The 56,283-nt window shown below is 62.2% G+C and carries 56 protein-coding genes and 1 pseudogene (2 of these 57 only partly in view); 28 read left to right on the forward strand and 29 right to left on the reverse strand.

Features of this window, described 5'->3' with window-relative positions:
* The 4 genes from NPS29_RS13100 to NPS29_RS13115 form a co-directional block, all read right to left on the reverse strand.
* A protein-coding gene (locus tag NPS29_RS13100; RefSeq protein WP_274133051.1) for a uroporphyrinogen-III synthase crosses the window boundary here: on the reverse strand, positions 1–474 show its 5' portion. It extends 300 nt beyond the left edge of the window; the window shows 474 of its 774 coding nt (coding positions 1–474); the start codon lies at positions 472–474; the stop codon falls past the left edge of the window.
* Positions 471–1,412 carry a hydroxymethylbilane synthase gene (hemC, locus tag NPS29_RS13105; RefSeq protein WP_274133052.1) on the reverse strand — a complete coding sequence of 314 codons (942 nt, stop codon included), beginning with the start codon at positions 1,410–1,412 and terminating at the stop codon, positions 471–473. Before hemC ends, NPS29_RS13100 begins: the two co-directional genes overlap by 4 nt.
* A 282-nt stretch (positions 1,413–1,694) precedes the next feature.
* Positions 1,695–2,441, reverse strand: coding sequence for a LytR/AlgR family response regulator transcription factor (locus NPS29_RS13110; RefSeq protein ID WP_274133053.1), 747 nt, complete (start codon positions 2,439–2,441; stop codon positions 1,695–1,697).
* Entirely contained in the window at positions 2,438–3,520 is a 1,083-nt protein-coding gene (locus tag NPS29_RS13115) for a sensor histidine kinase (RefSeq protein ID WP_274133054.1), read from the reverse strand. The genes NPS29_RS13110 and NPS29_RS13115 overlap by 4 nt, the downstream gene beginning before the upstream one ends.
* 144 nt (positions 3,521–3,664) lie before the next feature.
* On the opposite strand from NPS29_RS13115, the gene argH reads away from it, so the two are divergent.
* From argH to NPS29_RS13135, 4 genes are all read left to right on the forward strand, one after another.
* A complete protein-coding gene (argH, locus tag NPS29_RS13120; RefSeq protein WP_274133056.1) occupies positions 3,665–5,059 on the forward strand; it encodes an argininosuccinate lyase in 1,395 nt (464 codons plus the stop codon).
* Positions 5,060–5,176: 117 nt separating this feature from the next.
* Entirely contained in the window at positions 5,177–5,470 is a 294-nt protein-coding gene (locus NPS29_RS13125) for a hypothetical protein (protein ID WP_274133058.1), read from the forward strand.
* A 276-nt stretch (positions 5,471–5,746) separates the two neighbouring features.
* Complete coding sequence (locus tag NPS29_RS13130) at positions 5,747–5,995, forward strand: TIGR02647 family protein (RefSeq protein WP_274133059.1); 249 nt, start codon at positions 5,747–5,749, stop codon at positions 5,993–5,995.
* 204 nt (positions 5,996–6,199) lie between these two features.
* Positions 6,200–9,049, forward strand: coding sequence for a class I adenylate cyclase (locus NPS29_RS13135; RefSeq protein WP_274133060.1), 2,850 nt, complete (start codon positions 6,200–6,202; stop codon positions 9,047–9,049).
* Between the two features lie 117 nt (positions 9,050–9,166).
* On the opposite strand, the gene NPS29_RS13140 is transcribed toward NPS29_RS13135, so the two are convergent.
* Positions 9,167–9,388 carry a DUF1289 domain-containing protein gene (locus NPS29_RS13140; RefSeq protein WP_274133061.1) on the reverse strand — a complete coding sequence of 74 codons (222 nt, stop codon included), beginning with the start codon at positions 9,386–9,388 and terminating at the stop codon, positions 9,167–9,169.
* 2 nt (positions 9,389–9,390) lie between these two features.
* The gene (gene cyaY, locus NPS29_RS13145; protein WP_274133062.1) at positions 9,391–9,732 is read right to left on the reverse strand and encodes an iron donor protein CyaY; all 342 of its coding nucleotides are present in this window, start codon (positions 9,730–9,732) and stop codon (positions 9,391–9,393) included.
* Positions 9,733–9,971: 239 nt separating this feature from the next.
* Between cyaY and lptM the strand changes: the two genes are divergently transcribed.
* The 6 genes from lptM to NPS29_RS13175 are packed head-to-tail and all read left to right on the forward strand — an operon-like array spanning position 9,972 to position 14,566.
* Positions 9,972–10,130, forward strand: a complete 159-nt coding sequence (gene lptM, locus NPS29_RS13150) for an LPS translocon maturation chaperone LptM (RefSeq protein WP_274133063.1) — start codon at positions 9,972–9,974, stop codon at positions 10,128–10,130.
* Positions 10,131–10,139: 9 nt separating this feature from the next.
* A complete protein-coding gene (gene lysA, locus NPS29_RS13155) occupies positions 10,140–11,387 on the forward strand; it encodes a diaminopimelate decarboxylase (protein ID WP_274133064.1) in 1,248 nt (415 codons plus the stop codon).
* 4 nt (positions 11,388–11,391) lie between these two features.
* The gene (gene dapF / locus NPS29_RS13160; protein WP_274133066.1) at positions 11,392–12,222 is read left to right on the forward strand and encodes a diaminopimelate epimerase; all 831 of its coding nucleotides are present in this window, start codon (positions 11,392–11,394) and stop codon (positions 12,220–12,222) included.
* A 13-nt stretch (positions 12,223–12,235) separates the two neighbouring features.
* Entirely contained in the window at positions 12,236–12,973 is a 738-nt protein-coding gene (locus NPS29_RS13165; RefSeq protein ID WP_274133067.1) for a DUF484 family protein, read from the forward strand.
* A gap of 2 nt (positions 12,974–12,975) precedes the next feature.
* A complete protein-coding gene (xerC, locus tag NPS29_RS13170; protein WP_274133069.1) occupies positions 12,976–13,881 on the forward strand; it encodes a tyrosine recombinase XerC in 906 nt (301 codons plus the stop codon).
* Positions 13,871–14,566, forward strand: a complete 696-nt coding sequence (locus NPS29_RS13175; RefSeq protein WP_274133071.1) for an HAD family hydrolase — start codon at positions 13,871–13,873, stop codon at positions 14,564–14,566. The genes xerC and NPS29_RS13175 overlap by 11 nt, the downstream gene beginning before the upstream one ends.
* A 327-nt stretch (positions 14,567–14,893) precedes the next feature.
* On the opposite strand, the gene sutA is transcribed toward NPS29_RS13175, so the two are convergent.
* From sutA to glnK, 4 genes are all read right to left on the reverse strand, one after another.
* Entirely contained in the window at positions 14,894–15,226 is a 333-nt protein-coding gene (gene sutA, locus NPS29_RS13180; RefSeq protein ID WP_274133073.1) for a transcriptional regulator SutA, read from the reverse strand.
* 93 nt (positions 15,227–15,319) lie between these two features.
* A complete protein-coding gene (locus NPS29_RS13185) occupies positions 15,320–15,751 on the reverse strand; it encodes a secondary thiamine-phosphate synthase enzyme YjbQ (RefSeq protein ID WP_274133074.1) in 432 nt (143 codons plus the stop codon).
* 251 nt (positions 15,752–16,002) lie between these two features.
* The gene (locus NPS29_RS13190; protein ID WP_274133075.1) at positions 16,003–17,340 is read right to left on the reverse strand and encodes an ammonium transporter; all 1,338 of its coding nucleotides are present in this window, start codon (positions 17,338–17,340) and stop codon (positions 16,003–16,005) included.
* Between the two features lie 33 nt (positions 17,341–17,373).
* Positions 17,374–17,712: a P-II family nitrogen regulator gene (glnK, locus tag NPS29_RS13195; protein ID WP_002555808.1), complete on the reverse strand. Its 339-nt coding sequence runs from the start codon at positions 17,710–17,712 to the stop codon at positions 17,374–17,376.
* A gap of 419 nt (positions 17,713–18,131) precedes the next feature.
* On the opposite strand from glnK, the gene NPS29_RS13200 reads away from it, so the two are divergent.
* The 4 genes from NPS29_RS13200 to NPS29_RS13215 all read left to right on the forward strand — a co-directional run bounded on the left by NPS29_RS13200 (position 18,132) and on the right by NPS29_RS13215 (position 20,698).
* The gene (locus NPS29_RS13200; RefSeq protein WP_274133076.1) at positions 18,132–18,395 is read left to right on the forward strand and encodes an accessory factor UbiK family protein; all 264 of its coding nucleotides are present in this window, start codon (positions 18,132–18,134) and stop codon (positions 18,393–18,395) included.
* Between the two features lie 174 nt (positions 18,396–18,569).
* Positions 18,570–20,063: a YifB family Mg chelatase-like AAA ATPase gene (locus NPS29_RS13205; RefSeq protein ID WP_274133077.1), complete on the forward strand. Its 1,494-nt coding sequence runs from the start codon at positions 18,570–18,572 to the stop codon at positions 20,061–20,063.
* A 58-nt stretch (positions 20,064–20,121) separates the two neighbouring features.
* Positions 20,122–20,424 (forward strand): type II toxin-antitoxin system RelB/DinJ family antitoxin, encoded by a 303-nt coding sequence (locus NPS29_RS13210; RefSeq protein WP_425312499.1) that lies wholly within the window; start codon positions 20,122–20,124, stop codon positions 20,422–20,424.
* Entirely contained in the window at positions 20,411–20,698 is a 288-nt protein-coding gene (locus NPS29_RS13215) for a type II toxin-antitoxin system RelE/ParE family toxin (protein WP_274133079.1), read from the forward strand. Before NPS29_RS13210 ends, NPS29_RS13215 begins: the two co-directional genes overlap by 14 nt.
* A gap of 15 nt (positions 20,699–20,713) precedes the next feature.
* On the opposite strand, the gene NPS29_RS28900 is transcribed toward NPS29_RS13215, so the two are convergent.
* From NPS29_RS28900 to NPS29_RS13225, 3 genes and pseudogenes are all read right to left on the reverse strand, one after another.
* A complete protein-coding gene (locus NPS29_RS28900) occupies positions 20,714–21,574 on the reverse strand; it encodes a methyl-accepting chemotaxis protein (protein WP_400606369.1) in 861 nt (286 codons plus the stop codon).
* Positions 21,569–22,687: pseudogene (locus NPS29_RS28905) on the reverse strand (Cache 3/Cache 2 fusion domain-containing protein); the annotation flags it as partial. The pseudogene NPS29_RS28905 and the gene NPS29_RS28900, both read right to left, overlap by 6 nt.
* 287 nt (positions 22,688–22,974) lie before the next feature.
* Positions 22,975–23,895, reverse strand: coding sequence for a LysR substrate-binding domain-containing protein (locus tag NPS29_RS13225; protein WP_274133082.1), 921 nt, complete (start codon positions 23,893–23,895; stop codon positions 22,975–22,977).
* A 167-nt stretch (positions 23,896–24,062) separates the two neighbouring features.
* On the opposite strand from NPS29_RS13225, the gene NPS29_RS13230 reads away from it, so the two are divergent.
* Entirely contained in the window at positions 24,063–25,445 is a 1,383-nt protein-coding gene (locus tag NPS29_RS13230) for a NorM family multidrug efflux MATE transporter (protein ID WP_274133084.1), read from the forward strand.
* Between the two features lie 132 nt (positions 25,446–25,577).
* Here NPS29_RS13230 and NPS29_RS13235 read toward each other — a convergent pair whose 3' ends face one another.
* The gene (locus NPS29_RS13235; RefSeq protein ID WP_274133085.1) at positions 25,578–27,248 is read right to left on the reverse strand and encodes a putative bifunctional diguanylate cyclase/phosphodiesterase; all 1,671 of its coding nucleotides are present in this window, start codon (positions 27,246–27,248) and stop codon (positions 25,578–25,580) included.
* Between the two features lie 203 nt (positions 27,249–27,451).
* Here NPS29_RS13235 and rep point away from each other — a divergent pair, with 203 nt between their 5' ends.
* The 4 genes from rep to NPS29_RS13255 all read left to right on the forward strand — a co-directional run bounded on the left by rep (position 27,452) and on the right by NPS29_RS13255 (position 32,041).
* Positions 27,452–29,461, forward strand: a complete 2,010-nt coding sequence (rep, locus tag NPS29_RS13240; protein ID WP_274133086.1) for a DNA helicase Rep — start codon at positions 27,452–27,454, stop codon at positions 29,459–29,461.
* 40 nt (positions 29,462–29,501) lie between these two features.
* Positions 29,502–30,074: a xanthine phosphoribosyltransferase gene (locus tag NPS29_RS13245; RefSeq protein WP_274133087.1), complete on the forward strand. Its 573-nt coding sequence runs from the start codon at positions 29,502–29,504 to the stop codon at positions 30,072–30,074.
* A 128-nt stretch (positions 30,075–30,202) separates the two neighbouring features.
* A complete protein-coding gene (locus NPS29_RS13250; protein ID WP_274133089.1) occupies positions 30,203–31,087 on the forward strand; it encodes an MBL fold metallo-hydrolase in 885 nt (294 codons plus the stop codon).
* A gap of 138 nt (positions 31,088–31,225) precedes the next feature.
* Positions 31,226–32,041, forward strand: coding sequence for a sulfite exporter TauE/SafE family protein (locus NPS29_RS13255; protein ID WP_274133090.1), 816 nt, complete (start codon positions 31,226–31,228; stop codon positions 32,039–32,041).
* A gap of 145 nt (positions 32,042–32,186) precedes the next feature.
* Here NPS29_RS13255 and NPS29_RS13260 read toward each other — a convergent pair whose 3' ends face one another.
* The 6 genes from NPS29_RS13260 to dadA form a co-directional block, all read right to left on the reverse strand.
* Entirely contained in the window at positions 32,187–34,115 is a 1,929-nt protein-coding gene (locus NPS29_RS13260) for an acetyl-CoA hydrolase/transferase C-terminal domain-containing protein (protein ID WP_274133091.1), read from the reverse strand.
* Positions 34,116–34,305: 190 nt separating this feature from the next.
* Complete coding sequence (locus NPS29_RS13265) at positions 34,306–34,689, reverse strand: c-type cytochrome (protein ID WP_425312501.1); 384 nt, start codon at positions 34,687–34,689, stop codon at positions 34,306–34,308.
* Between the two features lie 217 nt (positions 34,690–34,906).
* Positions 34,907–35,455: a cupin domain-containing protein gene (locus tag NPS29_RS13270; protein WP_274133093.1), complete on the reverse strand. Its 549-nt coding sequence runs from the start codon at positions 35,453–35,455 to the stop codon at positions 34,907–34,909.
* A 150-nt stretch (positions 35,456–35,605) separates the two neighbouring features.
* Positions 35,606–36,679: an alanine racemase gene (alr, locus tag NPS29_RS13275; protein WP_274133094.1), complete on the reverse strand. Its 1,074-nt coding sequence runs from the start codon at positions 36,677–36,679 to the stop codon at positions 35,606–35,608.
* Between the two features lie 160 nt (positions 36,680–36,839).
* Positions 36,840–37,193, reverse strand: coding sequence for a RidA family protein (locus tag NPS29_RS13280; RefSeq protein WP_274133095.1), 354 nt, complete (start codon positions 37,191–37,193; stop codon positions 36,840–36,842).
* A complete protein-coding gene (dadA, locus tag NPS29_RS13285; protein WP_274133096.1) occupies positions 37,165–38,466 on the reverse strand; it encodes a D-amino acid dehydrogenase in 1,302 nt (433 codons plus the stop codon). Before dadA ends, NPS29_RS13280 begins: the two co-directional genes overlap by 29 nt.
* A 157-nt stretch (positions 38,467–38,623) precedes the next feature.
* On the opposite strand from dadA, the gene dadR reads away from it, so the two are divergent.
* On the forward strand, positions 38,624–39,112 hold the full coding sequence (gene dadR / locus NPS29_RS13290; RefSeq protein ID WP_274133097.1) for a transcriptional regulator DadR: 489 nt from the start codon (positions 38,624–38,626) through the stop codon (positions 39,110–39,112).
* A gap of 121 nt (positions 39,113–39,233) precedes the next feature.
* Here the strand turns inward: dadR and NPS29_RS13295 are convergent, their stop codons facing one another.
* Together NPS29_RS13295 and NPS29_RS13300 are read right to left on the reverse strand one after the other, a co-directional pair.
* Entirely contained in the window at positions 39,234–39,587 is a 354-nt protein-coding gene (locus NPS29_RS13295; protein WP_274133098.1) for a YkgJ family cysteine cluster protein, read from the reverse strand.
* A gap of 115 nt (positions 39,588–39,702) precedes the next feature.
* Positions 39,703–39,936, reverse strand: coding sequence for a DUF1127 domain-containing protein (locus NPS29_RS13300; RefSeq protein ID WP_274133099.1), 234 nt, complete (start codon positions 39,934–39,936; stop codon positions 39,703–39,705).
* 177 nt (positions 39,937–40,113) lie between these two features.
* Here NPS29_RS13300 and NPS29_RS13305 point away from each other — a divergent pair, with 177 nt between their 5' ends.
* Together NPS29_RS13305 and NPS29_RS13310 are read left to right on the forward strand one after the other, a co-directional pair.
* Positions 40,114–41,541, forward strand: coding sequence for a PLP-dependent aminotransferase family protein (locus NPS29_RS13305; protein WP_274133100.1), 1,428 nt, complete (start codon positions 40,114–40,116; stop codon positions 41,539–41,541).
* Positions 41,542–41,600: 59 nt separating this feature from the next.
* On the forward strand, positions 41,601–43,181 hold the full coding sequence (locus NPS29_RS13310) for a phospholipase D family protein (RefSeq protein WP_274133131.1): 1,581 nt from the start codon (positions 41,601–41,603) through the stop codon (positions 43,179–43,181).
* Here NPS29_RS13310 and NPS29_RS13315 read toward each other — a convergent pair.
* Positions 43,178–44,323 carry an MFS transporter gene (locus NPS29_RS13315; protein WP_274133101.1) on the reverse strand — a complete coding sequence of 382 codons (1,146 nt, stop codon included), beginning with the start codon at positions 44,321–44,323 and terminating at the stop codon, positions 43,178–43,180. The genes NPS29_RS13310 and NPS29_RS13315 overlap by 4 nt on opposite strands.
* A 190-nt stretch (positions 44,324–44,513) precedes the next feature.
* Complete coding sequence (locus tag NPS29_RS13320) at positions 44,514–46,007, reverse strand: aldehyde dehydrogenase (protein WP_274133102.1); 1,494 nt, start codon at positions 46,005–46,007, stop codon at positions 44,514–44,516.
* A gap of 276 nt (positions 46,008–46,283) precedes the next feature.
* On the opposite strand from NPS29_RS13320, the gene NPS29_RS13325 reads away from it, so the two are divergent.
* Positions 46,284–46,646, forward strand: coding sequence for a cupin domain-containing protein (locus NPS29_RS13325; protein ID WP_274133103.1), 363 nt, complete (start codon positions 46,284–46,286; stop codon positions 46,644–46,646).
* A gap of 179 nt (positions 46,647–46,825) precedes the next feature.
* Here NPS29_RS13325 and rpmG read toward each other — a convergent pair whose 3' ends face one another.
* Positions 46,826–46,981 (reverse strand): 50S ribosomal protein L33, encoded by a 156-nt coding sequence (gene rpmG, locus NPS29_RS13330; protein WP_062379766.1) that lies wholly within the window; start codon positions 46,979–46,981, stop codon positions 46,826–46,828.
* Positions 46,982–46,992: 11 nt separating this feature from the next.
* Positions 46,993–47,229, reverse strand: a complete 237-nt coding sequence (rpmB, locus tag NPS29_RS13335; RefSeq protein ID WP_274133105.1) for a 50S ribosomal protein L28 — start codon at positions 47,227–47,229, stop codon at positions 46,993–46,995.
* 363 nt (positions 47,230–47,592) lie between these two features.
* On the opposite strand from rpmB, the gene NPS29_RS13340 reads away from it, so the two are divergent.
* The gene (locus tag NPS29_RS13340; RefSeq protein ID WP_274133107.1) at positions 47,593–49,182 is read left to right on the forward strand and encodes an ABC transporter substrate-binding protein; all 1,590 of its coding nucleotides are present in this window, start codon (positions 47,593–47,595) and stop codon (positions 49,180–49,182) included.
* A gap of 122 nt (positions 49,183–49,304) precedes the next feature.
* Here NPS29_RS13340 and radC read toward each other — a convergent pair whose 3' ends face one another.
* On the reverse strand, positions 49,305–49,979 hold the full coding sequence (gene radC / locus NPS29_RS13345) for a RadC family protein (protein WP_274133109.1): 675 nt from the start codon (positions 49,977–49,979) through the stop codon (positions 49,305–49,307).
* Positions 49,980–50,112: 133 nt separating this feature from the next.
* Here radC and coaBC point away from each other — a divergent pair, with 133 nt between their 5' ends.
* The 4 genes from coaBC (at position 50,113) to argB (ending at position 55,414) form a co-directional block, all read left to right on the forward strand.
* Complete coding sequence (gene coaBC / locus NPS29_RS13350) at positions 50,113–51,321, forward strand: bifunctional phosphopantothenoylcysteine decarboxylase/phosphopantothenate--cysteine ligase CoaBC (protein WP_274133110.1); 1,209 nt, start codon at positions 50,113–50,115, stop codon at positions 51,319–51,321.
* 6 nt (positions 51,322–51,327) lie between these two features.
* On the forward strand, positions 51,328–51,783 hold the full coding sequence (dut, locus tag NPS29_RS13355) for a dUTP diphosphatase (RefSeq protein ID WP_274133111.1): 456 nt from the start codon (positions 51,328–51,330) through the stop codon (positions 51,781–51,783).
* A 1,302-nt stretch (positions 51,784–53,085) separates the two neighbouring features.
* Complete coding sequence (locus NPS29_RS13360) at positions 53,086–54,483, forward strand: phosphomannomutase/phosphoglucomutase (protein WP_274133132.1); 1,398 nt, start codon at positions 53,086–53,088, stop codon at positions 54,481–54,483.
* A gap of 25 nt (positions 54,484–54,508) precedes the next feature.
* Positions 54,509–55,414 (forward strand): acetylglutamate kinase, encoded by a 906-nt coding sequence (gene argB, locus NPS29_RS13365; protein WP_274133112.1) that lies wholly within the window; start codon positions 54,509–54,511, stop codon positions 55,412–55,414.
* A 116-nt stretch (positions 55,415–55,530) separates the two neighbouring features.
* Here argB and NPS29_RS13370 read toward each other — a convergent pair whose 3' ends face one another.
* A complete protein-coding gene (locus NPS29_RS13370; protein ID WP_274133113.1) occupies positions 55,531–56,142 on the reverse strand; it encodes a DUF4124 domain-containing protein in 612 nt (203 codons plus the stop codon).
* Between the two features lie 23 nt (positions 56,143–56,165).
* A protein-coding gene (gene pyrE / locus NPS29_RS13375) for an orotate phosphoribosyltransferase (RefSeq protein WP_274133114.1) crosses the window boundary here: on the reverse strand, positions 56,166–56,283 show its 3' end. The gene runs 524 nt beyond the window's last position; only the last 118 of its 642 coding nucleotides appear in the window; the start codon falls outside the window, past its right edge — the gene reads right to left on this strand; it ends in the stop codon at positions 56,166–56,168.

The following is a 56,283-nucleotide window of genomic DNA, read 5'->3' on the forward strand; positions in this document are numbered from 1 at the left end:
ATAATCGACAGCAACTCCCTGCTCACGCAGCTGCTCGGCCAGCCATTCGCGGCCGTCTTCGCCGCGCATGATCAGCACTTTGGGATCGTAGCCAGAAATGGCGGCTTGCAGTTGCGGCAGAGCGACCAGCGCTTCGCTGTCATCGCCCTGCTCGGGGTAGAACACCCGCAGGCCGTAGTCATCGAGAATCTGCGCGGTGGCGGCACCCACTGCAAACCAGTCCTGCATCGGCGGTTGCGGCCAGACTTCATCGACCAGTTCCAGCCCCAGCCGGGCCGCAGGCTTGCTGACCACGATCACCGCGCAATACGCAGCGAGGTTGTAGATGATCGAGCGATTTTCTTCCGAAACCGGCAACGGCTGGATGTCCAGAAGCGGCAGGCTGCTGCTGAAAATGCCTTCTTCGGCCAGGGTCAGGGCCAGTGCCTGGGACTCCTCGGCCGGACGCGTCAGCAGCAGGCGCCAGCCCTTCACTCCTCGCCCGCCTCGCCGTACACCGCCTTGAGGATCTGCGCAGCGCCCTGCGCCAGCAGCGCTTCGGCCACCTGTACGCCCAAGCTTTGCGCATCTGCCAGCGGTGCTCGCGCTTCGGCGTGAAGCAGCAGGCTGCCGGCAGGGTCGCCCACCAGGCCACGCAGCCACAGCTGGTTGTTTTCCAGCACGGCGTAGCAGGCAATCGGGACCTGGCAGCCGCCATTGAGGTGCTTGTTCAGCGCACGTTCTGCGGTGACGCGCACGGCGGTGTCGATGTGGTGCAGTGGCGCCAGCAAGGCGTGAAGCTCTGTGTCGGCAGTGCGGCACTCGATGCCTACGGCACCCTGGCCACCGGCGGGCAGGCTGTCCTCGACGCTGATCGCCGAGGTGATGCGATCTTCGAAGCCAAGGCGAATCAGGCCGGCGGCGGCAAGGATGATCGCGTCGTATTCACCGGCATCGAGCTTGGCCAGACGAGTATTGACGTTGCCGCGCAGGAAATGGATTTTCAGGTCGGGACGGCGCGCCAGCAACTGGGCTTGACGACGCAGGCTGGACGTACCGACGATGCTGCCGGCAGGCAGATCGTCGAGACTTGCGAAGGAGTTGGACACGAACGCATCGCGCGGATCTTCTCGCTCACAGATGCAGAACAGGCCCAGCCCCTGGGGGAAATCCATCGGCACGTCTTTCATGGAGTGCACGGCGATGTCCGCTTCGTTTTCCAGCAGGGCGGTTTCCAGCTCCTTGACGAACAGGCCCTTGCCGCCGATTTTCGACAACGGGGAGTCCAGCAGCTTGTCGCCACGGCTGACCATTGGAACCAGGGACACGGCAAGGCCTGGGTGGGCCTGTTCCAGGCGAGCCTTGACGTACTCGGCCTGCCAGAGGGCCAGCGCGCTTTTGCGGGTGGCGATGCGGATTTCGCGAAGGGACATGGATCAATCCGTACTGAGTGAATGCGCCGATGATAACAGTTCGGCCCAGACGGGCCGAATGACTGTCTTGTATCCGCACGCATCATGAACTCAATCGGTGCACGCAGGCCATGCGACGGCGTGTCGCTTCCAAGGGTTGAGACCTGACCGCGATATTACTGCTGGAGACCCGCTCCTGTAGGAGTGAGCTTGCTCGCGATAGCGGTGTGTCATGCAGCAAGTTTTTGCCTGACGCACCGCTATCGCGAGCAAGCTCACTCCTACAGGTTCAGCCGAATGGGCTCAAAGCTGCTGCATCATCTTGCGCACGCCCGCCACATGCCGGCGGCTGACGATCAGCGCATCGCCATTGAGCCCCTTGAGGAACAGCTGGAAATGCCCCAGGGGCGTTCGCTGCAGGCGCTCTATACGGTCGCGGGCCACCAGGGCGTTACGGTGGATGCGCACGAAGCGATCACCGAACTCGTCTTCCAGCGCCTTGAGCGGCTCATCGAGAAGTACCTCGCCGTCTTCGTGGCGCAGGGTCACGTACTTGTGGTCAGCGATGAAATAGATCACGTGATCCAGCGGAATCAGCTCGATGCCCTTGCGGGTGCGGGCACTGATGTGGCTGCGCGGGCCGTTGCCGCTTTCGGCAGCGGGCCGGGTCATGGCGGCCAGTTGCACGCGGTTGGGGCGCTCGGCCTTTTTCAGGGCTTCGAGCAGGTTTTCAGGGCGCACCGGCTTGACCAGATATCCCACGGCGCTGACCTGGAAAGCCTCCAGGGCAAACTCATCATGGGCGGTACAAAAGACCACTGCCGGAGGGGTGTCGCGTTCGCACAGTTTGGCTGCGACCTGGAGTCCGTCCAGGCCCGGCATGCGAATGTCGAGCAACACCACGTCGGGCTTGAGGCTGTCGATCAGCGTCAGGGCTTCTTCGCCATTGGTGGCACTGGGTTCAAGGACCCGATAGCCCTCCAGGTCGCCAACCAGACGGCTCAGGCGATCGCGGGCTAGGGGTTCGTCATCAACGATCAGGACATTCATATTGCTCTGGCTTCCTGCGTGAGTCTCGCACAAGGATAGCGTAGACAGGTGAAGTGACGACCGTCACGGCGTTCCACGCTCAGACTCGCGAGAGGGCCAAAAAGTGCCGTGATTCGGGCGCCGATATTTGCCAAGGCCTGCTGAGTGCCGCTCGAAGCCTGCCTCAGGCTGGCTTCTTCATAGGGATTACTGACACGCAATATGAATACTCCCCGTTCGTAGTTCGCCTCGACCCTGACCACCCCGCCTTCGACGCGGGGCGCGATACCGTAGATCAATGCGTTCTCAAGTAATGGCTGCAAGGTTAGCTGGGGAATCGGCACATCGTCGGGAATTGCACTGACGTCCCAGTCCAACTGTAGACGCTCGCCAAGTCGATATTGCTCAATCGATAGATATCGTTTGGCCAACTCCAGCTCATCTCGCCACGTGGTCAGGCTGCCGGGCTTTCCCAGGCTGGCGCGAAACAGGTCCGACAGATCCAGCACCGCCTGCTCGGCCTTGCGCGGGTCACTGGTGACCAGGCTTGCGATGCTGTTGAGCGTGTTGAACAGAAAGTGCGGCCGGATCCGCGCCTGCAATGACTCGATCCTGGCCCGCAACTCCGCCTGTTGCTGTTTGCGCCACTGACTCTGCAGATAAAAGTAGCGCAACATCAGCGCAGACATGATGAGTGCAATCAACGAATAACGAAGATAGCGCTCGATGTCCCCGTCTGCGGCACTGGCGCCCTCGATCTGACAATAGTCAGTCACCCCGGTGCACGCCAACGTCACGGCCACCACCAGCAGGCAACCCAGGGCCCCGGCGATGCCAGGCTTCAAACGCGCGAGCCAGGGCCGCAAGCCGCACAGCAACGCCGCCGACAGCAGCACGATCCACTGCACGAACAGCGAAATCAAAGCCAGGCGCACCCAGTCGAAGCCCGGATGCATGGGTTCGACCAGCACCAGGACCAGCACCAGCAGTTCGGCCAGCACGACCAGAACCAGCAGCGCCCCGGGCAGGCACAGTTCCGGAAGGAAGAACTCGGTTCCGGCCGCAGCGCTCTGGCCCGGATTGTTGCGCTCGATTTGCATGGGTTCAGTCTCTGCCCTCGCGCCCCTGCGGGCAAGCCGCCCGGCATAAAAAACAGCAATGCTGTTATCATCGCCCGCGCCTTTTGAAAACGGCGACGCGAATTCTCAATCAGCACAGTAACCAGCACAGCAGCGAGCGAATCCATGAGCACCGACAAGACCAACCAGTCCTGGGGCGGCCGCTTCAGTGAACCCGTCGACGCCTTCGTCGCACGCTTCACCGCCTCCGTCACTTTCGACCAGCGCCTCTACCGCCACGACATCATGGGCTCGATCGCCCACGCCACGATGCTGGCCAAGGTCGGGGTACTGACCGATGCCGAACGCGACACCATCATTGACGGCCTGAAGACCATTCAAGGCGAGATCGAAGCCGGTACGTTCGACTGGCGCGTGGACCTGGAAGACGTGCACATGAACATCGAAGCGCGTCTGACTGACCGCATCGGTATCACCGGCAAGAAACTGCACACCGGCCGCAGCCGCAACGACCAGGTCGCCACCGACATCCGCCTGTGGCTGCGTGACGAGATCGACCTGATCCTGGCTGAAATCACTCGCCTGCAAGAAGGCCTGCTGGGCCTGGCCGAGCGTGAAGCCCAAACCATCATGCCGGGCTTCACTCACCTGCAGACCGCACAGCCTGTGACCTTCGGCCACCACATGCTGGCCTGGTTCGAAATGCTCAGCCGCGACCACGAGCGCCTGGTCGATTGCCGCAAGCGCACCAACCGCATGCCACTGGGCAGCGCGGCGCTGGCCGGCACCACCTACCCGATCGATCGCGAACTGACCTGCCAGTTGCTGGGTTTCGAAGCCGTAGGCGGCAACTCGCTGGACAGCGTTTCGGATCGCGACTTCGCCATCGAATTCTGCGCAGCCGCAAGCGTAGCCATGATGCACCTGTCGCGCTTCTCCGAAGAGCTGGTGCTGTGGACCAGCGCGCAGTTCCAGTTCATCGACCTGCCTGACCGCTTCTGCACCGGCAGCTCGATCATGCCGCAAAAGAAAAATCCCGACGTGCCTGAGCTGGTGCGTGGCAAGAGCGGCCGCGTGTTCGGCGCGCTGATGGGCCTGCTGACCCTGATGAAAGGCCAGCCGCTGGCCTACAACAAGGACAACCAGGAAGACAAGGAGCCACTGTTCGACGCCGCCGACACCCTGCGTGACTCGCTGCGCGCCTTCGCCGACATGATTCCCGCGATCAAGCCCAAGCACGAAATCATGCGTGAAGCGGCCCTGCGCGGTTTCTCGACGGCGACTGACCTGGCCGACTACCTGGTGCGCCGTGGCCTGCCGTTCCGTGACTGCCACGAGATCGTCGGCCATGCCGTGAAATACGGCGTGCAAACCGGCAAGGACCTGGCCGAAATGACACTGGACGAGCTGCGCCAGTTCAGCGACCAGATCGAGCAGGACGTGTTCGCCGTGCTGACCCTGGAAGGCTCGGTCAACGCCCGCGACCATATCGGCGGCACCGCCCCGGCTCAGGTCAAGGCGGCCGTGGTGCGTGGCAAGCAATTGCTCGCCACCCGCTAACCCGTAGGAGCGCGCTTGCCCGCGATAGCGGTGTGTCAGTCGACGAATCAGTCATGGACACACCGCCGTCGCGGGCAAGCGCGCTCCTACAAGCAGTACCTTTCCGAGGAGTTCGCCATGAGCGACCAGATCGACAACGATGAAGAAGAATTCGCTGGATCGACCCTGATCCAGGCGATCGAAAACCAGATCGAGAGCGACAACCCGCCTGCTGCAAAGGCCACGTTCAACAAGCTGACGCTGGTGGGTTACGAGCGTGACGACATCCTGGAAATGATGGCCCACGTGCTGGCGTTCGAAATCGACGACATGCTCGAAGCCGATCGCCCGTTCGACAACGAGTGGTACGAAAAAGCCCTGCGCGCCCTGCCGGAGCTGCCACCGGGCGTAAAGCTCGAAGACGACGAGTAAACGACGAAAACCCCGTAGCAGCGCGGCTTGCCGGCGGGGCGGTGTGTCAGTTGAACAATGTTTGGCTGACACACCGCTCCCGCCGGCAAGCCGTGCTGCTACGAGAGCAAGACAATGCCCCGCGCCAAAACGTCACCTGACGACCGGCCAGATACTTTCTGCAAAACCCCCAGACGCTTACTACACTCCAGATGCCCCGCTGCCGCTTCGAAAACGGGGTTGTCACGTCTGCGATGCACTCGCCGCGTCATTCATTAGAAAAAGTCTGGAGCCTCTATGTCGTTCACCCCTGAATTGGTTGCCGAACTGGAAATCCTGTCTCTGTTCAATCTGCGCAATACCCAGGAGGGCTTGAAGGTCCATCACGTGGCCGCCCCTGCAGCCATCGCTGCCGCCCAACGACTCTTTGACAAAGGCCTGACCACTCAGGTCGACGGTGGTTATCTCACAAGCCTCGGGCTGGACGCCGCCGAACACGCGCAATCGCTGCTCATCATTCTGTCTGCCGCCCAGGAAGCGGCCTGAGGTCGCCCGCTCGCGAAACCTTTGCTCAGGATGTGTGAAATAAAGGTTTCGCGAACCCTTCATTTATAAGATGCTGCGCCGATAGAATTCTGACGCCAGAAAAAACACTAACAGTCGCGTCAACGACCGTTGCTCGCCCCTGTACCTTCTTCCTGCCGTCCAGTTCGCCACCCCAGCAGTGCCGCTCGCCGGCCTTGAGTCGCGATGACGCGTAGTTTCGAAATCCGCCCCGACCTGGATGAGGGCATCGACCGCAAGGTTCTCAGCCAGTTACGCAACCGCTTCCTGACCCTCAATGAAGGGCGGATCGCGCGTGCCAATGAAGGTCTGTCCACACGTCAGCAATCGGTTCTGGCGCTGCTGCCGCTGTTCTTTCACGTCAATCACCCGCTGCTGCCCGGCTATGTGTCCGGCGCCACGCCTGCGGGTGTTTCAAATTACGAACCCGACGCCCAGGCCCTTGCCGAAGCCCAGCGCCTGACCCGCTCGTTTTCCTACAGACCGAAGCGCGGCAGTGCGCCGCAACCGATCCACGGCATCTTCCTGATGGGCAGCCTGGGCACCCTCGCCCAGGCCGATCACAGCGACATGGACGTGTGGATCTGCCACGACACCCTGCTTCCCCCCGAGCAGGTGCAGGAGCTGCGCAAGAAATGCCAGGCGCTGGAAACCTGGGCAGCGACCATGGGCGCCGAGGTGCACTTTTTCCTGATCGACCCGCAGCGCTTCGTGCTGGGCGAGCGCGACGCGCAACTGAGCGGCGAAGACTGCGGGACCACCCAGCACTACCTGCTGCTGGACGAGTTCTACCGCACGGCCATCTGGCTGGCCGGGCGCACGCCGATGTGGTGGCTGGTGCCTGTCTACGAAGAATCCCGTTACGCCGAATACACCCATACGCTGCTGTCCAAGCGCTTCATTCGGGCCGATGAGGCCATCGACCTGGGTAACATGTCCCACATCCCGCCAGGAGAATTCATCGGCGCAGGGTTGTGGCAACTGTTCAAGGGGATCGAATCGCCCTACAAGTCAGTGCTCAAGTTGCTGCTGACCGAGGTCTACGCCAGCGAACATCCGAACGTGCAGTGCCTGAGCATGCGCCTCAAGCAGCAGGTGTTCGCCAACCGCACCGACCTCGACGAGCTGGACCCCTACATGATGGTCTACCGTCGCATCGAGGAGTACCTGCTGGGCCGCGGCGAAACCGAGCGGCTGGAGCTGGTGCGGCGCAGCCTGTACCTGAAAGTGAACAAGAAACTCACCGGTCTGCCGCGCCAGCGCACCACCAGTTGGCAGCGCCAGTTGCTCGACAAGCTGGCCAGGGAATGGAAATGGGACGAGCGCCAACTGGCGCTGCTCGACAGCCGCAGCCAGTGGAAGGTGCGCCAGGTCGCCAGCGAGCGCCGGGCGCTGGTCAGCGAGCTGAATTACAGCTACCGCTTCCTGACCCAGTTCGCCCGAAACCAGAACGTCATCAGCTCGATCAACAAACGCGACCTGAGCGTGCTCGGACGCAGGCTTTACGCAGCCTTCGAGCGCAAGGCGGGCAAGGTCGAGTTCGTCAATCCCGGCATCGCCCCGGACCTGGCCGAGGACACCCTGACGCTGGTGCAGTCGCCCAACAAGCTTGAGCCCGGCAAGTACCAGTGGGGCCTCTACAACGGCAATCTCGGCATCCAGGAGTGGGAACATTTCGCGCCGATCAAGCGCAGCCGCGAATTGCTGGAGCTGCTCGCCTGGTGTCATCGCAACAATGTGATCGACAGCAGCACCCGCCTGGCGCTGCACCCCGGCACCAGTGACCTGACCGAATTCGAGCTGTTCAACCTGCAAGGCGCCTTGCAACAGAGCCTGCCGATGCCACTGGGCGTGGTGAGTGAAGAAGCGCTGTTGCGCCCCAGCGTGCCGACGGAAATCCTGTTGCTAGTGAATGTGGGCGTCGATCCGCTCAAGCACCACAAGGACCTGAACATCCTGATGACCACCGAGCGCACGGACTCGCTCAGTTACGCAGGCGTGCGGGAAAACCTGGTGCTGACCCTCGACCAGATCACCCTCAACAGCTGGAACGAGGTGCTGGTCAGCCGCTTCGATGGCCCATACGCGCTGCTCGACTGCCTGACCGAACTGCTCAATCACCTGCCCGATTCGCAGCCCAGACCGGTGATTCGTGTGCGCTGTTTCTGCCACAACCGCGCCCCGGCCATCGCCCAGCGGGTCGAGGAGCTGGTCAATACCGCGCAGTTGCTCTTGGCCAGGCGGCTGAATCATCGCTACCTGATCCAGATCGAGCAGAAGTATCACGTGCTGGAGATGACGCCGGGCCAGGTCACTCACGTCCCGCTCGATAAGCTGCCGGCGCTGTACGACTATCTGGGCGAGGAATTGCCCGATTACAGCCCGATCCATCTGGACCCGCAGGCGCTGGATGACAGCGATCTGTCGCTGATCATTCCTCACGGCCAGCCAGAATGTATCCAGGTGTTCTACCGCATCAGCGAGCCCTGGGCCGATCTGTACGTACTCGATGAGCACAATGCGCTGTGGCACCAGCGCCTGCCCTGGCACGACGAGCCCAGCCTGCTGATGCCGATCCAGCGCTTCCTGCAATCGCTGATGTACCGCCGCGGGGCATTGCTGCCGCTGGACAACCCGATGGATCCGCAGGTGCTGGAAACCCTGTACTACCGCATCACCCCGGACGGCAGCGCCCGCGCGCGGCGTATCGAGCAGCGGCTGGCGCCCGTGACCCGCACCGACAAACCGTTCTACGACGTGCAGGCCATCGTCGAGGAAGCCGCGCCGGGTGAGGTCAACGTCACGCTGTACTGCGATGGCATGGAGTTTTCGGAGCTGGAATTCGGCGAGCAACTGTTCAGCATCGTGGCCCGGCAGATCCTTGACCGGCGCAGCGAGCCGCAGCGCTATCGTTGCTACATCACGGACCTGGATCTATCCGGTGTGCTGACGGAAACCCGCGGCCAGACGATCCTGTTTCTGCGCTACAAGGCCGAGCTTGAGAAGTCGCTGAATGATGCGATGGATGAGGCTTGATCCCACAAGTCACACCACCCCGTAGCAGCACGGCTTGCCGGCGGGAGCGGTGTGTCAGCCAGACATTTTCCAACTGACACACCGCTCCCGCCGGCAAGCCGTGCTGCTACGGGGGAGCTAGGCGTCCAGACGACGTCGCTCGGCCTGGCGCACGATCTCGCGCCGGCGCTCGTCGGTTGCCGCACGCCATTCGCGGATGTCTTCGACGTGGCGCAGGCATCCGGTACACACTTTCTGCTCATCGAGCCGGCACACGCTGATGCACGGCGAAGGCACCGCCGGGCTGACGTTGCTGAACAGCGGCTTGGGCGGGCGGACGGGGGCGGTGCTGGTGGTCACGATCAGTTGCCGTCGATGGCTTCGAAGTCGATTTCCACGCCGGCCTGCTTCAGCGCCAGGCGGCCGAGCATCTCGCCCAGCAGCTCTTCGGTCTTGTCGCAGACCCAACGCTTTTCCTCGGCGTCGTAGTCGAAGTGAAAACCGCCTGCGACAGCGGCCAGCCAGAGCTGACGCAGCGGCTCCTGGCGGCTGAAGATGAATTGAGTGCCGTTCTCGAATTTCACGGTCAGCACGCCGGCCGAACTCTCAAGGTCCAGGTCCAGGTCGCTCTCGTCGAAAATATCTTCGAGCTTTTCTTGGGTCGCATCGACCAGGTCGTGAAAACGGGCTTCGGTCAAACTCATTGCAGGAACCTCGAAAGTGTCTACTGATGGCGCAGCGACGCAAGATACGGTCGCTTACAGCCAATTGCAAAGCATACCCGCCCTTCGGCGACTTGCCGCGCCAAAAAAACGCACGTTCATCGGCAGGCACACCGGCGGTTGCGTCAAAGCCCCGCCGGACGGGAACCCTGGCGCATAGGCAATCTGTCGGGTGGTGGGTATACTCGGGCGCAATTAATGCTTATCCAAAGGATTTCGCCATGAAGCGCCTGATTTCCTCACTGGCCGCGCTGCTTGCTGTCGCGTGCCTGGTCTCTGCCTGCGGTCAGAAAGGTCCACTGTATCTGCCAGACGACGAACAGTCCGATGCACCTGGCGCCCAGACCAAATCGCACTCGCACAAGCATTCGACCTACTAGGGATCAGCCATGGAAGCCTTCAACTACCGCGGCGGTGAGCTGTTCGCGGAAGGCGTGGCATTGTCTGCCATCGCCGAGCGGTTCGGCACGCCGACCTACGTCTATTCTCGCGCTCACATCGAGGCGCAATACCGCGCCTACGCCGATGCCCTGAGCGGCATGCCGCACCTGGTGTGCTTCGCGGTCAAGGCCAACTCCAACCTGGGCGTGCTCAATGTGCTGGCGCGCCTGGGTGCCGGTTTCGACATCGTTTCCCGTGGCGAACTGGAGCGCGTGCTGGCCGCAGGCGGCCAGGGCGACAAGATCGTCTTCTCCGGCGTCGGCAAGACCCGTGACGACATGCGCCGCGCCCTTGAAGTGGGCGTGCATTGCTTCAACGTCGAATCCACCGACGAACTGGAGCGCCTGCAGGTCGTGGCCGCCGAAATGGGCGTGCGCGCCCCGGTTTCGCTGCGTGTGAACCCCGACGTTGACGCGGGCACCCACCCGTACATTTCCACGGGCCTCAAAGAAAACAAGTTCGGCATCGGCATCGAGCAGGCCGAAGACGTGTACATCCGCGCGGCCCAGTTGCCGAACCTGGAAGTGATCGGCGTCGATTGCCACATCGGTTCGCAACTGACCACCCTGTCGCCTTTCGTCGATGCGCTGGATCGCCTGCTGGACCTGGTCGACCGTCTGAGCGACTGCGGCATCCAGCTGCGTCACCTGGATCTGGGTGGCGGCCTGGGCGTGCGCTACCGCGACGAAGAGCCGCCGCTGGCCGGCGACTACATCAAGGCCGTGCGTGAGCGCCTGGCCGGTCGCGACCTGGCGCTGATGTTCGAGCCGGGTCGTTTTATCGTCGCCAACGCAGGCGTACTGGTGACCCAGGTCGAGTACCTCAAGCACACCGAACACAAGGATTTCGCCATCGTCGATGCGGCCATGAACGACCTGATTCGTCCGGCGCTGTACCAGGCCTGGATGAATGTCACGGCGGTCAAGCCACGCGACGGCGCGACCCGCACCTACGACATCGTTGGCCCGATCTGCGAAACCGGCGACTTCCTGGCCAAGGAGCGCGAACTGGCACTGGCCGAAGGCGATCTGCTGGCTGTGCACTCTGCCGGCGCCTACGGTTTCGTCATGAGCTCCAACTACAACACCCGCGGGCGTGCCGCCGAGGTTCTGGTGGATGGCGATCAGGCATTCGAAGTGCGTCGTCGTGAAACCGTGACTGAGCTGTTTGCCGGCGAAAGCCTGCTGCCGGAGTAAGCCCATGCTGCTGCGTTTTACCAAGATGCATGGCCTGGGCAACGACTTCATGGTGCTGGACCTCGTGAGCCAGCACGCGCACATCCTGCCCAAGCACGCCAAGCAATGGGGCGATCGACACACCGGTATCGGTTTCGATCAGCTGCTGCTGGTTGAAGCGCCGAGCAATCCGGACGTGGATTTCCGCTACCGGATCTTCAATTCCGACGGCTCTGAAGTCGAGCAGTGCGGCAACGGAGCGCGCTGCTTTGCGCGCTTCGTGCTGGACAAGCGCCTGACGGCCAAGAAACAGATTCGCGTGGAAACCAAGGGCGGCATCATCGAGCTGGACATCCGTAACGATGGCCAGATCAGCGTCGACATGGGCGCGCCGCGCCTGGTGCCTGCCGACATTCCGTTCGATGCGCCGCAACAGGCCACCAGCTACACGCTGGATGTCGAAGGCGAAAGCGTCGAGCTGGCCGCCGTGTCCATGGGCAATCCCCATGCGGTGCTGCGGGTTTTCGACATCAATAACGCACCGGTTCACAGCCTGGGCCCGAAAATCGAGAACCATCCCCGCTTTCCTGCGCGGGTGAACGTCGGTTTCCTGCACGTCGTGGATCGTCAGCGCGCACAATTGCGTGTCTGGGAGCGTGGCGCCGGGGAAACCCAGGCCTGCGGTACCGGCGCATGTGCGGCAGCGGTTGCGGCCATCAGCCAGGGCTGGATGGATTCGCCGCTGCTGATCGATCTGCCTGGCGGACGCCTGTCCATCGAGTGGGGCGGCCCTGGCCAGCCCGTGCTGATGACCGGCCCCGCCGTCAGGGTCTATGAAGGCCAAGTACGTCTATGAGTGAGAGCATGCAATGACCGACCAGCCTCAGACTTCAACCGACCTGCCCAGCGAATCGCCTGCCGATGACGCAGCGCCCGCCCTTGAAGCCGAGGCTGTCGCGAAATGGCTTGCACAACACCCGGACTTTTTCGCCGAACACGATGAGCTGCTGACCAGCATGCGCATCCCCCACCAGCGCGGCGACAGCGTCTCGCTGGTGGAGCGCCAGCTCAAGCTGCTGCGCGAGCGCAACATCGAGATGCGCCATCGCCTGTCGCAACTGATGGACGTGGCCCGGGACAACGACCGCCTGTTCGAAAAGACCCGTCGCCTGATTCTCGCGCTGATGGACGCCACCAGCCTCGAAGAAATCGTCATCGCCGTGGAAGACAGCCTGCGCCAGGACTTTCAGGTGCCCTTCGTCAGCCTGATCCTGTTCAGCGACAACCCCATGACCGTTGGCCGCTGGGTCAGCGCAGCCGAAGCGCAGAAGGCCATTGGCGGGCTGATGTCGGGTGGCAAGACCGTTTGCGGCGCCCTGCGTGAGCACGAACTGGAATTCCTGTTCGGCGCCGACCAGAGCAAGGAAGTGGGCTCGACCGCCATCGTTTCCCTGAGCCACCAGGGCTTGCACGGCGTGCTCGCCATCGGCAGCCGCGATCCGCAGCACTACAAGAGTTCGGTCGGTACCCTGTTCCTGAGCTACATCGCCGACGTGCTGAGCCGCCTGTTGCCGCGCTTCACCAACGCCCTGCGTTCGGTCCGCTAGTCATGGAACGGCAACTGGACGCTTACTGCACGCACCTGCGCAGTGAGCGCCAAGTGTCGGGCCACACGCTGCAGGCCTACCGCCGTGACCTGAGCACGGTGCTGGGCTACTGCGAAAAACAGCAGATCGCCAGCTGGCAGGCACTGGACGCCCAGGCCATGCGCGGCCTGGTGGCACGCCTGCATTCACAAGGCCAGTCATCACGCAGCATCGCAAGATTGCTGTCGGCGGTGCGCGGCTTCTATCACTACCTCAACCGCGAGGGCCTGTGCGATCACGATCCGGCCAATGGCCTCGCGCCGCCCAAGGGCGAGCGGCGACTGCCCCGCACGCTGGACACCGACCGCGCCCTGCAGCTGCTTGAAGGCGGTGTCGAGGATGATTTCATCGCCCGCCGCGATCAGGCGATCCTCGAGCTGTTCTATTCGTCAGGCCTGCGGCTGTCCGAGCTGACGGGGCTGAACTGCGAGAATCTGGATCTGGCCGACGGCCTGGTTCAGGTGCTCGGCAAGGGCAGCAAGATGCGCGTCCTGCCCGTGGGTAAAAAGGCTCGGGAGGCGCTGGAACAGTGGCTCAAACAACGCGCACTGGCCAACCCGCAGGACGACGCGGTATTCGTCAGCCAGCAGGGCCGACGCCTGGGCCCGCGCTCGATTCAGCTGCGGGTCAAGGCCGCCGGCGAGCGCGAACTGGGGCAGAACCTGCACCCGCACATGCTGCGGCACTCTTTCGCCAGCCACTTGCTGGAATCGTCGCAGGATCTGCGCGCCGTACAGGAACTGCTCGGCCACGCGGACATCACCACCACGCAGATCTACACCCATCTGGATTTTCAGCACCTGGCAACGGTGTATGACAGCGCCCACCCAAGGGCCAAACGCAAGGATTCTTCTGACCATGAGCATTAAGCTGATCACCTTCGACCTGGACGACACCCTGTGGGACACCGCACCGGTGATCGTCAGCGCAGAGGCCATGCTCCGGGACTGGCTGGCCGAGCACGCGCCCAAGCTCGGGCCTGTGCCGGTGGAGCATCTGTGGGAAATCCGCTCGCGGTTGGTCGAAGCCGACCCGAGCTTGAAGCACCGAATCAGTGCACTGCGCCGTCGGGTGTTGTTTCATGCGCTGGAGGATGCCGGTTATCCACAGGCCGAGGCGCAGGATCTGGCGGATCAGAGTTTCGAAGTGTTCCTGCACGGACGGCATCAGCTGGATATCTTCCCTGAAGTGGTGCCGACCCTGGAAATCCTCACCCGCTCCTACACCCTGGGCGTGGTCACCAACGGCAACGCGGACGTGCGGCGCCTGGGGCTTGCAGACTTCTTTGCCTTTGCGTTGTGCGCCGAAGACATAGGCATCGGCAAACCCGACCCCGCGCCGTTCCTCGAGGCCCTCAAACGCGGCAAGGCCCAGGCCTTCGAGGCCGTGCACATCGGCGACCACCCCGGCGACGACATCGCCGGCGCCCAACAGGCCGGCCTGCGTGCGATCTGGTACAACCCGGGGGGCAAGGTGTGGGAAGCCGACAGAAGACCCGATGCAGAAATCGAGAGCCTGACGGAGTTGCCTGAGGTGTTGTCGCGTTGGGGGTGAGTGTTGGCTTGCGACCATTACTCTGATGCCCTTCGGGCCGGATCGCGAGCAAGCTCACTCCTACATTTGCTGCAACGTGCCGCATTCTGATGAACCGAGTTGATAGCCTTTGTGCCAGGCGCATGATCTCTGCGGCCAGCTTCAAAGGCTGTGCACTCGGTCTGTCAGGCCATGGCACGTTGCAAAAAATGTAGGAGTGAGCTTGCTCGCGATCCGGCCCGCAGGGCATCAAGGTAACGATCTCAAGCCGAAAACCTACATGCCAAACCCCACCCAAAAAAAAGCCCGCAGCGACAGCGGGCTTTTTCCAGCAGGCATCAGACACCCTCAGATAGGGCGGCTACCGTACTTGTTGTCAGGCTTCTTGGGCGGATCGGCGACCACGTTGGCCTCCACTTCCTGCACTTTGCCGCCACGGGCGAGGAACTCTTCCATCGCGCGAGCCAGAGCATCACGCTCCTTGTTCTTGGCCTCGACGCTAGGCAGTTCATCAACCGAGACCGCAGCCTTGGCCTTGCCTTTGGTTGGGGTTACCGGGGCATCGGAACTGTCATCAATTTCCGCGCCATCGTCTTCGGGAGCAGCTGCAAGCTCCTCACCCTCGTCCTCACCTTCCAGATCGTCGTCAAGACTTTCGTTATCGATGTCGTCGTCGCTCATGTTCTACCTCATGACTTGCGAAAGCAGATTAGTTATAGCCCAGCTGCGCTTAATTTCTAAGACCGCCAGAAAAAATTCAACTACCGCCGATTATCAGCGGTCGTGCCCCTCACCCTGAAGGGTGGCGAGGACTTTGCGGGCACCGCCGTGATCGCGATGCTCGCCTAAATAAACACCTTGCCATGTCCCCAGCGCCAACCGTCCATCCGATACCGGGAGGGTCAACTGGCAGCCTAGCAAACTGGCCTTGAAGTGCGCGGGCAGGTCGTCAGGACCCTCGTCGTCATGTTCATAACCCTCGAGTCCTTGTGGGACCAGCCGGTTGAAGAAACGCTCGAAGTCTCGCCGCACTGCCGGGTCGGCATTCTCGTTGATGGTCAACGAGGCCGAGGTATGCTGCAGCCACAAATGCAACAGCCCGACTCGGCAATCACGCAGCCAAGGCAGCTGTGAGACGATTTCCTCCGTTACCAGATGAAATCCCCGAGGCCTTGCCCGTAGCGTGATCCTGGTCTGTTGCCACATACAGTTCTCCGCCCTTCGGCGCGCATTCTAACGCGCTGAAAAAAAAAACAAAGCGCGTAATGAGTGACGTTTTCTGTAAGCCAGAAACCCTTGGCTGCATCCTGCCGCCGCAGCCCCGTGCAAGGCTCTGTAGCGACCTGTTCAAGCCGATTGCGCCCAGCGCTTGCGCCTTCTGCGCCCGGTCATGCCTATCGACAAACGCCAGACAAAAAAATGCCCGGCAAACCGGGCATTTTTTTCAAAAGCGATGATTACAAGTTGTAGCCACGCTCGTTGTGTTGCGCAAGGTCCAGGCCGACCGCTTCTTCTTCCTCGGTGACACGCAGGCCCATGACCACGTCCAGCACCTTGAGGATGATGAAGGTCACGATCGCGGTGTAGATGATCGTGAAGCCCACGCCTTTGCACTGAATCCAGACTTGTGCGGCGATGTCAGTGACAGTGCCGAAGCCGCCCAGCGAAGGTGCAGCGAAGACGCCAGTCAGGATCGCACCCAGGATACCGCCGATGCCGTGCACGCCGAAGGCATCCAGGGAGTCGTCGTAGCCCAGTTTGCGTTTCAGGCTGGTGGCGCAGAAGAAGCAGACCACGCCAGCGGCCAGACCGATCACCAGGGCGCCCATCGGGCCCACAGTACCGGCAGCGGGGGTGATGGCAACAAGACCGGCAACTACGCCCGAAGCGATACCCAGTGCGCTTGGCTTACCGTGGGTCAGCCACTCGGCGAACATCCAGCCCAGTGCAGCGGCGGCGGTTGCGATCTGGGTGACCAGCATCGCCATGCCCGCAGTGCCGTTGGCCGCAGCGGCGGAACCGGCGTTGAAGCCGAACCAGCCTACCCACAGCATTGCCGCGCCGACCAGGGTGTAGCCCAGGTTGTGCGGAGCCATCGGGGTGGTGGGGAAGCCTTTGCGCTTGCCCAGTACCAGGCACGCTACCAGCCCCGCCACACCGGCGTTGATGTGAACAACGGTGCCGCCCGCGAAGTCGAGCACGCCCCAGTCCCACATCAGGCCGCCCACGCCGCTCCAGACCATGTGTGCGATCGGTGCGTAAACCAGGGTGAACCAGATCGCCATGAAGATCAGCATCGCGGAGAACTTCATGCGTTCTGCGAAGGCGCCGACGATCAGGGCCGGGGTGATGATGGCGAAAGTCATCTGGAAGGTGACGAACACCGCTTCAGGGAACAGAGCGGCAGCGCCGGTGATGCTCGACGGGGTGATGCCCGCCAGGAACGCCTTCGACAGACCGCCGACGAAGGAGTTGAAGTTCAGAACGTTGGCTTCCATACCGGTGGTATCGAACGCCAGGCTATAGCCGTAGACCATCCACAGGATGCTGATCAGGCCGGTGATTGCAAAGCACTGCATCATCACCGAAAGAACGTTTTTGGAGCGAACCATGCCACCGTAGAACAGCGCCAGACCCGGAATGGTCATGAACAGCACCAGCGCGGTGGAGGTCAGCATCCAGGCGGTATCGCCGGAATTGAGTACAGGGGCTGCCACTTCGTCTGCCGCCATGGCCAAGCCAGGGGTTACGAGGGACAACAGGGCTCCTAGCCCTGCGAATTTACGCAGAGTCATATTGTTTTCTCCTGGGGCGTTGGGTTTGGCGGCTTAGATTGCGTCGGTATCGGTTTCGCCGGTACGGATGCGAATCGCCTGTTCCAGATTGACTACGAAGATCTTCCCGTCACCGATCTTGCCGGTGTTGGCCGCCTTGGTTATCGCTTCGATAACGCGGTCCAGATCCTTGTCGTCGATCGCAACATCGATCTTCACCTTGGGAAGGAAGTCGACAACATATTCCGCACCGCGATACAGCTCGGTGTGGCCTTTCTGACGTCCGAAGCCTTTGACTTCAGTAACGGTGATGCCCTGCACGCCGATTTCGGACAGCGACTCGCGGACGTCGTCCAACTTGAACGGCTTGATGATGGCAGTGACTAGCTTCATGAAACTCTCTCCCGAATTGGTGGACTTGCCCCAGGAAAACAAACCCGTCTCAAGTCTAAGCGCAGTGTCTGGCTTTGTAACGCGTCGAAGGCCTCAAACAGACCCGACCCTCTCCAGAAAACCGCTTCTGACGAAACACTTCCCTGCTCCGCTTGCCGCACTGCATTCGTCACAGCGACTGCATCAGTGCATGGGTCATATGCCACTAAGCAGAAACCTTGCCACATCGTCACAAACCACGATTTGCCGGGCCTCGGTCCCGATCCTGTGATATCCACATCGCCATCATCGATTTCATCCGCACAACAACAGTGCGTCCATGCACGGGGCGATGCGCGAAAACCGTGCAGTGCACCGCCGGCGAAGTCCCACAGGCGCTGCGTGTTACACTGGCCACCCACTGATTCCGGAAAATGACCATGCTCGCGCCCAAAGCTTTCCTAGATGCCCTGAGCGGCCACGCCTCGCGGATGTTCAACGGCGAAACCCCGTTGCCACGCAACGAGTTCGAAACCCAGTTCAAGGCACTGATGCAGAGCGGCTTCAGCAAACTGGACCTGGTCAGCCGCGAGGAATTCGACAGCCAGATGGTCGTCCTGGCCCGCACCCGTGCACGGCTGGAGGCGCTGGAGGCGAAGATGGCAGAGCTTGAGGCGCAGGTGGCGGGACAGGTGAAGGAATAATCCCCCAGCGAAAGGAATGCCCCTTTTCGCCGCACCATTGCCCGCACATAGGGCTGCTTTCCCGCGAGGCATTGTGCGCAGACACATGCCGCACCACTTGCACCCGAGCCATTCACCACCCTCATGACTATCCTTGAGCACGCCGCAGGAAGCGGTGCCGTTCAAGGATCGATCATGTCTCTGGCCATTGTTCTCAGCCGCGCGCAGGTTGGCGTCGAAGCGCCTGCTGTCACTGTCGAAACCCATCTGGCGAACGGTTTGCCCAGCCTGACGCTGGTCGGGCTGCCGGAAGGTGCGGTGAAGGAAAGCAAGGACCGGGTGCGCAGTGCGATCCTCAATTGTCGCCTGGAGTTTCCGGCCCGGCGCATCACCTTGAATCTGGCCCCTGCGGATTTACCCAAGGACGGCGGGCGCTTTGATCTAGCGATTGCGCTGGGGCTGCTGGCGGCCAGCACGCAGATTCCGATGCTGGCGCTCGATGGCGTGGAGTGTCTGGGCGAACTGGCGCTGTCCGGGGCGATCCGGCCAGTCCAGGGCGTGCTCCCTGCGGCCTTGGCGGCACGGGACGCGGGGCATACGCTGATCGTCCCGGCGGTCAATGCCGAGGAAGCGTGCCTGGCTTCGGGCCTGAAGGTGATCGCGGTCAGTCATCTGCTGGAGCTTGTATCGCATCTGAACGGCCACACCCCGATTGCGCCGTTCAAGTCCAACGGGCTGATCCTGCAAAGCCTGCCGTATCCCGACCTCAGCGAAGTACAGGGCCAGACCGCCGCCAAACGCGCGCTGCTGGTGGCCGCAGCCGGGGCCCACAACCTGTTGTTCAGCGGGCCGCCAGGCACCGGCAAGACCTTGCTCGCCAGCCGCCTCCCCGGCTTGCTGCCGCCGCTGGACGAGCGCGAGGCGCTGGAGGTCGCGGCCATCCAGTCGGTCGCCAGCCATGCGCCGCTGACCAGTTGGCCACAGCGGCCCTTCCGGCAGCCTCACCATTCGGCTTCAGGCCCCGCGCTGGTGGGTGGTGGCAGTCGTCCGCAGCCTGGCGAAATAACCCTGGCGCATCATGGGGTGCTGTTTCTCGATGAGCTTCCCGAGTTCGAACGACGCGTGCTGGAGGTATTGCGGGAGCCTTTGGAGTCGGGCCATATCGTGATTTCCCGCGCCCGTGATCGGGTGCGGTTTCCTGCGCGCTTTCAACTGGTGGCCGCGATGAACCCCTGCCCTTGCGGTTATCACGGTGAACCCACGGGGCGCTGCCGCTGCTCCACCGATCAGATCCAGCGCTATCGCAACAAACTCTCCGGCCCCTTGCTGGACCGCATCGACCTGCACCTGACTGTAGCGCGCGAGGTCACCTCGCTTAACGCCCCGCCTCAGGCCGGAGAAACCAGCGCCAAGGCCGCGCTTCTGGTGTCCGAGGCTCGCGAGCGCCAGCACAGACGCCAGGGATGCGCCAACGCCTTTCTCGATTTGCCTGGGTTGCGTAAGCACTGTGCATTGCAGGCAGAGGACGAGGCCTGGCTTGAAACCGCCTGCGAGCGCCTGAATCTTTCTCTGCGTGCCGCGCACCGCCTGTTGAAGGTGGCGCGCACGCTGGCGGATCTGGAGCGGATGGAGGCGATATCCCGCAGCCATATTGCCGAGGCGTTGCAGTATCGGCCGTCGTCGACATGACAACTGCAGATTGCTTGTATCTCAAATGAGATACATAGTGAGCTTTTTGGAGGGACACATGATGGCGACACAAACCTCGATGCTGCACGTGAGAATTGATGAAGAGCTCAAGACTCAGGCGGCGGAAACGCTCGCTAAATTTGGACTTACGGTATCCGACGCTGTGCGGATTCTGCTGACGCGAGTTGCGAAAGAAGGCGCCCTGCCTCCCGGCTTCACCAGCGACGCAGAAGCTTACGATAAGTGGTTCAAGGCCAAGGTGCGCGAAGCCATGGAAGACTCTGGCCCGACCCTCTCCCATGAAAGCGTGATGGCCGAGGCAACGGCGTTACTCAAAAGGAAACGTGGTGCTGATAGTTGAATGGAGCAAGTTTGCCAAGGCTGATCTGCTGGCGATTGTGGCCTTTGTCTCGGATCGCGACCCTGCCGCGGCCTGGCGACTGAAGGAAGAAATCGACGTGCGCATCGGGCATCTCCCACAGCACCCCCGACTCTACAAAGCGGGTCGGGAGCCCGGTACGAGAGAAATGGTGGTGATGCCCAATTACGTGCTGGTCTACTCCGAAGGCCCCCACGCCATCAAGATTTTGCGAGTGCTGCATGCGGCGCAGCAATGGCCGCCCGCGCCAGAGTGACTGGCCATCAGTAGATCACCGAAACCGATCCACTTCCTTACGCAGATCCGCCGCCAGCGAGTTCAATTCTTGCGCGGTCACCGCAAGGTTCGAAACCACTTCACGCTGTTCGCTGTTGGCCAGTGCAATGCTCTGCAGGTTGGCACTGAGTAGCGTCGCGGTGTTGCTTTGTTCCTGGGTCGCGGTAGTGATGGAGGCGAACTGCTCGCCCGCCGAGCGGCTTTGTTCGTCGATCTGGGCCAGCGCTGCAGCAACCTTGGCGTTGCGCGACAGGCCTTCCTGCATCAGCGCATTGCCCTGCTCCATGGTACTGATGGCGTTGCCGGTTTCCTGCTGGATGCTGGCGATCATCCCGGAGATTTCGTCGGTGGCCTGACGGGTGCGCGAAGCCAGGTTGCGAACCTCGTCGGCCACCACCGCAAAACCACGACCCTGCTCACCCGCCCGCGCCGCTTCGATGGCGGCATTGAGGGCCAGCAGGTTGGTCTGTTCGGCAATCGAGGTAATCACGCTGACAATGCCGCCGATTTCCTGGGAACGCTGGCCCAGGGTGTCGATGACCGCCGCCGTGCTGCCCAACGAACCTGCAATCTGTTCCAGCGAAGCCGAGGCTTCTTCCATCGACGCGCGACCGATGCGTGTCTGCTGGGCATTGCCCTGGGCCAGACGCTCGGTGTTGCCCATGTTGTCGGCAATGGTCAGGGCGGTGGCGCTGAACTCTTCGACGGCACCGGCCATGCTGGTGATCTCGCCAGACTGCTGCTCCATGCCTTCGTACGCACCACCGGACATGCCGGACAGCGCATGGGCGCGGCCGCTGACTTCCTGGGCTGCGGTGCGGATGTGCGAAACCATGGTTTCCAGCGCCTGCCCCATCTTGTTGAAGCTGCCTGCCAACTGGCCGATCTCGTCATCGCGGGCGACATTCAGGCGCGCAGACAGATCACCGGCACCCAAGGCCTCGGCCTGCCGGACCAGATCCGACAGCGGTTGCAGCTTGCTGCGCAGCAGCCAGATCGCGGCGCCCACGGCAATCAGCATCGCCAACAGGCTGCCGATGCCCAGTTGTGTGCCGACACTCCAGGTCACGGCACTGATTTCGTCCTTGGGCATGACCGCCAGAATCGACCACGGCCCGCCCTTGAAGGGTTCGGCGATGGTGTAGAAGTCGTTGCCCGCGTCCTGCCAGAAACGGCCTTTGCCCGGGGTCTTGACCAGCTCGGACAAGGTATTGCTCGCCTGATCCAGATCCTTCACGCCTGCCGGCGGCACCAGCCATTTGTTCTGCTCGTCGAGCAAGGCCAGCGAGCCGGTCGAGCCGATGCGGAAGCTCTTGAGGTTGTCGAACTGCGCCTTCTGCGCGTCGGTGTAGTCAAAGCCTACGAACAGTACGGCAATCACCTTGCCGCTGCTGTCGCGCACCGGGGAATACTGGGTCATGTACAGGCGGTCGAACAGCAGCGCGCGGCCCACGTAACCTTGCCCGGCCAGCAGCTTTTCATAGGCCGGGTGCTTGTGATCGAGCACCGTACCGATGGCGCGCGAGCCGTCCTGTTTGCTCAGGGAGGTGCTGATGCGAATGAAGTCATCGCCACTGCGCACGAAAACCGTCGCGACGCCGGCGGTCATCTTCTTGAAGTCATCGACTTCTGCGAAATCATTGTTCAGGGCATTGCCATTGAGCAGCAGCGCCGGCGTCTGCATGCCCGCGACGGCGATCTGCTGATCGGCCTGCACGCTCAGGTTGCTGAAGCGCTTCTCGAACAGCCCGCTCAGGCGCTGGGTGCTGTCACGCAAGGTGCTGTGAAAGGTGGTGAGCTGGTCGGCGAGCAGGCGAGCTTCGCTGCCCATGTGTTCTTCGCGGATGGCCAGGTTCGCCGAGTCCAGTGAACGCAGGGCGAACAGGGTGCTGCCACTGATGACAACGGCCAGGACGATGGCCAGGGCAATGCCGAGCTGTGAGGCAATTCGGGCGCGGGGCGCAGGCATGGAGACTCCTTGCCGAACGACTGGATCGTCCTGATCTCAGCAAACGCATTCGGACTGATTTAATAGATGGGATCGATGACGCAATGTGGAACTAACGTTCTGCAATTACACATTCGGCTGACAGACAGAATACTTGAGTCCTACACCGGGTCTTAGGACAGGAGGCTACATTTCCGGATGTTTCGCGCGGGTGGCTGACCTCAATCTTGTAGGAGCGCGCTTGCCCGCGATGGCGTCATCAAGATCGCCGACGCCGGCAAGCCGTGCTGCTACGGACTGGTGCACCATCACTGCAAAATGGTGACTTCCGGCAACTCCATCGCCTGAACTTCCGCCTGCAAGAAATCGCTCAGCCTGCGCAGGCGCTCTCCGCCGGGGCGGGTCTTGGGCCAGACCAGGTAGTAGTTTTCGCCGCTGACCACCGCAGTCCGCCATGGCAGGCTCAGCCGCCGCTGGCTCACATCCTCGGCGACCATCAACAGATCCCCCATCGACACCCCGTAGCCCCGGGCGGCGGCGATCATGCCCAGTTCCAGGGTGTCGAACACCTGCCCGCCACGCAGCGATATCTGATCCGACAACCCCATGCGTTCCAGCCAGTTTCGCCAGTCACGGCGGTCGGGCGTTGGGTGCAGAAGCTCGGCGCTGGCCAGCCGCTCGGCGTCCCAGGGCGCATCATCGAGCAGGCTCGGCGAGCCCACCGGAATCAGCAATTCCGGGAACAGGTAGGTCGCCTCCCAGTCCGCCGGAAAGTGTCCACGACTGAGCAACACGGCGCAGTCGAACGGCTCCTGGGTGAAGTCCACGGCGTCGATGTCCATCCACGCGCTGGTCAGTTGCACCTCGTTGCCGACCTGCAAATGACGAAAGCGGCTGAGGCGCGCCAGCAGCCAGCGCATGGTCAGAGTCGACGGCGCTTTCATGCGCAGGATGCCCTCTTCTGCCATCAACGCACTGCACGCCCGCTCCAGCGCCGAGAAACCCTCGCGAACGCCGGGCAACAGCTCCCGGGCCGCTTCGGTCAGCTGCAGGTTGCGACCGTTGCGGCGAAACAACTTGCAGGCGAAATGCTCTTCCAGGGTGTGGATATGTCGGCTTACCGCACTCTGGGTCACCGAAAGCTCTTCGGCTGCGCGGGTGAACGAGCTGTGTCGAGCAGCGGCTTCAAATGCACGCAGCGCATACAAGGGCGGGAGACTACGAGTCATGAGGCGCTTTCCTACTTGAGCATCGTCGATACCGACCACTGTACTGCAAAAACATCAGGATGAGTTTTACTCATGCCAATGATCGGATTTATCCCTTTGTGCATCTGGATCCGAATCGCGACAATGAGCTGCTCATCAATGCCTCCTCTTTCCTGAGCGACACGCCCATGCATCAGCACGCTTTCAAAGAACTGTGGATCATCCTGCGCCTGGCCGGGCCGCTGATTGCATCCCAGATGGCGCACATGCTGATGGTCTTCACCGACACCGTCATGATGGGCAAGCTCGGCCCCGAATCTCTCGCGGGCGGCGGCCTGGGTGCGGCCAGCTACAACTTTGTGTCGTTTTTTTGCGTAGGCGTGATGGCCGCCGTGGGTACGCTGGTGGCCATTCGGCGCGGCGCCAACGACGACGCCGGCGCCACCCGCCTGACCCAGGCCGGGCTGTGGCTGGCGTGGGGCATGGCGCTGGTGGCCGCGCTGATCCTGTGGAACCTCGAGCCGATCCTGCTCAACTTCGGCCAGGACGAGGCCAACGTGCACATGGCCAGCCAATTCCTGATCACCCTGCCGCTCGCCCTGCCCGGTCTGCTGAGTTTCATGGCCCTGCGTGGCTTCACCAGTGCGCTGGGGCGTGCCACGCCGGTGATGGTGATCAGCCTGGTGGGCGTGGTGCTCAACTTCGCCCTCAACTACGCCTTCATCCACGGCCTGTTCGGCCTGCCGCACTGGGGGCTGATGGGCATCGGGCTGGTGACCGCCATCGTCACCAACGGCATGGCGCTGAGCCTTGCGCTGTATATCCGTTACCACAAGGCGTACGCGGCCTATCCGATCCACAAGAACCTGATGAAGCTGTCGCGTCCCGACCTCAAGGAACTGTGGCGCCTGGGCCTGCCGATTGGCGGCACTTACGCGGTGGAAGTCGGGCTGTTCACCTTCGCCGCCTTCTGCATGGGTGCCATGGGCAGTACGCAAATGGCCGCGCACCAGATTGCCCTGCAGTCGGTGTCGATGGCGTTCATGATTCCCGTGGGCATTTCCTACGCGGTCACCATGCGCATCGGCCTGCATTACGGCGCGGGAAACCTGCTGCTCGCGCGCACTGCCGGGCGCATGGGCATCGCCTTTGGCGGCCTGCTGATGCTGAGTTTCGGGATTCTGTTCTGGGTCGCGCCGCATCTGGTCATCGGGCTGTTCGTGGACCTGAACGATCCGAAATTCCAGGGTGTGGTGGAACTGGCGGTGAAACTGCTGGCGATTGCGGCCTGGTTCGAAATCCTCGACGGCACGCAGACCATCGCCATGGGCGCGATTCGTGGCTTCAAGGATGCCAAGACCACGTTCCTGATCGGCCTTGCCAGTTACTGGGCCGTGGGCGCGCCACTGGCCTGGGGTCTGGGCTTTCTCGCGCATCAGGGTGCCGAAGGCGTGTGGTGGGGGCTGGCGGTGGGGCTGCTGTGCTCGGCGGTGGCGTTGACCTGGGCGTTCGAACGCAAGACCACCCGGTTGCTGCGCAAGGAGGCGACGGGTGTCGTGGTGATGGGCTAAACGCGCTAACAACCTGCAAACACCCTCCCGTAGCAGCACGGCTTGCCGGCGGGAGCGGTGTCTCTGTAATACATGCATCGACTGACACACCGCCCCCGCCGGCAAGCCGTGCTGCTACGGGGTGTTAACCCCTTACATCCCGTGTATCAACCGTCCCTTGGCCTGGTCGAACATCAAGTAATCCAGCAACTCCGGCAGCGCCAGCGGGTGGCTGATCAGGTAGCCCTGGGCCTGATCGCAATTGAAGCTGCGCAGCAACGCGAGTTGCTCCGGCGTTTCGACGCCTTCGGCCACCACTTCCAGGCTCAGGTTGTGCGCCAGGTTGATCATGGCGTGAACCAGCTTGCGGTTCTCCTCGCGCTGTTCCATCTCCCCGACGAAACTGCGGTCGATCTTGAGCAGCGTGATGGGCAGGCTGTTCAGATGCACGAATGAAGAGAAGCCTGTGCCGAAATCGTCCAGCGAGAAGCGCACCCCCAGCCGACCCAGAGCGTCCATGGTCTGTTTGACCAGGTCGCTGCGGCGCATGACGGCGGTTTCGGTCAGCTCGAATTCAAGCCATTGGGCATCCACGCCACGGTCGGCAATCAGGCGGCCCAGCGTTGCCAACAACTGATTGTCCTGGAACTGGCGGAACGACAGGTTGATCGCCATGTGCAGCGGCGGCAGGCCTTTTTCACGCAGGGTCTGCATGTCGCGCAGGGCCCGGGAGATCACCCAGTAACCCAGCGGCACGATCAGCCCGCTCTGCTCGGCCAGCGGCACGAACTCGCTGGGTGGCAACAGGCCGCGCTCGGCATGGCGCCAGCGCACCAACGCTTCAAGCCCCAGGATCCGCCCCGAATTCAGGCACAGGCGCGGCTGGTAGTGCAGTTCCAGCTCGTCGCGACGCAACGCGCGGCGCAGTTCGCTTTCCAGGTCAGCGAGGCTGCGGGCGTTGCGGTTGATGCGTTCGTTGAAGATATGAAAGGTGCAGCCCTGCACGCCCTTGGCCTGCTGCATCGCGATGTGCGCATGCCACATCAACGGGTCGGCGCCGGCGTCGGCCCGAGCGTGGGCGATGCCCAGGCTGCAGCCGATCAGCAGGCTTTCACCATCGACCCAATACGGCTCCGACAGCGCCTCGGTAATGCGCTCGGCCATCCACTCGGCACGCTCCGGGGCGCGGCGGGTGTCGATCAGCAAGGCAAATTCGTCGCTGCCAAGGCGTGCAACTTGATCGCAGGCCTCAAGCTGGCTTTTCAAGCGCGAGACAACCTGCAGAATCAGCCGGTCGCCTGCCTGGTGCCCCAGTGCATCGTTGGCGCGGCGGAAGTTATCCAGGTCCAGATGCCCCAGCGCCAGGCCTCGACCGTCGAACTCTGCCAATCGAGCTGTAAGAAGCGTCTGAAAACCCTGCCGATTGGCGATACCCGTCAACGGGTCCTGTTCCGCCAGGCGCTGTAGGGTGTTTTCCAGCAGCCCGCGCTCGCGAACATGACGCAGGCAGCGGCGCAAACTGTGAGTACTCAGGGAATCGCGCACCAGCCAGTCGCTGACGCCCACCGGATCATGCTCGGGCTCGGCGTCCAGCAGCAGCACCGTGGGCCAGTTGCACTGCCCCGCGAAAGGCTGCAAATCGGGTGTCGTCAAAAGAATGTAGGTATGAGAGGGGTCTATCCAACTGCCAATAGCTTCCCAGCTCGAAGCACTGTCGAGAAAAACGGCGTCCCCAAGGGGCACCAGGCACTCGCGTAACAACGCTGACCAATGCGGCGTGTCCGCCAGCAGCAGCAAACGCAAGGGTTCGACAGGCGTAGACAAGCTAGATCCCCACACAATCCAAAGACATCGGCGCCCATTCGGATGAGGGTCGCCGAACGCGTGAATCCCCACGTGATGCGCAAATGTAACAAATCGGCGAAATATTGATAGCGCGGCGCATCACAGTGTCAGACGGTCGCTGCACAATCCACGGACCCTGTTAAAATGCTCGCCCATTTTTACAGCGACCTCCTCAATTCCCCATGTCCCGACTCAATCCCCGGCAACAGGAAGCCGTGAACTACGTCGGCGGCCCTCTTTTGGTGCTCGCCGGTGCTGGCTCCGGCAAGACCAGCGTGATCACGCGCAAGATTGCCCACCTGATCCAGAACTGCGGCATCCGTGCCCAGTACATCGTCGCCATGACCTTCACCAACAAGGCGGCGCGGGAGATGAAGGAGCGGGTCGGCACCCTGCTGCGCGCAGGCGAAGGGCGCGGCCTGACCGTTTCGACGTTCCACAACCTGGGGCTGAACATCATCCGCAAGGAACACGCTCGCCTCGGTTACAAGCCAGGTTTCTCGATTTTCGACGAAACTGACGTCAAGGCGCTGATGACCGACATCATGCAGAAGGAATACTCGGGCGACGACGGCGTCGACGAGATCAAGAACATGATCGATTCCTGGAAAAACGACCTGATCCTGCCTGCAGAAGCCCTGGCCAACTCGCGCAACCCCAAGGAGCAGACCGCCGCCATCGTCTACACCCACTACCAGCGCACGCTCAAGGCGTACAACGCGGTGGACTTCAACGACCTGATCCTGCTGCCGGTGAAGCTGTTCCAGGAACACGCCGACATCCTCGAAAAATGGCAGCACAAGGTCCGCTACCTGCTGGTGGACGAATACCAGGACACCAACGCCAGCCAGTACCTGCTGGTGAAGATGCTCATCGGCACGCGCTGCCAGTTCACGGTGGTGGGCGACGACGACCAGTCGATCTACGCCTGGCGCGGCGCGCGGCCGGAAAACCTCATGCTGCTCAAGGACGACTACCCGTCGCTCAAAGTGGTGATGCTGGAGCAGAACTACCGCTCCACCAGCCGCATCCTGCGCTGCGCCAACGTGCTGATCTCCAACAACCCCCACGAGTTCGAGAAGCAACTGTGGAGCGAGATGGGTCACGGCGATGAAATCCGCGTGATCCGCTGCAAGAACGAAGACGCCGAAGCCGAGCGCGTGGCGGTCGAGATTCTGAGCCTGCACCTGCGCACAGACCGCCCCTACAGCGACTTCGCGATCCTGTACCGCGGCAACTACCAGGCCAAGCTGATCGAGCTGAAACTGCAGCACCACCAGATTCCCTATCGCCTGTCGGGCGGCAACAGCTTTTTCGGCCGCCAGGAAGTGAAGGACCTGATGGCCTATTTCCGCCTGCTGGTGAACCCGGACGACGACAACGCCTTCCTGCGGGTGATCAACGTGCCGCGCCGGGAAATCGGCTCCACCACCCTGGAAAAACTCGGCAACTACGCCACCGAGCGCAAGGTGTCGATGTACGCCGCCACCGACGAAATCGGCCTGGGCGAGCATCTGGACGGCCGCTTCACCGACCGTCTCAAGCGCTTCAAGCACTGGATGGACGGCGTGCGTCAGCAGTGCGCGACTCAGGATCCGATCGCCGCCCTGCGCAGCATGGTCATGGACATCGACTACGAGAACTGGATTCGTCAGAACAGCTCCAGCGACAAGGCCGCCGACTACCGCATGGGCAACGTGTGGTTCCTGATCGAGGCACTGAAGAACACGCTGGAGAAAGACGAAGAAGGCGGCATGACCATCGAGGAGGCCATCGGCAAGCTGGTCTTGCGGGACATGCTCGAACGCCAGCAGGAAGAGGAAGACGGCGCCGAGGGCGTGCAGATGATGACGCTGCACGCATCCAAGGGCCTGGAATTCCCCTACGTGTTCATCATGGGCATGGAGGAGGAAATCCTCCCGCACCGCTCCAGCATCGAAGCCGACACCATCGAGGAAGAACGCCGCCTGGCCTACGTGGGCATCACCCGCGCCCGCCAGACCCTGGCGTTCACCTTCGCCGCCAAGCGCAAGCAGTACGGCGAGATCATCGACTGCCTGCCGAGCCGCTTCCTGGACGAATTGCCACCGGACGACCTGGCCTGGGAAGGCAACGACGACACGCCAACCGAAGTGAAAGCCGTTCGCGGCAATACGGCACTGGCGGACATTCGCGCCATGCTGAAAAGATAAACAACCATTTCGCGCATCTTTTGCGCACCGAGGAACTGCCGTGGAAGCACTGCACAAGAAAATTCGCGAGGAAGGCATCGTACTTTCCGAGCAGGTACTGAAGGTCGACGCGTTTCTCAACCATCAGATCGATCCGGCCCTGATGCAGCAGATCGGCGACGAATTCGCCACGCTGTTCGCCAATTCGGGCATCACCAAGATCGTCACCATTGAGGCCTCGGGCATCGCGCCTGCGGTGATGACCGGCCTGAAACTGGGCATCCCGGTGATTTTCGCGCGCAAGCACCAGTCCCTGACCCTGACTGAAAACCTGTTCTCGGCGACGGTGTACTCGTTCACCAAGCAGACCGAAAGCACCATCGCCATTTCCACGCGCCACCTGACCAGCAGCGACCGCGTGCTGATCATCGATGACTTCCTGGCCAACGGCAAAGCGTCCCAGGCGCTGATTTCGATCATCAAGCAGGCCGGCGCCAGCGTCGCGGGCCTGGGGATCGTGATCGAGAAGTCGTTCCAGGGCGGCCGCGCGGAACTGGACGCCCAGGGCTATCGTGTAGAGTCACTGGCTCGGGTGAAATCCCTGAACGGTGGGGTTGTCACGTTCGTGGAGTGATACCCACGCCCCCTGTAGGAGTGAGCTTGCTCGCGATTGCCATCCGTCAGTGCCGCATGCGTCGACTGACACACCGCTATCGCGAGCAAGCTCACTCCTACAGGAATCAGCAACAGACGGAGAGAAGCATGAACATCGGCGAAAAACTGAGCGTTGAAGCCTTCTTCGACCCGCAGACCTCGACCATCAGCTACCTGGTGACCGACCGTTCGACACTCAAGGCGGCGGTGATCGACAGCGTGCTGGACTACGACCACAAGTCCGGCCGCACGCGCACCGAGTCGGCTGACAGGCTGATCGCCCGAATCCGTGAAACCGGCGTGATGGTGGAGTGGATTCTGGAAACCCACGTTCACGCCGACCATCTCTCCGCGGCGGCCTATCTCAAGGAACAACTGGGCGGCACGGTGGCCATCGGCAGCCACATCACCCGCGTGCAGAAGGTCTTTGGCACCCTGTTCAACGCCAAGGGCGAATTCGCCCGCGACGGTAGCCAGTTCGACCGGCTGCTGGAAGACGACGCGCACTTCCAGATCGGCTCGCTGCAAGCCCGCGCCATGCACACGCCAGGGCACACCCCGGCCTGCATGACCTACGTGGTCGATCTGGGCGATGAAGCCATCGCGTTCGTGGGTGACACCCTGTTCATGCCGGACTACGGCACCGCCCGCTGCGACTTCCCCGGCGCCGATGCGCGCACGCTGTATCGCTCCATCGGGCGGATTCTCAGCCTGGCGCCGCAGACCCGGCTGTTCATGTGCCATGACTACCTGCCCAACGGCCGCGACCTGATGTACATGACCACCGTCGCCGAACAACGCGCCAGTAACATTCATATTCGCGAAGGCATCGACGAAGACGCCTTCGTGCAGATGCGCGAAAAGCGCGACGCGACGCTGGAAATGCCAGTGCTGATCCTGCCCTCGGTGCAGATCAACATGCGCGGCGGCCACATGCCCGAGCCCGAGGACAACGGCGTTCGCTACCTCAAGATTCCGATCAATGCCTTGTAATTCCGCCCCGTAGCAGCACGGCTTGCCGGCGGGGCGCCGTGTCAGGCGATACATCTGCTGCTGACCCACCGCCCCGCCGGCAAGCCGGACTGCTACGGTTCGAATCAATGAGCCCAACCAGAATAAGCCCCACTGAACATGACTGAACACGAAATGATCGGAGCCGGCCTCGGCACAATCATTGGAGCGGTATTGGCGCTGACAGGCGCCGGCGGCGGGATTCTTGCGGTGCCGTTGCTGGTTTTCGCATTGCACCTGAGCATGGTCGAGGCAGCACCCGTGGGGCTGCTGGCCGTGGGCCTGGCCGCTGCGGTCGGCGCGTTGCTGGGCTTGCGTCAGGGCATTGTGCGTTATCGGGCGGCGCTGTTCATCGCCCTGATCGGCATGTGCCTGACGCCCCTGGGCCTGTGGCTGGCGCACCAGATCCCCAACGCGCCGCTGGCACTGGCCTTCGCCGGGGTGCTGGTCTACGCCTGCGCGCGTATCTATCGCAAGGCGGCCCACGAGCTTCACCACGGCAAGCCACCGGAGCGCGCGGCGTTCCTGCCCTGCGTGCTCAACCCGCTGGAAGGCCGCCTGCGCTGGACCCTGCCCTGCGCACGCTCGCTGGCGATCACCGGCGTGGTGTCGGGCGTGCTGTCCGGGCTGCTGGGCGTGGGGGGCGGCTTCGTCATCATCCCGGCCCTGACCCGCTACACCGACCTGGACATGAAAAGCATCGTCGCCACATCGCTGGCGGTGATCGCCCTGGTGTCCACCGGCAGCGTCATCAGCGCCAGCTTCAGCGGCGTGATGCACTGGGCGGTCGGCGTGCCGTTTGCGGCGGGGGCCGTGGTGGGGTTGATCGCCGGACGGCAGATGGCGCGGTTTCTCGCTGGGCCCAGGCTGCAGCAGTTGTTTGCCGTAACCGGATTTGTTGCGGCGGTGCTGTTGATCGTCAAAACCCTTTCCTGACACACCGCAGCTCCAACTGATCCGCCACGACTTAACGGGCACTGATCACCTGTAGGAGTGAGCTTGCTCGCGATTGCGATCTGTCTGGCACCTTTGTGATGCCTGGCCTGACGCTATCGCGAGCAAGCTCACTCCTACAGGAAAATCAGTCGGTGGAGGTGGCCTGCAACCCTGCCAGCAGCAGCCGCTGGTACAGGTCCTCGCGCAGGCCCTGCGGATCATCCAGCTCCATGCGCCGCAGATGCTCAGGAAACGCCTCGGGCTCCGGCGCCTCTAGCGCCGCCTTGCCCAGATCGAGAATCTCGGTGAGCTTGAACTTGCTCTTGAGCCAGTTCAGCGCCCGCAATAGATCCCGCTCCACCGGGGTGAAGTCAGTGCCCAGCGGGTATTCCACGAACAACGGCGCAAACTGGTCGCGTATTTCCTTCAACCGCTGGGGCGTGTTGCGGGTGAACAGCGGGTCGAGTCGGAACCCCTTGGGCAACTTGCCCGCCTTCTGCGCCTGGTCGATCAGCCCCTGCTGAAAACGTGAGTCGGTGACGTTGAGCAAGGCTTCGATCACTGCCGCATCGGTCTTGCCGCGAAGATCGGCGATGCCATATTCGGTAACGACGATGTCGCGCAAATGCCGGGGAATGGTCGTGTGCCCGTACTCCCAGACGATATTGGAGCTGACCTCGCCGCCGGACTCACGCCAACTGCGCAGAATCAGGATCGAACGCGCGCCTTCCAGCGCATGGGCCTGGGCGACGAAGTTGTACTGCCCGCCCACGCCGCTGACCACCCGCCCATCCTCCAACTGGTCGGACACGGCCGCACCCAGCAGGGTGACGGTGAACGAGCTGTTGATGAACCGGGCATCCTTGCGCTGTGCGCGCTTGAGCGCCTCGTTGCCGTACAGCTCATTGATGTAGCTGATGGCGGTCATGTCGATCTGCGCCAGTTGCTGTGGCGTGAACTCGCTCAGACGCTGATAGAAGCTGCGTGGTCCCAGGAAAAATCCGCCGTGGATCAGAACCCCGTTGTCATGGACCGACTCATCGAGCAGGCCCGCGTCCGCCTGCAGCTGCAAGCTCACGTCGGGATAGACCTTGCGCCGAATGATCCCGGCATCGAGCAACACCAGCAGGCCGTTGACCAGCATCTCGCTGCAGCCGTAAAGCCCCGCGCCAAAGGGCATGACCCCGCCTTCGGCCTCGATCAACGGTCGCCAGGTGGAAATCCCGTCCAGCTCGGCCAGGCAGGCGCGATACATGTCGTTGTTGGCCTGCCGCGCCAGCAAGGCGGCCGTCAACGCATCGCCCATCGAGCCGATGCCGATCTGCAAGGTGCCTCCGTCGCGCACCAGGGTGCTGGCATACAGGCCGATGAAATGATCCTGAAACCCCACCGGCATGTTGGGCGTGGAGAACAGCGTGCTGCGCTCCGGGTGTTCGATCAGCAGGTCGAACGTGTCGACGCCCACCTCGGCATCGCCGGGCATGTAGGGCAAGTCGGTGTGGACGTGGCCAAGCATGAGGATGTTTTCGCCAAGCGCACGACGTTTTTCCAGCATGGGCAGCAGGTCGAGGGTGATGTCGGGGTTGCAGCTCAGGCTCAGGTGATCCGGGCGCTGGGGATCGTGGGCCACCAGTTGCGCCACCAGGTTCAGGCCATTGGCATTGATGTCCCGGGCGGCGTGGCTGTAGTTGCTGCTGACGTAGTCCTGCTGCGCCGCAGGGCTGCCCAGGAGGCTGCCGGGCTGCATGAAGAACTGCTCGACGTGCACGTTCTCGGGCAGGCTGTTCTTGTGCAGGTCGGTGAGAAAGTCCAGCTCGGGGTAGTCGCCGAAGACCCGTTCGAGGAACGGCTCCAGAAACCGCCCCTGCAATCCGTCACCCGCCTTGGGACGCCCCAGGCACAACGCGGTGTAGATCGTCAGTTGCCGCTCGGGCAAGGTCTTGATGCGGGCATAGAGCGCGTTGGCAAAGCGATTGGGCTTGCCCAGCCCCAACGGCATGCCCATGTGGATGTGCGGCGGCAGTTCGGCCAGTACATGGTCGACAGCTTGCTCGATCGAGCAGGAATGGGGCATCCGGCCTCTCCTGAAGGGTCATTCGATGGAGCTTGGACCGGGCGGGGGAGGGTTTTGCTGCAAATCTTGCGGCATGGCAACGTCCCGTAGCAGCACGGCTTGCCGGCGGGGGCGGCGTGTCAGACAACACATCCGTGGCAGGGACACCGCTCCCGCCGGCAAGCCGTGCTGCTACGGGACCGCGTGCATCTTATAGACCCGACATCTTCTTGATCGCGCCCTTGAGCTCTTCGTCCGAGCAATCGGCGCAGGTGCCCTTCGGTGGCATGGAATTGATGCCCGTGATCGCCTTGGCCAACAGACCGTCCAGGCCGCCCTGTTCCTTGGCGCGCTTGCCCCAGTCGGCGCTGTCGCCGATCTTCGGTGAGCCCAGCAGGCCCGAGCCGTGGCAGGCGTTGCAGTGTTTGCCGATCACATCGTCAGGCGACTTCGCGCCCCCGCCCCCGCCGCCGCCCGCAGTGGCCGCGACGTCCATGCCCGGGCATTCCTTGCCTTGCACGCAAACCTGCCCGACCGGTTCGAGTCGCTTGGCAAGATCGTCTTGAGTGGTGGCCTGGGCGGTCAGCACCCACATGGCCAGACCTGCAACTGCAGCGAGGATCTTATTGGTATGGTTCACGCTTTCACCCTCATGGTGGCTATAACGCTCCTGCGATCACGGTAAGTCGCAGGTGACGAGATTATAGCGGGTCGCCCGTTGGTCGTAACATCCCTGAAGACAGCAGGGTTATTGACACATCGACCCGAGGGCTTCGCCCCCCACCGGCACAAGGATGGGGAGAACGCGTGAATCAGAAGTTCGCCGGGGTGGCAGCGCTGATGAGCCGAGCCGGTGCGTCGAACGGATTGCGGAAGCGATGGGGTCGGGTGCTTTCGAAATAGTAGCTGTCGCCAGCCTCGAGCACATAAGTATCGAGACCGACCACCAGCTCAAGGCGTCCTTCGACCAGAATGCCGGTCTCCTCGCCTTCGTGGACCAGCATCTCGTCGCCCGTGTCGGCGCCTGGCGGATACACCTCGGTGAGAAACGCTATCGCCCGGCCAGGATGGGATTTGCCCACCAGCTTCATGGTCACGGCGCCGTCCGAAATATCGATCAGCTCGCTGGCCTTGTACACCACCTGCGTGGGGTTCTGCGGCTCAAGCTCTTCGGAAAAGAACTCCACCATGGACATTGGAATGCCGCCCAGCACTTTTCGCAGGGAGCTGATCGAGGGGCTGACGCTGTTCTTCTCGATCATGGAAATGGTGCTGTTGGTCACGCCCGCTCTTTTGGCGAGTTCACGTTGCGACAGACCTTTCAGTTTGCGAATGGATTGCAGTCGTTCGCCGACGTCCAATGCGGGGGTCCTCCTTATAGTCAATCACGGTCTACGGGTCGCAATGATCGCAACCGCGTTCAGTATTTACAACACTTGACCAGATTAGCAAAGGGACCCGCACCCGCCAGCGTCGGCGGGTGTTTGTCTGAGGTGGGCGCGCCTAAGGCCTCAAGCCTCGGAATAGAGCCGTGGCACGCGCTTGAGGTTGCAGAAGATCTGATAGGGAATGGTGCCGGCACTGGAAGCGACGTCGCTGGCCAACACGTTCTTGCCCCACAATTCAACGCGGCTGCCCAGGCCTGCGCCTGGAACGTTGGTCAGGTCGACGCAGAGCATGTCCATGGACACGCGCCCCAGCAGCTGGCTGCGATGGCCGTCAATCATCACCGGCGTGCCAGTGGGTGCCTGGCGTGGATAGCCGTCGGCATAACCCATGGCCACCACGCCGATGCGCATGGGGCGGTCGGTGACGAAGGCGCCGCCGTAGCCAACGGGCTCGCCAGCGGGCAGTTCACGGACGCAAATGACTTTGGATTCGAGGGTCATGACCGGTTGCAAGCGGTCAGCTACCGGTTGCGACTGATCGAAAGGTGTCGCGCCGTACAGCATGATCCCGGGGCGGACCCAGTCGCTCGGCACCTTGGGCCAGCCCATGACGCCTGGGGAATTGCGCAGGCTGATCTCAGCCGACACCCCTTCGCGCGCCGCCTGGAAGATCGCCACTTGTTCGTCGGTGCGGGTGCTGTCGAGTTCGTCGGCGCGGGCGAAGTGGCTCATCAACACCACTTTAGCGACCTTGCCGCTGGCCTGCAGGCGCTGACAAGCCGCCTGATATTCGGCGGGGTGGATACCGACGCGATGCATGCCCGAATCCATCTTCAACCAGACCGTCAGCGGCTTGCCAACCGCCGTGCGCTCAATGGCCTCGAGCTGCCAGGTGGAGTGCACCACGCACCAGAAATCGTGCTCGACAATCAGCGAAAGCTCGTCAGCCTCGAAAAAGCCTTCCAGCAGCAGAACCGGCGCACGAATCCCCGCTTGGCGCAGTTCCAGGGCTTCCTCGATGCAGGCCACGGCAAAACCGTCGGCCTGGGATTCCAGCGCCTGGGCCACCCGTACCGCGCCGTGCCCATAGGCATCGGCCTTGATGACCGCGAGCGCTTTGGCACCCGTGGTTTCGCGGGCCAGTTGGTAGTTGTGGCGCAGGGCTTGAAGATCGATGAGGGCGCGGGCTGGACGCATGGTGTGGCTTCTTGTTCAAAGAATTCAGATGACCTGTAGGAGTGAGCTTGCTCTGGGCCGCATTCGGACGATTGCGGTGGATCAGAACCATTGATGAATCTGACAAACCGCAATCGTCCGAATGCGGCCCAGAGCAAGCTCACTCCTACAGGTACGGGGGTTACGGCAGAGCCGCGACTACGGACATCTCGATCAGCACATCCGGCGCGGCCATCTTCGCTTCGACGGTGGCACGGGCTGGGGCGAAGCCTTTGGCCAGCCAGGTGTCCCAGATGCCGTTCATGGTGGCGAAGTGGGAGCCGATGTCATTCAGGTAGATCGTCACCGACAACAGACGGCTCTTGTCGGTGCCAGCCAGATCCAGCAGGCGCTCGATGTTGCCGAGCACCTCGCGGGTCTGTTGCTCGATGTTCCCGGTCATGTCGTTGGCCACTTGGCCGGCAAGGTAAACGGTGCCGTTATGGATGACGACCTGACTCATGCGCTCATTGGTGAGCTGGCGCTGTACTGACATGTTTTGCGATCTCCTTGGAACTGCCATAGCGGGAAATATCGAGGCCTTCGGCGCTGATCTGAGGCTTTTTGCGGGCGATCAGGTCGGCCAGCAAACGACCGGAGCCGCAGGCCATGGTCCAGCCCAGTGTTCCGTGGCCGGTATTGAGGAACAGGTTGCGATACGGTGTGGCACCCACGATAGGCGTGCCGTCCGGCGTGGTCGGGCGCAGGCCGGTCCAGAAACTGGCCTGGGCCAGATCGCCGCCCTGAGGATAGAGATCGTTGACGATCATCTCCAGCGTTTCACGCCGACGGGGATTCAGCGAGAGGTCAAAACCGGCAATCTCGGCCATGCCGCCGACGCGGATGCGGTTGTCGAAACGGGTGATCGCCACCTTGTAGGTTTCGTCCAGGATGGTCGAGGTCGGGGCCATGGCGGAATTGGTAATCGGCACAGTCAGCGAGTAACCCTTGAGCGGATAGACCGGCGCCTTGATGCCCAGCGGCTTGAGCAACTGCGGAGAGTAGCTGCCCAGCGCCAGCACGTAGCGGTCAGCGGTTTCCAGCTTGCCGTTCACACGTACGCCGTTGATCCGGTCGCCCGCGAAATCGATCGACTCGATCGACTGGCCGAAACGGAATTCAACGCCTAACTTCACACACATCTCGGCCAGGCGCGTGGTGAACATCTGGCAGTCGCCGGTCTGATCGTTCGGCAGACGCAGGGCGCCGCTCAGAATGTTGCTGACGCTGGCCAGCGCCGGTTCGACCCGGGCAATGCCTTCGCGATCCAGCACTTCGTAAGGCACACCGGCCTGTTCCAGCACGGCGATGTCCTTGGCGGCGTTGTCCACCTGCTCCTGGGTGCGGAACAGCTGGGTAGTGCCCAGGCTGCGGCCTTCGTAGGCAATACCGGTTTCGGCGCGCAGTTCGTCCAGGCAATCGCGGCTGTACTCGGACAGGCGCACCATGCGCTCCTTGTTCACGGCATAGCGGTTTTGCGTGCAGTTGCGCAGCATTTGCGCCATCCACAGATACTGATCGATGTCGGCTGTGGCCTTGATCGCCAGCGGAGCATGACGCTGCAACAGCCATTTGATGGCCTTGAGCGGCACGCCCGGCGCGGCCCACGGCGAGGCATAGCCAGGCGAAACCTGACCTGCGTTGGCGAAACTGGTTTCCATGGCAGCGGCAGGCTGACGGTCGACGACAGTCACCTCGAAGCCAGCACGGGCCAGGTAATAAGCACTGGTGACACCGATTACGCCACTTCCAAGGACCAGAACGCGCATGTTGATTTCCTCATCGCGGATATCCGCTGACGTTTTCAAGTTTTAAACAAGGATGTGCGCAGTATATGCAGCGATGAGCAGTGCATTTAACTGTATAAAATCCTATATTCAGCTTTAATTCTCGACAACGAAGGCTTTGACCAGAGGGGGTTGTTCGATGCGCACCCAACACCAGTCCAAACGTGAGCTGGACAAGATCGATCGCAACATCCTGCGCATCCTGCAGGGCGACGGCAGAATCTCCTTCACGGAGCTGGGCGAGCGCGTGGGGCTGTCTACCACGCCCTGTACGGAGCGGGTCAGAAGGCTTGAGCGCGAAGGAATCATCATGGGCTACAGCGCCCGCCTCAACCCGCAGAATCTCAAGGCCAGCCTGCTGGTTTTCGTCGAGATCAGCCTGGATTACAAGTCCGGCGACACCTTCGAGGAATTCCGCCGCGCCGTGCTCAAACTGCCCCATGTACTGGAGTGCCACCTTGTGTCAGGGGACTTCGACTACCTGGTCAAGGCGCGCATTTCGGAGATGGCGTCCTATCGCAAGCTGCTGGGGGACATCCTGCTCAAACTGCCCCATGTGCGGGAGTCCAAGAGCTATATCGTGATGGAAGAGGTGAAAGAGAGCCTGAACCTGCCGATTCCGGAGTGACCCGCAGGCTAAAACTTCACCCGTAGCAGCACGGCTTGCCGGCGGGAGCGGTGTGTCAGTCGATGCATTCGTTACAGAAACACCGCTCCCGCCGGCAAGCCGTGCTGCTACGGGTTCGGCGTCAGACCAACACCTGCCGCGTCGAGGCGATGAATTCGTGGACCTGCTTCTCGACTTTGGGGTGGATCAGGACTTCTGGGCGGCGGCCATTGGGGCATGGCAGAGACGCTGTGGTGCCGAACAGCCGACAGATCATCGGGCGTTCGTCGTAGACCGTGCAGCCGTCGGGCCCGAGATGCACGCAGTTCAATTCGTTGAGCGCCGCTTCCTGCTCCGCGGCTGTCTTGCGCGGCAGGCGGGCCATTTCTTCGGAAGAGGTGGTGACGGGGCCGCAGCAGTCATGGCAGCCGGGCACGCATTCGAAAGACGGGATCTGCCGCCGCAAATCGCGGATTTTCTGGCTGTTGCAGCTCATCGCGTCAGATTTCCCTGTGAAAGGCCCTATTGTGCCTCACACCTGGCGCGGGCAAAACCTGCGGGCGATCCCTGCCCTCCCTGCGCCATCCCAGGCTTCGCGGGTAACGGCCAGCTCAGTCCTTCCAAAATGGTTTGATCCCCTCGTTACGCGCCTGCTCATAGCTCAAGCCGATATCGCGCAGCTGGTCAGCTGTCAGCCGAAGCAGCGCACGGCGGGTCGCCCGACGATGCTGAAACAGCCCCCACAGGCTCAAACCTTCGGGCGCGTTCACGCGGACCGATACGCCCTGCTCTTCGACCAGCTCCTGTGCATACAGCGTCAACCTGACATCGCTCATCCCGCTCATTTCCAGACACCTCATCATGGGTTTGCAGTGAATCCATGATGCGTCTGTATGAAAAACCGTTACAGATCCAAAGAATTCCAATTTTTTGCATACAGATTCAGCACAGCCCTGGCTGAATGCTGTATTTTTGCCCTATCTGTATCGGTCGAATATCGGAACATCCTGCGGGAGTACGCCATGACCCTCTACGTCAATCTTGCCGAACTGCTCGGCACGCGCATCGAAAACGGCTTCTATCGCCCCGGCGACCGGCTGCCGTCGGTCCGTGCCTTGAGCCTGGAACATGGCGTGAGCCTGAGCACCGTGCAGCAGGCCTATCGATTGCTGGAAGACAACGGACTGGCGTCCCCCCGGCCCAAGTCAGGGTATTTCGTCCCAGTAGGACGCAAGACACCCGCCTTGCCCGCCGTAGGACGCCCCGCACAGAGGCCTGTGGATATTTCGCAATGGGACCAGGTGCTGGAACTGGCCCGCGCCACGCCCAGCCCGGATATCGTGCAACTGGCCCGTGGCATGCCGGACATCACCAGCCCCACGTTGCGACCCTTGATTCAGGCGCTGGGCAAGATCAATCGCCGCCTGGACATGCCCGGCCTGTATTACGACAACGTCCACGGCACCCAGGTGTTGCGCGATCAGGTCGCGCGGTTGCTGCTGGACTCGGGCACCAGCATCGCGCCGGATGACCTGGTGATCACCACCGGGGCGCAAGAGGCACTGGCCGTCAGCATTCGCTCGATCTGTGAGCCCGGCGATATCGTCGCCGTGGACTCGCCCAGCTTCCACGGCGCCATGCAGGCCCTCAAAGGCCTGGGCATGAAGGCGCTGGAAATCCCCACGGACCCCATCACCGGTATCAGCCTGGATGCGCTGGAGCTGGCGCTTGAACAATGGCCGATCAAGGCCATACAGCTGACGCCCAACTGCAACAACCCGCTGGGCTACATCATGCCCGAGGACCGCAAGCGCGCCCTGCTGACCCTGGCGCAACGCTTTGACGTGGCGATCATCGAGGATGATGTCTACGGCGACCTCGCCTACAACTACCCTCGCCCGCGCACCATCAAATCCTTCGACGAAGATGGCCGCGTGCTGCTCTGCAGCTCGTTTTCCAAGACCTTGGCGCCGGGCCTGCGGGTGGGCTGGGTAGCGCCGGGGCGCTATCTGGACCGCGTGCTGCACATGAAGTACATCAGCACCGGCTCCACCGCGACCCAGCCGCAACTGGCGATTGCCGAATTCCTTCAGGCCGGCTTCTACGAGCCGCACATGCGCCGGATGCGCGGCCAGTACCAGCGCAGCCGGGACCTGATGACCGACTGGGTGACCCGCTATTTTCCGGAGGGCACGCGGGTCAGCCGCCCGCAGGGTGGCTTCATGCTCTGGATCGAGCTGCCGGAGGATTTCGACTCCCTGCGTCTGAATCGCGCACTGGAAGGCCAGGGCGTACAGATTGCAGTCGGAAACATCTTTTCGGCGTCGGGCAAATACAGAAACTGCCTGCGCATGAACTTCGCCGCCAAACCCACACCCCAGATCGAAGAGGCCGTGCGCAGGGTAGGCGTCACGGCCGCACGGCTGATGGCGCAAACTGAGCCGGCATGACTTAACCTTTTGCCGAAAATGCGGTCATATCGCCATGGTGGACCATTCGGATGACTGCGTTGACACACAAATGGGCACTGCCCCTCTTTCTGGCTTTTGCCCTGGGCCTGGGTGGCTGCACTCATTCGCCCGTGCAACAGGATGGTCCAAGCCAGGCGCTGCTGGCGTCGGAATCCGCCTTTGGCCGCTCGATCCTGGCCCAGGCCGCACCCCATGAAGGCCGCTCGGGCTTTCGCCTGCTGCCCAACAGCACCGAAGCCTTCATGGCGCGAGCCGAGCTGATCCGCAACGCCAAGACCAGCCTGGACCTTCAGTACTACATCGTCCACGACGGCCTGAGCACCCGGGCGCTGGTGGACGAACTGCTCAAGGCCGCCGATCGCGGCGTGCGCGTGCGCATCCTGCTGGATGACACCACCAGCGACGGCCTGGATGAAGTCATTGCCACCCTCGCCGCCCACCCCAACATCCAGATTCGCCTGTTCAATCCGCTGAACCTGGGCCGCAGCACCGGCGCCACCCGCTCGCTGGGCCGGCTGTTCAACCTGTCGCTGCAACACCGGCGCATGCACAACAAGCTCTGGCTGGCCGACAGCGCCGTGGCCATCGTCGGCGGGCGCAACCTGGGCGACGAATACTTCGACGCCGAGCCCAACCTGAATTTCACCGACATCGACATGCTCAGCGTCGGCCCGGTCGCCGAGCAGTTGAGCCACAGCTTCGACCAGTACTGGAACAGCACCCTGAGCAAGCCGGTCGATGATTTTCTGTATTGGCCGCCTGACATGAAGGATCTGGCCGAAGCGCGCAAACGCCTGGCGGCATCGCTGGATCAGTCTCACGTCGAGAAGAAGGCCCTGTATGAACGGCTGATGGCCTACAAGACCCATCCACGCATGAAGACCTGGCTCAACGAGCTGATCTGGGCCCATAACCAGGCGCTGTGGGATGCGCCGACCAAGGTGCTGTCTCGCGGCGAGCCCGATCCGCACCTGCTGCTGACCACCCAGCTGAGCCCGGACCTGCTGAACGTGCATCAGGAACTGATGATGATTTCGGCGTATTTCGTGCCCGGCCAGCAGGGCCTGACCTACCTGACCGGCCTTGCCGACAGCGGCGTATCGGTGAGCCTGCTGACCAACTCGCTGGAGGCCACCGATGTGCCTGCAGTGCATGGCGGCTACGCGCCCTATCGCAAGGCGCTGCTGGCCCATGGCGTGAAGCTGTTCGAACTGCGCCGCCAGCCTGGAGACCCGAGCAACCGCGGCAGCGGGCCGCGTTTTCTGCGCACCAAGACCTTCAAGGGCGGCTCCGAATCGAGCCTGCACAGCAAGGCGATGATCTTCGACCAGCGCAAGACCTTCGTCGGCTCGTTCAACTTCGACCCGCGCTCGGTGCTGTGGAACACCGAGGTCGGCGTGCTGGTGGACAGCCCCGAGCTGACCGGCTACCTGCGTGATCTGGCCCTGCAAGGTATGGCGCCGGCCATCAGCTACCAGGCCAAGCTGGAAAACGACCGCGTGGTGTGGGTCACCGAAGACAACGGCAAGATGCACACGATCTACAAGGAGCCCGGCGACTGGTGGCGCAGGCTCAATGCCTGGTTTGCCAGCGCGGTAGGCCTTGAGCGGATGCTTTAAGCCGCGACAGGTTGCGGACCGAACGCCTCTCGGCGCCGGGACAACACCACCAGGCCCATGGCGCCCGCAGCCATCAACAACGGCAGCGCCTGTCCGCTGATCCATTGGCTTCCCGCCCCGGCCGCCAACGGCCCGAGCAGACAGCCGACGCCCCACAGCTGCGCCACGTGGGCGTTGGCCCGCACCAACGCGTCGTCGCGATAACGCTCGCCGATCAGAATCAGCGACAGGGTGAACAGCCCGCCCGCGCTGGCGCCGAACAGCACCCACAGCGGCCAGATCGCAATCGTGTCGATGAACAGCGGAATCGCCAGGCTCGACAGCATCAGGGCCAGCGCGCATCCGGAGAACAGGCCCCGGCGCGAAATCCGGTCGGCCAGCGCACCAATCGGCAGTTGCAGCAAAGCGTCGCCGACCACCACGGTGCTGACCATTGCCAGGGCAATTTCAGGGGTAAAGCCCTGCTCCAGGCAATACACCGGCAACAAGGTCAGAATCATCGCTTCAAAACCGGCGAACAAGGCAATGGCCCACGCGATGGCAGGCAATTCCCGACAGAAGCCGCCCAGATCGCGCAGGCTGACATGACTTTCCTCGGCACTCGGCGCGCCGGTTCGCCCCAGCAGCACGAACGGCGAGACAGCAAGCAGGGCTGTGCCGATCCAGAAGCCGTAGTCGTGCCCGGTGCCGATCACGCCCAGCAGCACCGGCCCGCCCAACTGGCTCAGGGCATAGCAACTGCCGTACAGCGCCACCAGCTTGCCGCGCAGGTTTTCGGTGACCAACTGGTTGATCCAGCTTTCGCCGAGGATGAACACCATGGTCAGGATCACGCCGAGCATCAGGCGCAAGCCCAGCCAGATCCAGTAATGCGGGAGCAGCGCTAAAAGCCCCACGGAAATCGAACCGCCCCACAGGCACAGGCGCATCAGGTTCGCCGTGCCCAGCATCGCCGCCAGGCGACTGGCCAAGCCCGCGCCCAGCAGCACGCCGATGGCCGGCATCGCTGCCATGACGCCGATCGCGAAGCTGCCATAGCCCCAGGCCTCAAGGCGAAGCGACACCAACGGCATGCTCACGCCCAGCGCCAGGCCGACGCTCAGCACGGACGACAGCACCGCAAAATAGGTACCCCAACGCATTGCTGCCCTCCCGCCGAGACAAAACAGCCGGGCTCTTTTGAGGGGAACCCGGCTGCTCATGATATCGATGTTGCCTGAACCGACGCCTTCGCGAGCAAGCTCGCTCCCACAGGCGTAAGCGATCCCTGTGGGAGCGAGCTTGCTCGCGAATGAAGCCGCCGCGCAGTTCAGGCGTCTGCGCGAACCCTTCTTACAACTTGATCCAGGTCGCTTTCAGCTCGGTGTACTTGTCGAACGCATGCAGCGACTTGTCGCGGCCGTTGCCCGACTGCTTGAAGCCACCGAACGGCGCGGTCATGTCGCCACCGTCATACTGGTTGACCCACACGCTACCGGCGCGCAGCGCACGAGCCGTCAGGTGCGCCTTGGACAGGTCTGCCGTCCACACCGCCGCTGCCAAGCCGTAAGGCGTGTCGTTGGCGATCTGCACCGCTTCTTCTGCGGTATCGAAGGTCAGCACCGACAGCACCGGCCCGAAGATTTCTTCCTGGGCGATCTTCATGGCGTTGGTCACGCCGTCGAAAATCGTTGGCTCCACGTAGGTGCCGCCGGTTTCCTGAAGAATGCGCTTGCCGCCAGCGACCAGCTTGGCGCCATCGGTGTGGCCGGCTTCGATGTACGACAGCACGGTGTTCATCTGCTGGGTATCGACCAGCGCGCCCACGTTGGTCGCAGGGTCCAGCGGGTTGCCCGGCTTCCAGGCCTTGAGCGCCTCGATCACCATCGGCAGGAATTTGTCCTTGATCGAACGTTCCACCAGCAAGCGCGAACCGGCGGTACAGACTTCGCCCTGGTTGAAAGCGATGGCACTGGCCGCCGATTCAGCCGCTGCCTGCAGATCAGGCGCATCAGCGAAAACGATGTTCGGGCTCTTGCCGCCCGCTTCCAGCCAGACGCGCTTCATGTTGGATTCGCCGGAGTACACCAGCAATTGCTTGGCGATCTTCGTCGATCCGGTAAACACCGCAGTGTCGACGTCCATGTGCAGCGCCAGCGCCTTGCCGACGGTGTGACCGTAGCCCGGCAGCACGTTCAGCACGCCAGCAGGAATGCCGGCTTCGATAGCCAGTTGCGCAACACGGATGGCGGTCAGCGGGGATTTTTCCGACGGCTTGAGCACCACCGAGTTACCGCTCGACAGCGCAGGGCCCAGTTTCCAGCAGGCCATCAGCAGCGGGAAGTTCCACGGCACGATGGCCGCAACCACGCCGATAGGCTCGCGGGTCACCAGACCCAGTTGGTCGTGGGGGGTGGCTGCAACTTCGTCATACAGTTTGTCGATGGCCTCGCCACTCCAGCTCAACGCTTGCGCGGAGCCCGGGATGTCGATGCCATAGGAGTCGCTGATCGGCTTGCCCATGTCGAGGGTTTCGAGCAGGGCCAGCTCTTCGATGTTTTCCTTGATGAGCGCCGCGAAGCGAATCATCGCTGCCTTGCGCTTGACCGGTGCCAGACGCGACCAGGCGCCGGAATTGAAGGTCTTGCGGGCGCTTTCCACGGCACGCTGGGCGTCGGCTGCATCGCAGCTGGCAACCTTGGCCAGGAACCGGCCATCGACCGGGCTGATGCAGTCGAAGGTGGTGCCGGATGCGGCGTCGGTGTACTCGCCATGGATGAAGGCACGGCCTTCGATCTTCAGATTCTGGGCGCGTTTTTCCCAGTCAGCTTGAGTCAGGGTGGTCATGAAACGTCCTCCTCTTGTGAATTGTGCGCGCCCTCGCGCTCATGAACCGTGCTGCAGGAGATCACCTGACGCGCTGCCGGATCGGCCAAAGGCATCCGTTACCCTAAACCAGCCTTGAGGGAATTTCCAATATATTGGACAAAAATAGGCTAAAAGGCGTTTTATCGTGCATTTTATTCAACAGCCGGTCTGTCAGTCCGTCAGAGGGATCTGGCACTATCGCAACACAGCCTCACTCAATCACCATCTTCCATCGCCCATTCAGGAGCCAGGGACATGAGCATCGAAAGCATCGTCGATTTCAGCGAAGCCAGCACCAGCGCAGAACGCTACACGCCAGCGGCAGAGAAGATTCTCAAGGGCGATCCGGCGCAAACCCTCTACAACCACTACAACAGCCCCTGCGGGCAGATGAACGCGGGCGTGTGGGAAGGCGAAGTGGGCCAATGGAAGGTCAACTACACCGAGCATGAATATTGCGAGATCGTGCAGGGGGTTTCGGTGCTGCGCGATGAGCAAGGCAACGCCAAGACCCTGCGTGCAGGGGATCGCTTCGTGATTCCGGCGGGGTTCAAGGGGACCTGGGAAGTGCTGGAGGCGTGCCGCAAGATCTACGTGGTGTTCGAACAGAAGTCTTGATTCACGCCAATCCTGTAGGAGTGAGCTTGCTCGCGATTGCGGTGTGTCAGTCACGTCGAGACGTCTGACCGAATGCAATCGCGAGCAAGCTCACTCCTACAGGTGCCGAGGGGTGTCCGAACTGCGCCCACAAAAAAGCCCGCATCGCTGCGGGCTTTTTCGTAAGAGGCGAAAATCAATTACTTGATTTTGGCTTCTTTGTAGATCACGTGCTTGCGAGCAACCGGATCGAATTTTTTAATTTCGATTTTGTCCGGAGTGGTGCGCTTGTTCTTGTCGGTGGTGTAGAAGTGGCCGGTATTAGCGGTCGACACCAGACGGATCAATTCACGCATGATTCTCTCCCTTAAACCTTGGCGCCAGCAGCGCGGATTTCGGCCAGAACAACCGTGATGCCACGCTTGTCGATGATACGCATGCCTTTAGCAGATACGCGCAGACGTACGAAGCGTTTCTCTTCCTCAACCCAGAAGCGATGATGCTGCAGGTTTGGCAGGAAACGACGACGGGTTTTGTTGTTTGCGTGGGAAATGTTATTCCCGGTTACCGGACCCTTACCGGTAACTTGACAGACTCTCGACATGCCTCAGCCCTCTAAAACCACATGCCCAACCCGGCATGGGTTGGCCGCTTAATCTCTCAGTCATTTGGCGCCAGGCGCCGCGTTTCTTCAGGGGTCTTACCGGCCACACCTGCGGTGAAGGCAGCGGGCCCCTAGAAAAGAGCGCTGCTTTATACCAGAAACCCTTTGGAGCAACAACACAAACGACGAATTACCTGCAAGAAACTCAGGGCTTTGAGTCTGGCAGGGCCAGCGCCAAGGGGCGCGACGGGAAATATACCACTCGTCGCGCCAGAGCGATTGTTCTGGGCCGACGCATGGTCTAGGGTTGATCTCTCTCCAGACTGCGCCGGCAGATGGGCCATTTCAGAAAGGAAACTCGCCATGCGCCTAGCTGTTTTACCCCTGTTGCTTGCGTCCCTGTCCGCCCCCCTGATGGCGCAGGCCGCGACCAGCCTGAGCGTTTGCACCGAAGCCAGCCCCGAAGGCTTCGATGTTGTGCAATACAACTCGCTGACCACCACCAACGCCTCGGCCGACGTGCTGATGAACCGCCTGGTCGACTACGACGCCCAGACCGGCAAGCTGGTGCCCAGCCTCGCGGAAAGCTGGAGCGTCTGGCCCGACGGGCTGACCTACGACTTCAAATTGCGCTCCGGGGTGAAATTCCATCACACCGACTATTTCACCCCAACCCGCGACTTCAACGCCGATGACGTGGTGTTCAGCTTCCAGCGCATGCTTGACCCTGCCAACCCGTGGAACAAGGTCGCGGTGCAGGGCTTCCCGCACGCCCAGTCCATGCAGTGGCCATCGCTGATCAAGAAGGTCGAGGCGCCGGATGCCAATACCGTGCGCATCACCCTGGACCACCCGGACGCGACCTTCCTCGCCACCCTGAGCATGGGCTTCGCCTCTGTCTATTCGGCCGAATACACCGCGCAACTGATGAAAGCCGGCACGCCGGAGAAGCTCAACAGCCAGCCAATCGGCACCGGGCCGTTCATCTTCAAGCGTTTCCAGAAGGATTCGGTGGTGCGCTATGAAGCCAACCCGGATTACTTCGCCGGCAAACCGGCGGTCGATGCGCTGATCTACGCGATCACCCCCGATGCCAACGTCAGGCTGCAACGCATCCGCCAGAACGAATGCCAGATCGCCCTCTCGCCCAAGCCGCTGGACGTCAGTGAAGCAGGCAAGGATCCGAACCTGAAAGTCGAAAAGACTGACGCATTCATGACCGCTTTCATCGCGATCAACAGCCAGCATCCGCCGCTGGACAAGCCCGAGGTGCGCCAGGCCATCAACCTGGCGTTCGACAAGGACACTTACCTCAAGGCGGTGTTCGAAGGCTCGGCCCGTGCCGCCAATGGCCCGTACCCGCCGAACACCTGGGGTTACGCCAGCGACCTGCCCGGCTACAAGCATGACGTGGCGAAAGCCAAGGACCTCTTGGCCAAGGCCGGGTTGAAGGACGGTTTCAAGACCACGATCTGGACCCGCCCTTCCGGCAGCCTGCTGAATCCCAACCCCAATGCGGGCGCGCAACTGCTGCAGAATGACCTCGCGGCGGTGGGCATCAAGGCGGAAATCAAGGTCATCGAGTGGGGCGAGCTGATTCGTCGCGCCAAGACCGGCGAGCATGACCTGCTGTTCATGGGCTGGGCGGGCGACAACGGCGACCCGGATAACTTCCTGACGCCGCAGTTCTCATGCGCGGCGGTGAAGTCCGGCACCAACTTCGCGCGTTACTGCGATGAAGGCCTGGACAAGCTGATCAGCGAAGGCAAGGCCGTGCCGGACCAGGACAAGCGCAGCAAGCTGTATCACCAGGCCCAGGAGCAGATCCAGAAACAGGCCCTGTGGCTGCCGCTGGCACACCCGACCGCCTTCGCGCTGACCCGCAAGAATGTGCTGGGTTATGACGTCAGCCCGTTCGGACGGCAGGATTTCTCCAAGGTGATGGTGAAGTAAAACCACAGCCCTGTAGGAGTGAGCTTGCTCGCGATGGCGCAATGTCTGCGAATGATGCACCGCCTGACACACCGCTATCGCGAGCAAGCTCACTCCTACAGGTCATCTTGTGCTTCAGACTGTTACATCAACCCATGCTCCACCATCGACAACGGATCACCGTCGCCGATGATCACATGGTCGATCACCACGACATCCACCATCGCCAACGCTTTCTTCAGGCTTTGCGTCAGGTCGATATCCGCCTGGCTGGCCTCGCACACGCCGGACGGATGGTTGTGGCAGAGGATTACCGCCGCGCAGTTGTGCGCCAGCGCCCGCTTGACCACCTGCCGGGCATGCACATGGGCCATGTTGATCGAGCCCTGAAACAGCGCTTCGAACGCCTGCACGCGGTTCTTGCTGTCCAGGAACAGACACCCGAACACCTCGTGAGGCTCGTGCCGCAGCAAGGCCTTCAGGTAGCTGCGTACCTGTGTCGGGCTACCCATCACCGAGCCGCGCCTGAGGTCCTCGCCCATATTGCGCCGGGCGATTTCCATGACGGCCTGCAATTGCGCAAACTTGGCCGGGCCCAGGCCCATTTCGCTGCTGAACGCGGCCAGATTGGCATCGAGCAGCGCCCGCAGGCTGCCGAACCGGCTCAGAAGATGCCGGGCCAGGTCCACGGCGCTCTTCCCCGACACACCCGTGCGCAGGAAGATAGCCAACAGCTCGGCATCGGAAAGGCTCGCAGCCCCTCGTTCGAGCAACTTCTCCCGGGGCCTTTCGGCGGCTGGCCAATCGCGAATACTCATAGCACCTCCCTGACTGTGGGCGCCGCTGTTCCCGTGCGGTCGCTGTGCTATCTTAGCCATCTTTTTTACGCGGCAGCCGGGCCTTGGGAGGCGACTTGTTTGCCGCGTGTAAACTCGACCAAAAGGCAGGCCTATGCAGCGGCTGTATCGCAAACGAATCGTTCTTGGCGTCGGCGGTGGCATCGCGGCTTATAAAAGTGCAGAGCTGGTGCGTCGATTGCGCGACCACGGCGCCGAAGTACGCGTGGTCATGACCCGTGGCGGCGCCGAGTTCATCACCCCGCTGACCATGCAGGCGCTGTCCGGCCACCCGGTTCACCTCGATCTGCTGGACCCGGCGGCAGAAGCCGCGATGGGCCACATCGAACTGGCCAAGTGGGCTGACATCGTGCTTATCGCACCGGGCACTGCCGACCTGATGGCGCGCCTGGCCCAGGGCATCGCCAACGACCTGCTGACCACCGTGGTGTTGGCCACCGACGCTATCGTTGCAGTCGCTCCGGCCATGAACCAGGCCATGTGGCGCGACCCGTCCGTGCAGGCCAACCTTGCGACCCTGGAATCCCGCAACTTCCGCATCTTCGGCCCTGCCAGTGGCAGCCAGGCCTGTGGCGACGTGGGTTACGGCCGCATGCTCGAACCCAACGACCTTGCGCAACTGGCCGCCGATTGCTTCGAGCGCCTGACGCTGACCGGCAAGCACGTGCTGATCACCGCGGGCCCGACCCAGGAAAACATCGACCCGGTGCGCTACATCACCAACCACAGCTCCGGGAAAATGGGCTTCGCCCTGGCCGAAGCTGCCGTGGAAGCCGGTGCCCGGGTTACGCTCATCACCGGCCCCGTGAATCTGCAGACCCCGGACCGGGTGACGCGCATCGATGTGGTCAGTGCCCGCGACATGCTCGCCGCCTGCGAAGCCGCCATGCCCTGCGATCTGTTCATTGCGTCTGCCGCAGTCGCTGACTACCGCCCGGAAGTCGTCGCCCCACAAAAATTGAAGAAAGACCCTACAAAGGGAGATGGCCTGCTGCTGCAGATGGTCCGCAACCCGGACATTCTGGCGACCATCGCCCAGCGTGAGGACCGCCCCTTCAGTGTCGGTTTCGCCGCCGAAACCGAGAACCTGCTCGACTACGCCGCGCGCAAGCTCAAGGACAAGAACCTTGATCTGATCATCGCCAATGACGTCGCCAACCCAAGCATTGGCTTCAACAGCGAAGAGAACGCCTGCAGCGTGATCGACCGGGCATTGCACGAAACGCTTTTCGCACAGACCAGCAAGGGCAAGATTGCCCGCCAGCTGGTGACTTTTATCGCTGACCGTATGAAACAGGTTTAATCACGTATGCACGCTCTACAAGCCAAGATCCTCGACCCACGCATTGGCGGCGAATTCCCGCTTCCGGCCTACGCCACCACAGGCTCGGCCGGCCTGGACCTGCGCGCCATGCTCAAAGAGGACACGGTGCTTGAGCCCGGCCAGACCCTGCTGATCCCGACCGGCCTGTCAATCTACATCGCAGACCCGAGCCTGGCCGCGCTGATCCTGCCGCGTTCGGGCCTGGGCCATAAGCACGGCATCGTGCTGGGCAACCTCGTCGGCCTGATCGACTCCGATTACCAGGGCGAGTTGATGGTCTCCTGCTGGAACCGTGGCCAGACCGCGTTCAAGATCTCCATCGGCGAGCGCATCGCACAGCTGGTACTGGTGCCCGTGGTTCAGGCGCACTTCGAAGTGGTTCAGGAATTCGACGAAAGCCAGCGTGGCGCAGGCGGTTTCGGACATTCCGGCAGCCATTGATCGTGCGGCACAATTCACTGGCAGGCCTGCCGATGAAGCCCTGAGCGGGCCTGGCAGGATGCAGAACACCTCATCCGCACCCGTAAGACCGAGCAGGGAGAGTCGAGTTTGAAAGGCATCAAACGCACAGCCAAAGCGGCCGCAGGCCAGGAAACGACTGATGCAACGGTCAAGGACGCCAACCTGAGCCTGGCAAGCCCGGGCCTTCTCCCTTCGCTCATCGGCATAGTGGCCGCCGGGGTCCTGGTCTGGCTCGGCCTGATGAGCCAGCCCCAGCAACAGGACCAGTTGGCCCAGGCCTGGGGCACCGCTCAAGCCGGCGCCATCGGCAAGGCCCTGCGCCAGATCAACGCCGGCACCCAGGCTGCCGCGCAGGACCCTGCATTGGGTGAAGCCCTGCAAAGCAACGACCCGGCGCGGATCGAAGCCGTCCAGAGTCAACTTGCCCACCGTGACAGCGTCATCGGCGCGCGCGTGAACCCCATCGGCTTCAACACCGTCGACAATCAGGGCGCCCTGCCGATCAGCTTCGCGACCCTGGACATGCTCGCCAAGGCCGCCAAAGGCGAGACGCCCACCCCCGAAGCCCGCAAGGTGGGCGACAACTGGGTGGTCTACAGCGTCGCACCGGTGCGCACTTCCGCCGATGCGCCCGTCACCGGCACCCTGCTGCTGGGTTTCAAACTGCAACGGCTGACCAACGCCCTGCCAGAGGCACCCGCCGACGTCGGCCAGATCGTGCTGAGCCAGCAGTTTGGCGATGCAGCCGCCCAGAGCTTCCTGACCCGCGGGCAAACCGATGGCGGCCGCCCGATCGAATTCGCCACCGGCTTCCCCAACTGGAAGCTGACGTTCGCCCCCGGCCCCGCCCTGGTGTCTTCACCGCCCTCGCTGATGTTGCTCCTGGCGGCGCTGGTGGCCATTGGCAGCGTGCTGTTGGGTCTGTACCTGAACGAAAGCGCGCTCAAGCGCCGGGTCAAGGCCGACGCCCGGCAGCTGGAACAACTGCTCGAAGAACTCTCGGGCGGCAAAGCCGTCAAAGCCTTCAGCCTCAGCCTGCCGGCCCTGAACAGCCTGGCGCAGAGCATGGCGCGGATCTCGTTGCGCACCCCGCCGACCCCGGTCGTCGCCAGCAACGGTTCTGCCGCGGCCCCGTCCATCTCGCCAGGCAGCAAGGCTGTCTTTACGTCGCAGGATGCCGATGACAGCGAGCTGACCGATCCACTGTTTCAGGACACAGACATTCTCGACCTCGATGTCATCGACGAGTCGCAGTTTCTGGAGTCGGAGCAATCCCACGCAATGAGCAGCACCGTTTCCATCGCACCTGCATTTCCGGACACCATCTTCCGCGCCTATGACATTCGCGGCATCGTCGGCGAAACCCTCAGCGGCGAAACCGCCTACTGGATCGGCCGCGCCATCGGTGCCCAGACCCAGGCACAGGGCGAACCCAACGTCAGCGTCGGCCGCGACGGTCGTCTTTCCGGCCCGGAGCTGGTGGCCCAACTGATCAAAGGCCTGTACGACAGCGGCTGCCACGTCAGCGATATCGGCCTGGTGCCAACGCCCGCGCTGTACTACGCCGCCAACGTGCTGGCCGGCCGCACCGGCGTGATGCTCACCGGCAGTCACAACCCCAAGGACTACAACGGCTTCAAGATCGTGATCGCGGGCGACACTCTGGCCAACGAGCAGATCCAGGCGCTGCACGACCGCATCAAGCGCAACAACCTGCCGCCGGCCAAGGGCAGCGTCAGCAAGGTCGATATTCTTGACCTGTACAAAGGCCAGATCATCAACGATGTGGTGCTGGCGCGGCGCATGAAAGTGGTGGTGGATTGCGGCAATGGCGCAGCCGGGGTCATCGCGCCCCAACTGCTCGAAGCCCTCAATTGCGAAGTCATCCCGCTGTTCTGCGAGGTCGACGGCAGCTTCCCCAACCACCACCCGGACCCGGGCAAACTGGAAAACCTCCAGGACCTGATCGCCAAGGTCAAGGAAACCGGCGCCGACGTGGGCCTGGCATTCGACGGCGATGGCGACCGCGTAGGTGTCGTCACCAACGCGGGCAGCGTCGTATACCCTGACCGCCTGTTGATGCTGTTCGCCCGCGATGTGGTCAAGCGCAATCCGGGTGCCGACGTCATTTTCGACGTCAAATGCACACGGCGCCTGATTCCGTTGATCCAGGAGTACGGCGGGCGTCCGGTGATGTGGAAAACCGGTCATTCGTTAATCAAGAAGAAGATGAAGGAAAGCGGCGCGCTGCTGGCTGGCGAGATGAGCGGCCACATCTTCTTCAAGGAACGCTGGTTCGGTTTCGACGACGGTATCTACAGCGCTGCGCGCCTGCTGGAGATACTCAGCCAGGAAAAACTCAGCGCTGAAGAGCTGTTCCAGACCTTCCCGAACGATCTGTCTACACCGGAGATCAACGTCAAGGTTACCGAGACCAGCAAATTCAGCATCATCCAGGCGCTGGAGCGTGATGCGCAGTGGGGCAACGCCAACCTGACGAGCATCGATGGCGTACGCGTCGATTATCCGAAAGGCTGGGGCCTGGTTCGGGCTTCCAATACCACCCCGGTGCTGGTATTACGCTTCGAAGCCGAGACCGAGGCCGAACTGCAACGGATCAAGGACGTGTTCCGCACCCAGTTGAACAACGTAGCACCGGACCTAGAACTTCCTTTTTGATCAAATTTTCTTCAGTGGAGCCCAAATGACCCTCGAACGTGATGCCGCAGCCAACGCCGCCAAGGTCCTTTCCGAAGCGCTGCCTTACATCCGACGCTTCGTCGGCAAGACGCTGGTGATCAAGTACGGCGGCAACGCCATGGAGAGCGAGGAGCTGAAAACCGGCTTTGCGCGCGACATCGTGCTGATGAAGGCCGTGGGCATCAACCCGGTCGTGGTTCACGGTGGCGGCCCGCAGATCGGCGGCCTGCTCAAGCGCCTGTCCATCGAGAGTCACTTCATCGACGGCATGCGCGTCACCGATGCCCAGACCATGGACGTGGTGGAAATGGTGCTGGGTGGCCAGGTCAACAAGGACATCGTCAATCTCATCAACCGTCACGGTGGCAGCGCCATCGGCCTGACCGGTAAAGACGCGCAACTGATCCGCGCGAAGAAGATGAACGTGACCCGCCAGACCCCGGACATGACCAAGCCGGAAATCATCGACATCGGCCACGTTGGCGAAGTCGTGGGCATCAACACCGATCTGCTGAACATGCTGGTCAAGGGTGACTTCATCCCGGTAATCGCGCCGATTGGCGTGGGCGCCAATGGCGAGTCCTACAACATCAACGCCGACCTGGTCGCGGGCAAGGTGGCCGAAGCGCTGAAAGCCGAAAAGCTGATGCTGCTGACCAACATCGCGGGCCTGATGGACAAGGAAGGGAAAGTATTGACCGGCCTGACCACCGAGCAGGTCAACGGCCTGATCGCCGACGGCACCATCTATGGCGGCATGCTGCCCAAGATCCGCTGCGCCCTTGAGGCCGTGCAGGGCGGCGTGACCACCTCGCACATCGTCGATGGCCGCGTACCGAACGCCGTGCTGCTGGAAATCTTCACCGACACCGGCGTCGGCACCCTCATCAGCAACCGCAAGCGCGCCTGATCGATCTCTAGACGGGTGAATCACTCGTAGCAGCACGGCTTGCCGGCGGGGGCGTCCTTGAGATCGACCCCGCCGGCAAGCCGTGCTGCTACGGGAGATGTTTGCAGCAGAAAAACCTACTGCGTCAGCAACTGCTGCAATCGCGCGCGGTCCTGCGCGAAATCGGCATCCGCCTGCTTGCGCGTGGTCTGGTACCGCAGGATGTCGACTTTGAGATTCTGCTGCTGGTCGCGCACATCGCTCATCTGATCGATCAGGCTTTGCGGAACCTGACGCCCCGCTCGCTCCTGATCGGCCGCCTGCCCCTGCAACACCCCTTGCTGGGTCGCCAGGTTCTGGATATTGCCCTGGGCCACGGAAATCAGCGTATCGAGCTCCGCCAGCTTGCGCGTGCGGGCACGGTCGACGTCCGCCACGCTGCTGTACAAGTGCAGCAACTGCGCATCGGCATCGGCCTGGACCTTGGCCGCCTGCGCAGCCGCCTGGGCCTCGCGCATTTCATCGGCGGTCGGCGCAGGGGGCACCACCTGGATGACCCGCCCGCGCTGGTTGAGCACCTCATAGCCCTTGCCGGAATACTCCGCCGGCACCTGACGGTCCATGACGGTCACGCCACGGCTGTCGATGTACCGGTAGAACATGATGCCCGGGCTGTCATCGGCTTGAACGCCTGCGATGCAACCGACACTCAGCAACAACGAAAGACCTACTGCGCCCGGCTTGAGCATAAAAATCCCGATCCTCTGACGACTCAGATTCCGTACTGAGCCCGGTACGCCTCAACGGCTGGCAGATGCTGCTTGAGCTGCGGATCGTCTGCCAGGAATTCCAGCACCTGATTCAACGACACGATGCTCACCACCGGAATA

The organism is Pseudomonas putida (assembly GCF_028682175.1).
Taxonomy (GTDB): domain Bacteria; phylum Pseudomonadota; class Gammaproteobacteria; order Pseudomonadales; family Pseudomonadaceae; genus Aquipseudomonas; species Aquipseudomonas putida_AD.

Coding starts and splice junctions, on each gene's coding strand:
- NPS29_RS13360 (WP_274133132.1), top strand. CDS start 53,086: ATGAGCAGCACCGTTTCCATCGCACCTGCATTTCCGGACACCATCTTC.
- NPS29_RS13225 (WP_274133082.1), bottom strand. CDS start 23,895: ATGACTCGTAGTCTCCCGCCCTTGTATGCGCTGCGTGCATTTGAAGCC.
- alr (WP_274133094.1), bottom strand. CDS start 36,679: ATGCGTCCAGCCCGCGCCCTCATCGATCTTCAAGCCCTGCGCCACAAC.
- NPS29_RS13165 (WP_274133067.1), top strand. CDS start 12,236: ATGACCGACCAGCCTCAGACTTCAACCGACCTGCCCAGCGAATCGCCT.
- dadR (WP_274133097.1), top strand. CDS start 38,624: ATGCGCACCCAACACCAGTCCAAACGTGAGCTGGACAAGATCGATCGC.
- radC (WP_274133109.1), bottom strand. CDS start 49,979: ATGAGTATTCGCGATTGGCCAGCCGCCGAAAGGCCCCGGGAGAAGTTG.
- NPS29_RS13340 (WP_274133107.1), top strand. CDS start 47,593: ATGCGCCTAGCTGTTTTACCCCTGTTGCTTGCGTCCCTGTCCGCCCCC.
- lysA (WP_274133064.1), top strand. CDS start 10,140: ATGGAAGCCTTCAACTACCGCGGCGGTGAGCTGTTCGCGGAAGGCGTG.
- xerC (WP_274133069.1), top strand. CDS start 12,976: ATGGAACGGCAACTGGACGCTTACTGCACGCACCTGCGCAGTGAGCGC.
- dapF (WP_274133066.1), top strand. CDS start 11,392: ATGCTGCTGCGTTTTACCAAGATGCATGGCCTGGGCAACGACTTCATG.
- cyaY (WP_274133062.1), bottom strand. CDS start 9,732: ATGAGTTTGACCGAAGCCCGTTTTCACGACCTGGTCGATGCGACCCAA.
- NPS29_RS13125 (WP_274133058.1), top strand. CDS start 5,177: ATGAGCGACCAGATCGACAACGATGAAGAAGAATTCGCTGGATCGACC.
- NPS29_RS13205 (WP_274133077.1), top strand. CDS start 18,570: ATGTCTCTGGCCATTGTTCTCAGCCGCGCGCAGGTTGGCGTCGAAGCG.
- NPS29_RS13250 (WP_274133089.1), top strand. CDS start 30,203: ATGAACATCGGCGAAAAACTGAGCGTTGAAGCCTTCTTCGACCCGCAG.
- rpmG (WP_062379766.1), bottom strand. CDS start 46,981: ATGCGTGAATTGATCCGTCTGGTGTCGACCGCTAATACCGGCCACTTC.
- NPS29_RS13185 (WP_274133074.1), bottom strand. CDS start 15,751: ATGTGGCAACAGACCAGGATCACGCTACGGGCAAGGCCTCGGGGATTT.
- argB (WP_274133112.1), top strand. CDS start 54,509: ATGACCCTCGAACGTGATGCCGCAGCCAACGCCGCCAAGGTCCTTTCC.
- NPS29_RS13230 (WP_274133084.1), top strand. CDS start 24,063: ATGCATCAGCACGCTTTCAAAGAACTGTGGATCATCCTGCGCCTGGCC.
- glnK (WP_002555808.1), bottom strand. CDS start 17,712: ATGAAGCTAGTCACTGCCATCATCAAGCCGTTCAAGTTGGACGACGTC.
- rpmB (WP_274133105.1), bottom strand. CDS start 47,229: ATGTCGAGAGTCTGTCAAGTTACCGGTAAGGGTCCGGTAACCGGGAAT.
- NPS29_RS13115 (WP_274133054.1), bottom strand. CDS start 3,520: ATGCAAATCGAGCGCAACAATCCGGGCCAGAGCGCTGCGGCCGGAACC.
- NPS29_RS13315 (WP_274133101.1), bottom strand. CDS start 44,323: ATGCGTTGGGGTACCTATTTTGCGGTGCTGTCGTCCGTGCTGAGCGTC.
- NPS29_RS13300 (WP_274133099.1), bottom strand. CDS start 39,936: ATGAGCGGGATGAGCGATGTCAGGTTGACGCTGTATGCACAGGAGCTG.
- NPS29_RS13200 (WP_274133076.1), top strand. CDS start 18,132: ATGCTCGCGCCCAAAGCTTTCCTAGATGCCCTGAGCGGCCACGCCTCG.
- hemC (WP_274133052.1), bottom strand. CDS start 1,412: ATGTCCCTTCGCGAAATCCGCATCGCCACCCGCAAAAGCGCGCTGGCC.
- dadA (WP_274133096.1), bottom strand. CDS start 38,466: ATGCGCGTTCTGGTCCTTGGAAGTGGCGTAATCGGTGTCACCAGTGCT.
- NPS29_RS13370 (WP_274133113.1), bottom strand. CDS start 56,142: ATGCTCAAGCCGGGCGCAGTAGGTCTTTCGTTGTTGCTGAGTGTCGGT.
- NPS29_RS13280 (WP_274133095.1), bottom strand. CDS start 37,193: ATGTCAGTACAGCGCCAGCTCACCAATGAGCGCATGAGTCAGGTCGTC.
- lptM (WP_274133063.1), top strand. CDS start 9,972: ATGAAGCGCCTGATTTCCTCACTGGCCGCGCTGCTTGCTGTCGCGTGC.
- NPS29_RS13265 (WP_425312501.1), bottom strand. CDS start 34,689: ATGTGGGTGCTGACCGCCCAGGCCACCACTCAAGACGATCTTGCCAAG.
- sutA (WP_274133073.1), bottom strand. CDS start 15,226: ATGAGCGACGACGACATCGATAACGAAAGTCTTGACGACGATCTGGAA.
- NPS29_RS13255 (WP_274133090.1), top strand. CDS start 31,226: ATGACTGAACACGAAATGATCGGAGCCGGCCTCGGCACAATCATTGGA.
- NPS29_RS13130 (WP_274133059.1), top strand. CDS start 5,747: ATGTCGTTCACCCCTGAATTGGTTGCCGAACTGGAAATCCTGTCTCTG.
- dut (WP_274133111.1), top strand. CDS start 51,328: ATGCACGCTCTACAAGCCAAGATCCTCGACCCACGCATTGGCGGCGAA.
- NPS29_RS13190 (WP_274133075.1), bottom strand. CDS start 17,340: ATGACTCTGCGTAAATTCGCAGGGCTAGGAGCCCTGTTGTCCCTCGTA.
- rep (WP_274133086.1), top strand. CDS start 27,452: ATGTCCCGACTCAATCCCCGGCAACAGGAAGCCGTGAACTACGTCGGC.
- NPS29_RS13320 (WP_274133102.1), bottom strand. CDS start 46,007: ATGACCACCCTGACTCAAGCTGACTGGGAAAAACGCGCCCAGAATCTG.
- NPS29_RS13325 (WP_274133103.1), top strand. CDS start 46,284: ATGAGCATCGAAAGCATCGTCGATTTCAGCGAAGCCAGCACCAGCGCA.
- NPS29_RS13110 (WP_274133053.1), bottom strand. CDS start 2,441: ATGAATGTCCTGATCGTTGATGACGAACCCCTAGCCCGCGATCGCCTG.
- coaBC (WP_274133110.1), top strand. CDS start 50,113: ATGCAGCGGCTGTATCGCAAACGAATCGTTCTTGGCGTCGGCGGTGGC.
- NPS29_RS28900 (WP_400606369.1), bottom strand. CDS start 21,574: ATGGGGCAGGCGCTGGAAACCATGGTTTCGCACATCCGCACCGCAGCC.
- NPS29_RS13305 (WP_274133100.1), top strand. CDS start 40,114: ATGACCCTCTACGTCAATCTTGCCGAACTGCTCGGCACGCGCATCGAA.
- NPS29_RS13175 (WP_274133071.1), top strand. CDS start 13,871: ATGAGCATTAAGCTGATCACCTTCGACCTGGACGACACCCTGTGGGAC.
- NPS29_RS13295 (WP_274133098.1), bottom strand. CDS start 39,587: ATGAGCTGCAACAGCCAGAAAATCCGCGATTTGCGGCGGCAGATCCCG.
- argH (WP_274133056.1), top strand. CDS start 3,665: ATGAGCACCGACAAGACCAACCAGTCCTGGGGCGGCCGCTTCAGTGAA.
- NPS29_RS13210 (WP_425312499.1), top strand. CDS start 20,122: ATGATGGCGACACAAACCTCGATGCTGCACGTGAGAATTGATGAAGAG.
- NPS29_RS13135 (WP_274133060.1), top strand. CDS start 6,200: ATGACGCGTAGTTTCGAAATCCGCCCCGACCTGGATGAGGGCATCGAC.
- NPS29_RS13260 (WP_274133091.1), bottom strand. CDS start 34,115: ATGCCCCATTCCTGCTCGATCGAGCAAGCTGTCGACCATGTACTGGCC.